Source organism: Tychonema sp. LEGE 06208, from assembly GCF_015207505.1.
Lineage (GTDB): Bacteria > Cyanobacteriota > Cyanobacteriia > Cyanobacteriales > Microcoleaceae > Microcoleus.
Map to the genome: position 1 here is coordinate 1 of NZ_JADEWT010000034.1, position 50,877 is coordinate 50,877.

Sequence of the window (50,877 nt, forward strand, 5' to 3'; positions counted from 1 at the left end):
ATCCTAAATCATTTGTGAATTTCTTACTCCCTCCCCTTGGTAAGGGGAGGGTTGGGGTGGGGTAAAAATTTTACGACTCCTGCAAGGATTGCTATAGTAGCGGTATCAACCGCCGATCGTTATAGCCTTTCTCAAAAAAGTGAGGTATGCCTTATTCCCTATGCCCTATGCCCTATGCCCTATAGTACCTCCTATGAGATCGCAGAAAGGCTATATCTGACCTAACAAATATATTAAAAATGAAATTACCCTGGAAATATCATCAATTTGACCCAGAAACAATCGGGCTAATTTACGGTTTTTTAGGCGTAGTTGGCTTCAGCTTAACACTTCCAGGAACCAGAGCCGCAGTACAGGATTTAGACCCTATTATTGTAGGTTTAGGGCGCGGATTAGTAGCAGCTATACTAGCAGCCTTTACTCTGCGGATAACGCATCAACCAATTCCCTCCAAACCGCAATTGTGGAGTTTATCAATGGTCGGATTGGGAGTTGTACTCGGATTTCCGCTATTATCAGCTTGGGCAATGCAGCAAGTACCGGCCGCCCACGGTGCTGTGGTATTAGGATTGTTGCCCTTAGCAACAGCAGTAGGGGGAGTTTTGCGATCGGGCGATCGCCCATCTTCTAGTTTTTGGATTGCTAGTATCGCCGGGAGTCTAACCGTCGTTGGTTTTGGAATTATTACTGGTGCAGGGCAACTCCAGGCCGCAGATCTAGCTTTATTTGCATCAGTCATTGCTGCTGCTTTTGGTTACGCCGAAGGTGGGCAATTAGCTAAGACTTTAGGCGGATGGCAAGTTATTAGTTGGGCATTGATAATTATCGCTCCCTTCGAGATTTTGCCTACAATATTTGTAGTCATACAACATGGATTAATAGCTGCACCGACGGCATGGTTGGGTTTTGCCTATGTGAGTATTATCAGTCAATTTGTAGCATTTTTTGCCTGGTATCAAGGGATGGCTATTGCCGGAGTTGCCAGGGTAGGGCAAATTCAGTTATTGCAACCATTTTTGACTATTCTAGCATCGGCAATTTTGCTTGGTGAAACTATAGAACCGATCGCCCTAGGCAGCGCTTGTTTAGTTGTGATCTGTGTAGCAGTAGGGAAAAAAGCATCAATTCAGCAAGCAGCAGATTTGTGATGCGAACTAATTTTTTTGTGGTTTTTCAAAGCTTAAATTAGCTAAAGTGCGAGGTGCACCCTAGATTTATGTAATGCTGATATATCGAGGCTGATTTTTGACTCTACCGATCCAATTTTGAATTGCCGGAAACCCAGTCAAATCAAATCCGCCTTCGCCAGCAACGTGAGTGTAAGCAAATAAACCGATATCAGCAATAGAATAGCGATCGCCTACAAAAAAGTCATTTTTTTCTAAATGCTGTTCCATCACCCCCAAAGCGGCATAACCGGGCGCTTTTTTTTGTTGAAGTGCTGCTTGATATTCCTCAGCTTTTCCCAACACAGAAATCCAAAATCTGGAAGTTGCAATGTAAGGTTCGTGACTGTACTGTTCAAAAAACAACCACTGCATCACTTGAGCCCGTTCAAATTTATCGTTGGGGAAAAACTCAGTTTTTTCGCTCAAGTAAAACATAATCGCATTGGATTCAAACAGAAACTTACCCGGTGCAATCTCTAAAACAGGAATGCGGCCGTTAGGGTTTTTGACCAAAAATTCGGGTGTCCGACTTTCTTTTTGGAGAATATTAATTTCAGTGCGATCGAACGGAATATTGAGCTGAGTTAAAAGCAAGCGAACTTTGTAGCAATTGCCTGACGGAGAATATTCGTAAAGTTTAAACACGAGTCTTGAGGAGATTTTATGGTGTTAAATTATATCATAAATTCATAGAATTTAGGCACAATTAGTTAACTGTTGTTTGCTAAGATTATTTAGGCGACTTTGGGCGATCGCAAAAACCAGCCACTTCAGCCAGCGTATAAAGCGGCCTCCCCTTCACCTCCTCGTAAATCCGCCCGATATACTGACCCAAAATCCCAATACTCACCAACTGCACCGCACCCAAAAAGAAAATTGCCATAATGATAATTGTCAAACCAGTTAAGGCCGTACTCGGAGAGAAAAGACGCCAGTACAAAACCAAAAAAGCCATTAAAATAGACACCAAAGCCGAAAACAAACCCAAATAAATCGACAGTTGCAGAGGCACTTTTGAAAAAGAAACTAAACCGTTCATCGCCAAAGCAAAAGATTTGCTGAAAGTATACTTAACATCGCCAGCAAAACGCGGATCTCGTTCAAACTTAACAGCAGTTTGTTTGAAACCAATCCAAGCGCGCAGCCCCCGAATATAACGGTTGCGTTCTGGCATGGCGTTGAGCACATCCACCACGCACCTATCCATCAAACAAAAATCTCCCGTATCTATCGGAATATCAACATCAGCAAGATTCCGCAAAATGCGATAATACATATAAGCTGGCAACCGCTTAAACCAACTTTCTTGACGGCGATGAGTGCGCTGGGCATAAACAACTTGATACCCGCTGCGCCACTGTTCTATCATCTCTAAAATCAGTTCGGGCGGGTCTTGTAAATCACCGTCCATGATGACTGCAACTTGACCAGTAGAAAAATTCAAACCAGCGGTTACAGCTATTTGGTGTCCGAAATTGCGGGCAAAACTGAGGTAACAAATTCGCGAGTCTTGTTCGTGCAATTCTCGCAAAATGTCGAGAGAGCGATCGCGACTGCCATCATTGATTAAAATTAATTCCACTGGGCCGTCCAGGCGCTCCATCACCCCACTAATTCGCCGGTACAATTCAGGGAGGTTTTCTTCTTCGTTATAGATGGGAATTATCAAGGAATATTTAGGTGTATGGTTCATAGCAGTTTTTGGTACATCCTCTTTCTAATTGTTCAATGAAGAGTTTATTTGTTTTTTGCCGAGCGCGCTGGCGGCTTCAAGGGATAGCGGCAGCGCGTAATTTCGCTTTTCTATCCCGACAAAAAACGCCTCCAAAATATCAGCGTTCCAACATTTATATGATCGCTCAAATAAGCAAAGTTTAAGATAGAAGAATACTGAGAATACCAAGACAAAAATATCTGTTATCATAGATGTTTATTCGGTTTATAATAAATTATAATCATCACCCATTGAATCAAAATTGCATGACAAATTCTAACGTTCTTTGGCAAGCAAATCAAGACTTAAGCGAAGCTTGTCTGCAACATCCGTTTGTTAGAGGTATTGCTGACGGTAGCCTCCACCAAAATAGTTTTGCATATTACGTTGCACAAGATGCTTTTTTTCTGGGAGCCTTCGCTCGCGCTTACAGTATTGCTGCGGCAAAAGCACCAGACTGGGAGGGGTTTAAAATTCTTCACAATCTAGGTAGTGGCATTTTAGAAGAACTTCACTTGCATCAAGGATATGCAGCTCAATGGGGTGTAAATTTGCCAGAGGCAAAACCGGGAATTGCTACCCGCCGCTACACGGATTTTTTATTAGCAACAGCCTGGGGAAGCGGTGTAGGTTTGACAGCAGCGGCGATGACTCCTTGCTTGCGATTGTATGCTTTTTTGGGACAGCAGTTAGCTAAGCCTAATATACCGGAACACGCCTTTAGCGACTGGATTTCTACCTACAGCAGCCCTGAGTTTGAGATTTTAGCAAAACAACTGGAAGGTTTGGTCGATCGCTATGCTGACACAACGCCGGAAGTAGAAGCAACCTATCGCTACGCTATGCTGTGCGAAAGAGACTTTTTTCAGGCCGCGTGGGAAATATCGTATCATTGTTCTACCCAAAAGTAGACCAGCTCTAATGCACCCAAAAATGCCCAAGAGTTAATTAATACCCCTGCTACTTCCACTGGTATTCCGAAAGTCATCAATCCGCCCATGAGTAAAGGAAATAGCGGATAAAAAGCTACAGAATGATGATCCCCGTCATTTGGGTAGCTGTAGCCAGAAGTAGCTATTTGGACGTACCATTTACCGTCCCAGTGGGAAAACAATTCCCAACCGCTTTTGGGAAGGAAGGGCATACATCGAGGTTTTTTGGGAGATTAAAGGAGCAATTAGCTGCGTCCCGATCGCAATTAGCGATCGATTCATATCAAATCCGGTAGCATTGGAATTATGAGCGTGCGATCGTCCCCCCCGAGCGCAGTCGATCGCTCGGGGGGGATGCTCGCACTATCAATGATTAAAATATATAATTCCGATGCTATCGGAAACGATATCAGAAACCACATAGCAGCGACAAAAATCCATCCATCCCTGCTGCTGTTGCGTTCCAGACGCGGACGTACTTCTAGCGCTAAAACCGCTAAATCAGTATTGCTCATGGCTAAAACAGCGCAAAACTGTCGATGGAAAATTAAACTATAGTCCGCTGCGAGCGTGATCGCCAAATATATACGTAAGTACAGCGGGACTGCTAATTTTAACGTCCGAGTTTATTGGGAATCCCTTCGCAGCCGCCGGGAATAGTGTCTCTCGACTTCGAGCCACACCAAGCGCAGCAGTAATAGCGCTGAGCCTCTGACAGTCGCTTGACAGCCGTGAAATCAGCACGTTCAACCACCGCGCCGGTATATTCGCCCGTTTCATAGTTGGGAAATTCCGTGCGGCTGCGAGGAGATGCAGTTTCTGCCGAGCCGTAGAATAATATCGCCGCTTTCATGTCAGCACGATCGAGCTTGGCATCGTACAGGATAGCGCGCGAGAGGTTGGCTTTGACTAAATCGCATTTGCTGAGATTGGCCCGGACAAGGTTGGCTTCGCTCAACTCCGTCCACCGCAAATCGGTGCTAGCGAGGTCAGCACCGGCTAACATCACGTTTAAATCGATGACGCGGATACCGTGAGATCTGTCTTCTGCGTAGCCGCCGTCGCCGTCAAGGATGGCGCGGCCCAAAAGCCGATCGCGCTTCAGAGGAGTCACCAATCTCGACTGCGACAAAAACCGCAGAATTTTCGCCTTACCTTCAGCATCCACACTGCTCATAATTGCAGCGGTGCGGCCTTCGGCGATCGCCCTTTCCTGGGGCCAATCTTCCAAAAACCCTTGTTCATCAAGGGCTAAATCGGAAACCCCTTGAAAATAAGCATCAATAGTTTGCTGCTGCGTAATTCGATTTTGCTGAATCGTCAAATCCTTCGAGATTACGTACTGCCGCCAAGCCACATAAACGCCCAAAATTGCGATCAAAATTTGCCCCAAAGCGCCGATTAACTCGCCGAGAGCTCCGATAGCGTCCCAGTTGATTTCGATGTTGCGGCTTCCCGGTTGAGTATTAGTACCGCTAAGCATCAGCAAGCCAACGATCCCAGCTAAAAGCCCGAAGCAGGAGATGATCAGCGTGCGCCAAGTCGGCGGAATTACCTGCGTCCAAATTTTGCCCCAACTCGGCCACATCATCCGCAGCGATATGCCGATCGCACCGATGGCCCCAATTAAGCCGATCCAAATGCTATCGTTAGCCAGCCCTACAATCATTGCTACGATCGCCGCCAGCGTCAGCACCGAACCCGACATCTCAGCAGTCGTTTGTGCCGGCTGTATCGGCGCAAAAATCATGTGGTTTGGACGCGAAGGTCGCGGTTTTGTCGGTTCAGCAGTAGCAACGATTGTTGCTGATTCTGGTGGGACAACAGGACTTGCACCGTTAGGACTTTCTACAGTCACGTTGGAATCAGGAGGATTGGGTTGAGCAGACTTTGGTTCTGGTGTCATGCGTTGAGGCAAATTCTAATTTTTGGCAGTCATTAAAACGATTTTAACCAATGAAGTACGATTATAGATAGCATTACAATATAGATCTCCAATTATTACACTCAAATAGGTAAAATAATATGACTCTGGTACTCCCCAATCTTCAAAGCAAACAAATGGGTCAAGTAATCACTACAATCGCCGTCACGAATTTCATCGATCTAGTTATGGCTGAACGGGGATTTATTTCTGCTGAGGAAGTTCGCTCTGTCAACCTCGATAACGTTGTTGTCGATACCGGAGCAACTCTGCTTTCCTTACCAGCTCCCATTATTAGCCAACTAGGTTTAAAACAAGTAGGAGAAAGAGACGTAGAAACATCGGCTGGCATCAAAAAAGGTCGAATTTTTGCAGGCGCTCAAATTATTGTAGAGGGGAGAGAAGGCAGATTTGATTGTTTAGAGTTACCCGAAGGCGTTTCGGCGGTTTTGTTGGGCGTGATTCCAATGGAAGAACTAGGTCTAGAACCAGATTTGAAAAATCGACGGTTGCGAGTGTTGCCGATGAACAATCAGCAAACATATCTGATGGGTTAGTTGAAATTTTTGTCGTGAAGAATCCGATTTTTCGGATTGATGCAGACTAAAGTCATCGCTACCAACCTTATTAGACGATAGTTTTTGCGTATATTTATCGAGCAGAATAAGCCTTGAACAAATACAAACCAACCGTTGCAAATATCAAAACAATTATCCCTAAAAGCAATTCCATACTAAACCTTTGAGCATTGCCCAAAGCCACAAGAATTTGTTGCCGCACCACAAAAGCAAACAGCCAACAAACCTCCGCTTTCAGCCAAACCAAAAGGCTTCTGGCTAGGAGATATTGTCGGCGCGCATTTTCTTCGGTAATCTGTACTGGATAATTAAAAGTATGCGGATAGCGCGATACTGCTGTTAAAACCACAAAAATAATGGCAGCCACCGCCGGCAGTATCCAGATTGTCACCCTGTCGCCCCAAGTATCAGGTTGCCCGGAAAATCCGAAATGAATCGGAATTCGATCGGGCAAAACAGCCCAAAATTCTACAATCGGCAAAACAGCAAGCACAATCGCGATCGCCCCGGCGAACTCTACCGCCAAATCAGCAGGCGAAAGCCCCAGGGATCTAACAGGCCTTTGGTTTGGTGTGTTTCCAGTCATGGCTACTTAAAATTAGATTAAGATTGAAAGTAATAGTATTGCTTCCCATTTCCTCCCCCAACAGCTTTCGTTGGGGATTTTCAAACAATCTCGCGAGGTTTTATGACGGTTCAGGTTTTGGTGGAAAAGAAAAAGTTAGAAAAACCGCCCCTAACAATACACACTTTAGGCGATCGCGTCCTGCGGCAGCCAGCAAAGCGCGTCAGCAGCGTCGATGCAGAAATTCGGCAGTTAGTCCGAGAAATGCTGCAAACCATGTACAGTGCCGACGGCATCGGTTTAGCAGCCCCCCAAGTCGGAGTCCACAAACAAGTAATTGTGATCGACTGCGAACCCGACAATCCCGCGATACCTCCATTGGTTTTGATCAACCCCACCATCAAAAGTAGCAGCAGCCAAGTCTGCATCTTGCAAGAAGGGTGTTTGAGCATTCCGGGAGTTTATTTTGATGTCAAACGCCCTGAAGTCATTGAAGTGTCTTACCGCGACGAATTCGGCCGCCCCCAAACACTCAAAGCTCAAGACTTGCTGTCTAAGGTGATCCAACACGAAATCGATCATCTTAACGGTGTGCTGTTTGTAGACAGAGTAGAAAACAAGCTGGCATTGAATGAAGAATTAGTCAAGCAAAAATATTCGCCCAAGGCAGTAAAATCAATATGATGGCAGGAACTCCCAAAAGTGGTTTATTGTTAGCTCTTTCTTGCATCACTGCGATCGCCGCCGTCGGCTCCATCTTTGAGTTGTCTTCGGGAGACGCTCAACTCGGAAATGTAGTGACCGGTATCATCCTCGCCCTCAGCGTACCGCTAACAGGCATATTTTTCTATGCCGCCGTTCAGGATGCTAGAGCAAATCTATAGGTAGAGTCATTAGTCATTGGTTATTGGTTATTAGTTATTGGTTATTGGTTATTGGTTATTGGTTATTAGTTATTGGTTATTAGTCGGAATCTCAAATCTCATAACTGTGGAATCAAGATTGCGGATAATAAACAATATCACTAAACAGCGAGAAAATGACTAATAACTATGTTATCAATACTGCCAACAAATTAGATCGGCTAACGACTGATGACTAATGATTGATGACTAACAACTAATAACTAACGACTGAGGGCGGGCACGCACCATCCACCGCCCCCACCAACTAAGGGCGGGCACGCACCATCCAACGCCCCTACCAACAAATAACAAATAACCAATAACAAATAACAAATAACCAATAACAAATAACTAATAACTAATAACTAATAACTAATAACTAACAACTAATGACTAACAACTAATGACTAATGAAATCGGATTTTTGCGACAAGTGTCCGCCAAAGGCTCTGCGGCAGCACCAGCATCCAAGTACCCACTTTCTGAATATGGGGAAGTGGCGATCGGACGCGATCGCAATTGTCACATAGCCCTAGAGTCGATCGCCCACGGCATGGTTTCCCGCCGCCACGCCGCAGTCCGTCCCCTGACTCATGGTAATTGGACGAGATGGCAAATTTGCGACCTCAACAGCGCTAACGGAACTTATATCAACGGTCAAAAACTGCAAGGCTGCCAAACTTTACAAACAGGCGATCGCATCAGTCTCGGTCAAGACGGCCCTGAATTCATATTTGAAACTTCCACAACCCCTCACCAAAATAAACCCGGATTCTCCCACACCCCAACCGGCAATTTTGAGCCGCCCGAAAAAGACGCTCTAACTTTAACTCAATTATTCCCGATCGCCTCCACCGGCAAACAATTAAGCCAAAAAGCATACTTATATCCAGGTATAGCCACAGTTATTTTTGTCGTGTCGATGTTTCTCGCCGTCGGAAATTCCGCAGCCTTCAACTTCCTGCTGTCAGCCTACCTTGCCGGTGCAGCTTACTACTTCATCTATCAACTGTGCGGCAAACACAAACCTTGGTGGGTATTGCTCGGTACCGCTTTAGCAACAGTCTTGATACTGCTAAGCCCCTTATTGATTGGATTTATATTAGTATTTAGAGAAATTTTACCCGGTCGTTTGCCCGCAGAAGGCGAACAAATTAGTTTTTTACCTTTTTTAATCAGAATGTTCTTCGGGGCTGGTCTGATGGAAGAATTGCTGAAAGCCCTGCCCGTTTTGGGAGCAATGCTGCTGGGAAATTTACTAAGAAATCCCTGGCGCGATCGCATCGGCGTTTGGGAACCATTAGACGGAATTCTGTTAGGAAGTGCCTCAGCAGTCGGCTTTACACTACTAGAAACTCTCGGCCAGTACGTTCCCAATATCATCCAAAATATCACCCTGCAAGCAGGCCCAGAAGCCGGACAATTAGTAGGATTGCAATTGCTAATTCCCCGCATTTTAGGCTCCGCCGCCGGACACATGGCTTACAGCGGCTATTTGGGATATTTTATCGGTTTGAGCGCCCTCAAACCCAGGAAGCGCTGGCAAATTTTGGGCGTAGGTTATTTTAGCGCCTCCGCACTTCACGCTTTGTGGAATGCGTCGGGAGCAGTCAGCGTACTTTTGCTGGCCTTGGTGGGAGTTTTGTCCTATGCGTTTTTAGTAGCTGCAATTTTGAAAGCCCGGGCTTTGTCTCCGAATCGAGAGCAAAATTTTGCTACTCGCATATTTTATGAAAAGTGAACTAGCAGGTCAAGCAGCCATTTTTTTCTTGTGTTTCAACCAGCTTAAACCGGCCAATCCTAAAGCTGTCCCTCCAACGGTGAGAGGTTCGGGAACTGGTTCGGCGGCGGTATCCAGGCGATCGCCCGCAGCATATCGATCATGTATAATGATATTTGTCAATACGTAATTTCCTAGAAAAATACCGCAATATTAAGCTCTCGTGCATAGGTAGCACCTGCGTAATTGCTGACGGCCAGAATCCCAGCCTAACTTAGAAATTCTTCACAAATAGTTTGACTGTGGTACTATCTGGATGAGCTGTGAGTAGCTTAGGGAAGCCAACGGGCTTGATTCCTGTGGTGGAGGAGAATCCAGGAGTGCTAGATAGGATGTCATTGGGATACGCAAACGTTTTCGTCAAGCGAAGTCAACCCGAACCCCTCCGCATTGGGGTAATTGGGGTTGGCAATATGGGCCAACACCATACGCGAGTTCTGAGCTTGCTAAAAGATATCGAACTCGTGGGTGTTGCAGATATAAATGTAGAGCGGGGAATTGATGTAGCAAGCAAATACCGGGTTCGCTTCTTTGAAGACTACCGAGATTTGCTCGCCCACGTAGATGCAGTTTGCGTCGCCGTTCCAACTCGCCTACACCACCCTGTGGGGATGTCTTGTCTCCAAGCAGGGGTTCACGTTTTAATTGAAAAGCCGATCGCAGCTAGCATTGCTGAAGCCGAATCTTTAGTCAACGCCGCTGCAGAAGCCCACCGCATTTTGCAAGTGGGTCACATCGAACGCTTCAATCCAGCTTTTCAGGAACTCGGCAAAGTGCTGAAAACTGAAGAGCTACTGGCATTGGAAGCTCACCGGATGAGTCCCTATTCCGATCGGGCCAACGACGTATCGGTAGTTTTGGATTTAATGATCCACGACATCGACTTGCTTCTGGAATTGGCAAATTCTCAAGTAGTAAAATTGACGGCTAGCGGTAGCCGCGCATCAGATTCAGGTTATTTAGACTACGTGACAGCGACGCTGAACTTTGCTAACGGCATTGTGGCCACCCTGACAGCAAGCAAGGTGACGCACCGCAAACTTCGTTCAATCGCCGCTCACTGCAAAAATTCTTTGACAGAGGCAGATTTTCTTAACAACGAAATCTTGATTCACCGACAAACCACCGCCAATTACGTGACAGATTACGGTCAGGTGCTTTACCGTCAAGATGGGTTGATCGAGAAAGTTTACACCAGCAATATTGAACCGCTCCACGCAGAATTGGAGCATTTTATTAATTGCGTGCGGGGTGGAAATCAGCCTTCAGTCGGAGGAGAACAAGCTCTCAAAGCTCTGCGGCTTGCGAGTTCGATCGAGCAAATGGCTCTCGACGGTCAAGCTTGGTATCCACAAAAGCTAGAGTCTACTTTGCAAGTTAGCTAAATCGAGACAAATTCTGTCGTTTCCGGGTGCCTTGACAGTTTGGGGTTTGTTGTTTGTTGAATAGGGTAACTGTTTGGGCGCAACCGGATTCGATGTCACTCGATTTTATATTTTAGATTGTAGATTGTAGATTTTAGATTGACTCCATAGATGCAATCTGCGGGATTAAACTAAGATTTTAGATAAGAGATTTGAGATTGACTTCACATCCTTTATTGGGAGATGAAACTGTCGATTTGAAATCTCAGATTTGAGGTTGACTCCACAGATGCAATGTGCGGGATTGAACTAAAATTTAAACTTTTTTGCTTTCCACAACCTATGTCGGGGGAGGGCAATTATCCATCTTTGGCTAAAGTCACAATTTTTTCTCTTAAAAAAGAGCGACTATTTGACTGCTGATAGTTTGGCTAACTAGCTGATTTCCTTGAGGGCTTAGGTGAATGCTGTCTCGATACAATGTTGCAAGTTGCGCCGCACAATTGAAAATAGGAAGAAAATCTATGTAAGTAATTTTCTCCCGTGCGACAAGTTCGGCGAGACGCTCTCTAGCCTTGACTTCCCAGTCTCTAGGGCCCTCGCCGCATTCATGGCGCTTGGGAGTCACCGCTAGCAAAAACTCGACTTTAGCCGATACAGCTATTGTTCGGATTTGGCCAATAGCTTCTAAGTTGCAGCCGACTACATCGCCACTTTTGGCTACGGCTGCTGCTAATTGGCTCGCCGGCACCGCAGGTAGCAAGTAACGGCTCAATAATTCTAGCGTGGCCGAGAGCGGTTGGCGATCCGGGTAAGCTCGATCGCGCCCCACCACCAGAGAAGAAGGAGCAGATGCAAACAAATCGTCCGTATTCAGCAGCAACACCAGAATTTTTGACCCAAAAACACCGAACCGCTGGGCGTAAGCAAGTTGATTCCTCGGCCCCCAAGAATTGGCTGAGGCATTCAGAATTTCAAACTTTGAATAGTTGACTTTTGAACTTAATTGTGCATTGGTTGCCAGATTTTGTACTTGCAGCCTCAACTGCCGAGCCATAATTTCGGAGATGGTATCTGTCTGATCTGTCCACCAACCGCCGTTGGCGACAGAATCTCCCAACAGCAAAACCCGCAGAGTGTCTGAGGCTGGGAGTGGGGCGATCGTTCCAGTACGCATCGAATACTCGTTAATCTCAATCCGGTTTCGCAAACGGCGCACCCTCTGGTTGGGCGCCAACAAATAGCCGCACTCCGCATCAGCAATGTAAATCAAGGGATTGCCAAAACCCAGCAACACCCGCAGCAGCACTTCGATTGCGGCCCACAATCCGCAGGTGAGGGCCAAAATTATCAGAACAAATTTCAACGATTAACCTCAATCTAAAACGGATACGGTGCCACGTACTATCTGTGGTAGAGAGTGCAAAATTTGAGACTTTTGTTCAACCTCCGGTAATTCACCTCGCTTTGAGTAAATCGAAAATCTGCAATACCCGAATCGAAAATCGACTAAATGCTGCCCAATTCAGGCTTTTAGCAACTCTGCAGCGCGATCGAGTCAGCGGAATCGCCCGCGTGGATATAGAATTCTAGAATATACCGTCAAAATCCGCCGTCAGCCGTCAGTGAACTTGGTGGTTTCAGGAAAATCCGTGGACTTAAAACAAATATTCAAAACGCCGAATCCCATAATCGGTGTCGTACATTTACAGCCTTTGCCAACTTCTCCCCGCTGGGGCGGGAACCTCAAAGCTATTATCGGAAGAGCCGAGCAAGAGGCTACAGCGCTGGCTTCTGGCGGCGCAAACGGTATCATAGTCGAGAACTTTTTTGATGCTCCTTTTGCCAAAGACAGCGTAGATCCGGCTGTTGTCAGTGCGATGACTCTGGTAGTCGAGAGGCTAACAAATCTCGTGACACTGCCGATCGGCGTTAACGTGCTGCGAAACGACGCCCACAGCGCGATCGCCATCGCCTCCTGCACGGGAGCTCAATTCATCCGCGTCAACGTCCTCAACGGCATCATGGCTACAGACCAAGGCTTAATTGAAGGCCAAGCACACCAGCTCCTGCGCTACCGTCGGGAATTGGGAAGCGATGTCAAAATATTAGCAGACGTGCTAGTCAAGCACGGGCGACCCCTGGGAGGCTCCAACTTGACCACAGCCGTCTCAGAGACGATCGGGCGCGCCTTAGCCGACGCCGTAATTCTTTCCGGCTGGACAACCGGCAGCCCACCCAATCTCGAAGACTTAGAACTTGCGAGTGCAGCAGCGGGGGAAACTCCTGTATTCATCGGTAGCGGTGCATCGTGGGAAAACATTTCCACCCTCATGCAAGCTGCAGACGGAGTAATTGTGTCGAGCTCGCTGAAGCGAAACGGCCGCATCGAACAACCAATCGATCCCATCCGCGTCAGTCAATTTGTAGAAGCCGCCCATCGCAGCTTTTCCGAGAAAGAGCTCGAACAAGAAAACAAAAACGCTAATGGTTCGAGAGGGCTAACACCGGAACCGAGCAAAGTCAGAAGTAAAACGTAAAATAGTTGTTAGTTGTTAGTTGTTAGTTGTTAGTTGTTAGTTGGCAACAGTTAACAGTTGACAGCCAACAGTCAACAGTTAACAGTAGGGGGGGTTGATGGTGCGTGCGGGCCCTCTTAACAGTTAACAGCCAACAGTTAACAGCCAACAGTTAACAGCCAACAGTCAACAGTCAGTAGGGGCGGTGGATGGTGCGAGCCCGCCCTCTTAACTCTTGACTTAACAGTCAACAGTCAACAGTCAACAATTAACAATTCCCAAATCAAAAAAATGATTCGCCGACGTTCAACCCCTTGGATTCATCGCTGGTCTAGGACGGTGATGGCAGCCATCGCAGCCATCGGCGTCCTAGAAACGGCCTATCTGACGATCGCTAAATTCACAACAAACTCAGTAATTTGTCCCACCAGCGGCTGCGACAAAGTTCTCAACAGTCCCTACGCTACAGTCTTTGGCACAGTGCCTTTAAGTTTATTAGGTTGTCTGGCATACCTGAGCATCGCAATTCTGGCATTAGCTCCCAAAGCCGTCAATCCTGACAACAACAAACGGCTGCACTCTCAACTAGAAAATTGGACTTGGCAAGCCCTATTTATCATCACCGCTGCGATGCTAATATTCAGCAGCTATTTGATGTATTTGATGGCTTTTGAAATTAAGGATCTGTGCATTTACTGCATCAGTTCCGCCTTATTTGCCCTGTCGCTGTTTGTGCTGGTGCTAGTCGGGCGCGACTGGGAAGATATCGGACAATTAGTTTTTACAGGCATTTTGGTGGTGATGGTGAGTTCGATCGGCGCTTTAGCCCTATACAACAGCGTCAGCTCACCCGCTCCTTTTGTTTCTGCTACCCCCGGAATTTTACCCCCAGCAGTCACCACAACCTCCGGGCCGGCACAAATTGCTTTAGCCCGCCATCTCCGACAAATCGGCGCTAAAGAATACGGCGCTTACTGGTGTCCCCACTGTCACGATCAAAAAATGCTATTTGGGAAAGAAGCAGCCAAAATAATTGATTATTTTGAATGCGATCCCAGAGGGCAAAATTCCCGCGCTGAAATTTGCCAAGCTGGTGCTGCAAATATTAAAGGTTTCCCTACTTGGGAAATTCAAGGTCAGTTTTATTCGGGGACACAAACTTTGGATAAACTCGCTGAGTTATCCGGTTACACTGGCCCGCGCAACTTTCAAAAATGATAGCAAGGCTTGAGAGTTGAGATCCGAGATTTTTTGGGGTAGGAAAAATCCAGCTTTTTAAAGCTTAGCTAATAGACCTCTTGCATAAATATTTGATTGATGGGTAAACCGCAGATTTCAAGCGGATAAACACCGATAGACGCAGATAATTTAATCTGCTCTGCGAATGAGTGCAAGAGGTCTAATCTTTTTCGGCTGTTGTAACATCACTCAAAAATATCGCATCTATAGCCTTTCAAGCGAAAGATGAGGTACTATCCGGGATAGGCCAAACCGGGCATAGGCCAAACCGGGCTATCTTCACTTTTGTCAGAACCGCTATACAATCCATAAAAAAAAATTAAACATTAGTTGGTGCGAATTTTAAAATACTTTCGGAAGTATTGTAGTATTAAGTCTGAAAAAAAATCAATTATCATTCCTTCATGCAATAGATTTCCCTAAACTGCGGATAAATCGACCATCTTCCAGAAAGACCAACAATCTCATATAACCGCACCAGATATATTCAAAAATCCCGAAAAAACCCAGAGTTTCACTGCCCAACATTTTTGCTGTAGCAAGCTTTATTATAATTTTTATAAATAGTAGAACTACTAGACATTTTACAAATAAAATCAAAAAACCGGATTTCTGCTTCCAGACTCATTAAACTGGTATTGCATTAATTCGCTTTCAATTCCTGCAATTATCTGCGTTTATCTGGGTCTATCTGCCTGAAATCTGCGGTTGCCAAGTGCGATAAAAAACTTAGGCAACTCCAGTCTCTTGTTAAATGAGATATTTTGCCAGGATCGACTGAGCAGATCGCCGAGAAGATATAAAAGCTATATGTAGTAGTAGCTTAGATGCTCCAAAGGCGAGGCAAAAATTCCCAAAATTATGATAGAAAGTATCAAAAAATGGCTCGATCGAGAACGCAGAGTATTGATTACTGCCAGTACGGTTGCCGGTACGGTGATTGTACTGCGCTGGTTCGGATTTTTGCAGGTGTGGGAATGGACTGCTTTCGACCACTTTGTGCGCGGGCGGCCAGCCGAACCCATTGACTCGCGCATCATGATTGTAGAAATTAAGGAAGCTGACTTGCAAAAATACGGCTACCCAATTTCCGATGCTGTATTGGCCCAATTGCTGCAAAAATTGCACGCTGGCAAACCGCGGGCGATCGGTCTCGACGTTTACCGAGATTTGCCCACTCAACCGGGTAACGCCGAATTGCTCAAAACTTTTAAAACTATTCCTAACTTAATTGGCATTGAGTTGATGCCAGATGAAACCAGGATTGGAGTTCGGCCCCCTCCGGTACTTGAGGAGTCCTCGCGCGTCGGTTTCAACAACGTTGTCATCGATGCTGACGGTAAAGTGCGCCGAGCTTTGCTTTACTCTTGGCCCGGAGACGGCAAAACTCATGAAAGCTTCGCGCTCAAACTGGCTTTGCTTTACCTCGAAGGCGAAGGGATTTCTCCTCAGCCAGCAACTGTCAATCCTAAATACTTGCAGTTAGGCAAGGGGGTGTTTCGACCTTTTGAGCCGAATGACGGTGCTTACGTGCGAGCGGACAGCCGCGGCTATCAAATTCTGGCTGCTCTGCGCGGTCCGAGCGGCAGTTTCCGCACTGCATCGATGGGTGACGTGCTTTCTGGCAAAGTACCGGCGGATTTTGTGCGATCGCGCGTTGTGTTGATCGGCTCAACAGCCACCAGCCTCAAAGACTTTCAGCAAAATGCTTACAGTTCGGGTGTGTTTGCTCCTCCCCAGCCCATACCGGGAGTCGAGCTTCAGGCTCATTTCTTGAGCCAAATTTTGAGTGCGGCCCTCGACGGACGCGAAGGTATCAATGTTTGGCCCGAGGCTGGGGAGTTACTGTGGATTTTACTGTGGTCTTGGGTGGGAGCGAGTGTGAGCTGGAAGTTGCGATCGCTCGGGCGATCGGCTGGGTGTTTGTCAAGTATCTGTCTCGGTTTGAGTGCCAGTTTATACTTAGCTTTTTTAGACGGTTGGTGGCTGCCATTAATTCCTGCAATCCTCAGTCTTGTCGGTTCTGGCGTAGCAGTTGTCGGCTATCTGGCTCACTTGCAAGAAGAACTAAAACGCTCTAAAGAATTTTTACAATCGCTAATCGATACAATTCCAGACCCGATTTTTGTCAAAGATATAAATCACCGCTGGGTTGTGTTGAATCAGGCCTATTGTCGGTTAATCGGCTATCCTTGGGAAATTTTAACCCATCGCACAGATTACGACTTATTTCCCCAAGCCGAAGCCGATATATTTTGGCAGCAAGACGAATTAGTATTGCAAACTCAACAGCCGCAAGAAAATGAAGAATATTTTACCGATGCTCACGGAATTACGCATCTGATTGCGACTAAAAGAACCCTGCACAAAGATGCAGCCGGCAACTTATTTTTAGTCGGAGCGATCAGAGATGTTACCGAGCGCAAACTTCGCGAAGACGCTCTAGAGAAAAAAAATGCTGAACTCAGCCACCAAGCTTCTCACGATGCTCTTACAGGTTTGCCCAACCGTAAAATGTTTTACGAATGTTTGCATCTGTCTCTAGAAAGAGCTTCTTGCAATCAAGAACTGGTAGCTTTACTGTTTTTAGATTTAGATGGATTTAAGTCTATCAACGACACTCTCGGACACAATGTGGGCGATTTACTCTTAAAATCAGTTGCTAACAGGCTCAGACAATGCTTGCGCGGCAGCGATATCATCTCGCGGCTGGGCGGCGACGAGTTCACAGTCATCCTGTCGGCAATTCCCGGTAATGAGGAAGCTGCAAAGGTAGCTGAAAAAATTTGCGATGCCATCGTGCAGCCTTTTTTTTTAGAAGAACATAAAGTTTCTGTAACTACAAGTATTGGTATTAGTTTATATCCAACTGACGGTCAAGAGTCAGAGATTTTAGTCAAAAATGCCGATGCTGCAATGTATCGTGCTAAGGAACGGGGGAAAAATCAATATCAATTTCTTGAGTAATTTATCATCAGTCATCAGTCATCAGTCATCAGTCATTAGATAGACTTACAAAAATCATGAAACTTATGACTGGAGATTGCCATCTCATCTAAATCGGGACTGAGGCAAAAAAGAGTTTTATATCAATTCCGGTTGCACTCCTCATGATGTTGAGTGTTGACTGTTGACTGTGAATCGAACAACTGAAAATTGCGCCGAGATAGGTAACGAATTGTAAAAATCTTTCATAAATTGCCCTCTAACTTATCACCTGACGATGCAGCCGGAAACGATATTATTTATTGCTTGTAGGGGTAAGGGTCCATACACCCCGCACCCTACAGATAGAGGTTATGCTGGAGCATCTCATACCAAATCCGGGTAAGATGCCCCAATCCATGATTTCGTAAAAGCACGTTGCCACTACGAACAATTTTTGCCTCTTTCCTCGTCTTTTAAAGAGCTGCACCCTACAACTAGAAACCGGGTTTTTTGCCGAATTTCGGGGCTGCAACGCGCTTTTCATAAAAAACTCGGTTTCTAGTTCCCCATGCGTCAGTCCTAATTAAAAGATTCAAAAACTGAGCTAGAAGACCAAATTTAAATCGCCAAAAAGTCTTTATTTATAATCTTTTACGTAAGTTCACGAAAATTAAGTAAAGTAAATATAAAGATATCAGTGTAAATACGGAAAGTGATAGATATAATAGGTTTTACAGACCAGCATCTACTTCGGTGATTTGAATAAGGCTATAAATACTATGCGTACTTTGATTCAGCTCACAACAACGGCTACCCTGGCTGTATGCTTGCAAGTGAATACGATCGGCATCGCCAATGCCGCTACCATCACAAAAATGGTTCGTAGTGCGGACTTTAGTCCGCAACAAGTGAGCGGACGCCAGGATGCACTACGAACCAATCCGAGATCGACCTCCACATTTTTGGCAGCCGCCAAAACTTCTAGGTCTGGAAATACCTCAAAATATGAACCAGACCCCAACGGGAACCCGAAAAGTGACGGTACGGGAACGCGCTGAGACCAATTTTTTAATCTTCTATGAGATCAGATTTGTACCAATTCGATTGGTTAATTAAAGTGTGCCTGCACCAATCTCGATCGGTAAGTGGATAGTCCACACGATAGTGACCGCCGCGACTTTCCGTGCGAAACGCAGCACTTTTGAGAATTAAGTAACCAATATCCAATAAATTGCCAAGTTCTCCCCAATTTCGCAAAACCGAGCTATTTTCCGCATTATCTGGTGAAAAATCAATAGTTTGTCCGGGCGGCAAATTATCAAGCGTTTGACTCAAGGGCAAAGAGGCAAATTCTTGCCGCCAAATCTCAACTTGGACGATCGCACTTTCCAAATCCCGCATTCCCCGGCAAATTCCCGCACTCTGCCACAGCAAACTCGGCAATTCCACCCGCAATTTTTCGATCGTCTCAATCTCCTGTGGAGAAATCGATTTTTCCCAAATTTGCCCTACATCGACCTCATCCGTGAATGGCTTGGACTTTTCACCTTCCACCTGCAAAAGTCCCATCTGCGCGCCAAAAACCAGACATTCCAGCAGCGAATTGCTCGCCAACCGGTTGGCACCGTGTACCCCCGTGCTGGCAGTTTCTCCCACCGCGTACAAACCCGGAATCGAAGTTTGGTTAAACTTGTCAGCCACAATCCCTCCCATCCAGTAATGGGCGGCTGGCGTCACCGGCACCGGTTCGGAAAAAATATCAATTCCCCAATCAGCGCAGACTTGAATAATATTCGGAAACCTGTAGCGCAGCCGATCGACCGCAATCGGGCGCAAATCCAGCCAAACATGAGGTTCCCCCGTCTTCTGCAAATGGCGGAAAATAGCGCGGCTGACAACATCGCGAGGCGCAAGTTCCCCGCTGGGGTGAGAGTCAAAAGCAAAGCGATATCCCTTGCTGTCAACCAAATGAGCTCCTTCTCCCCGCACCGCCTCGCTAATCAGAAACCGGGGCGCGCCAGCTTTACTCAGCGCCGTGGGGTGAAACTGCACAAATTCTAAATCTCGCAGCAGCGCCCCGGCGCGCCACGCAATTGCCACCCCGTCTCCGGTACTCACCGACGGGTTGGTGGTTTGAGCAAAAACCTGTCCGCCGCCGCCTGTCGCTAGCACCACAGCCGATGCCCGCAGCCATTTGACTCGGTTGCCACAAATCGCGCTAATGCCCTGACAGCGCCCGCTTTCGTCGAGCCACAGACTCAATGCAAAGGCGGGGGATACGACTTGAATGTTTTGGCGGCTCAATACTTTTGCTGTCAGGGTACCTATCACTGCTTTCCCTGTGGTGTCGGCGGAGTGGAGCACTCGGCGGCGGGAGTGGGCGGCTTCTAGGGTGAGGGCTAAATCTGAGCCGGCGCGATCGAACGCCACGCCCATTTTCACGAGGGAATCTATGCAATCAGGAGCTTCCTCGACTAAAAATTTCACCGCTTCCAAATCGCAAAGACCGGCTCCTGCAGCCACTGTATCCTGAACGTGCAGCGCTGCCGAATCTTCCGGGGCGATCGCCGCAGCAATTCCTCCTTGGGCCCAATCGCTGGCAGAAACAGGCAGGGTATTTTTATTAATTGAACCCACCTGTAAATGTTCTGGAAGGCAAAGTGCCGTGTACAAACCGGCCGCCCCAGCACCTATCACTAATACATCAAATTTGTCAGTCATAAGTCTGCCGATTTTAGATTTTAGATTTTAGAATTAACTCTCAATCTGAATTTTGGGGCGAGAATTAATGTCTGTCGATTTTATCTGATATTTCTTGCACTCATTATCTGTGTTTATCACCCTTTCATCTGCGGTTTATGTATTAGTCGAGGATTTATGCAACTCCAGTCTATTTTAGATTGAGCCTACAAATGATCTCGTTTCCGCTTGCATGGGAATGATTTAACCTTATTACTACACAGAGTACACAGAGTCCGAGAATGTATATCTGAATCATTCCGATGAAGAGAGGATTTGATTTTAATCTCGAAAACGCGCTGATTTCAACCTCGCAAATTTTTGCCAGCTTTGCCGAATTCTGGAGAAATTAAAGGCAGAAGTCATCAGCCTCTAGAAAATTTTTTTTCTTTCTGCTTTCTGCCTTCTGCCTTCTGCTTTCTGCCTTTAAAGGAGGCCCGCTGCTATTTAGTCGTAAAAACCGTTGTTCAACCTGTTGTCTCCTTCAATAAATATTGAATCGACATCAGTTACGGTGAATTTGTCCAGGTTAGCCTGCAGCACTTTTTTCTGAGCATCCGTCAAGCCTGAAATGTTGAGTACGTCCTCAACGTCTTCGTAAGGAGCATTCTTAATAATTAGTCCAGCTAAAGTAGGATACAACCCTCGAAATTCCCGAAAATCCCGGACGCCGCTGTTGTTCAAGTCAATTTTTTTGCCGTATTCTGTGGCAAGTTTGTCATCGGCGCGATTTGTTCTAGTCGGAACGTCAAGCACTATCAGCGAGGATGGTGGTAAGACGAGACGGCTCAATGTCGCCGCGATCGCGCTTTGGTCTCCTGCCCATGCAAAGCAGCCCAGCACTAGGCCCAATACTGCCAATAGACGACCCAATCGTTTCATGAAGTTTTGTCTCCCAATTTCATGCAAAGCATTTATTATGTAGAGACTACCATTTTGCTTATGCAGTTTGTTAGATAAATCCGCAGCACCCGCAGATATGTCAAAAAAGTTTACATTCATGTATTGACATTGCGGACTATATATGATATTAGTCGCAGGTGAGGCGATCGGTTGATTTTTGACGCTGCACCCAGTTTTTTACCTATTCAGAACTCTTTCCTTTGGTTTTGAGAAAAGCGTTCAAGTCAGAATAAGTACCGCCGTAAGTCACGCTGGGAGTTTCGTAACCTTTTAAAGCAACGGTGTGCTGCTCGAAAGCACCCTCGGCACCCAATTCGGTCAGGTATTTGTAGGTGGTTTCTCCCACGGCGATATCTTTGCCGAGTTGCTTGGTGCAAGATTCTAAGCGAAATGCTGCGTTGACGGTATCTCCCAAGGCGGTGTAGTCCGATCGATCGCTGCTGCCAGAATTTCCCACCATTGCATAACCGGTATTAATGCCAGCCCCTACTCGCAAAGGAAAAGGCAGGGGGTAACGGCTGCTGAGTTCGTCTGTTGCCTTGTGCAGTTGGCTCAAGGCTTGGCAAATCCGCATCATTTCCTCGGTGCTGACACCGCTTGGTTTGTGAAACCACACGGCCATGATCGCATCGCCGATGTATTTGTCCACCCAACTGCCGTGTTCGCGAATGATGTGTCCTGCTTTGCGGAACCAATTCCCGATGACTTCGGAGAGTAGGGTTTCGTCTAGCTGTCTAGTCAAAACGGTAAAATCTCGGATGTCCATTACCATGACGGTAATCAGGCTGCGGACGGTTAAAGTCGCCGTAAAATCTTCTGAGTCTGTCTCGTGTATTCGATCGATCCGGCGGCCGGAGGCTGGGTTGTAGAAATCCAATTCGGTTTGACCGAAAATAATCCGATCGCCATTTCGGAGCGTCACAGGAATACTCACCCGCCGCCCGTTGACAAAGGAACCGTTGCGGCTTCCCAAGTCGATCAAGTAGAACTCTCCCGTCTCCATTTGCTGTAACATCGCGTGATTGCGAGAAATCCAGCGATCGGTCAATACAAAATTATTGTCATCATTCCGCCCTACTGTCCAGCAATTGCTGCCGGAGAGCGGCAAGTAGCGATTGCCGCTTTCTGTACGAAGTAACAAATGTGGATTGGCTTGCAAAGTCACCACAGCCCTAGAAACAACATCAATTCAACCGATTTGAGGTTTTCAACTTTCAATCTTAACTTTAGTACGTGGCTCAATCATGAATACTCCGGAGAGTTTTTGAGACCGAGGCCCAAACCCTCATTTTACCCTTAGCATTGGACTTCACTGAGAAGGATGAAACCCCCATTCTGCCGTTAGTGATTGAAAACTGTCCGGACTATTGATAACTAATGATTGCCAGTAAAAAACCTTAAATCGGCTGTTCTCAAAATTTAAAATTATTTAGTCCATCCTCGATGCACCGAACCCGTACAGGATTGCCTAACCACAATACGATCGCCAGCGAAGGTAGTTATGTTTCGATCTTAAGCGAAAGTGTCATATTTTTTACGCCAGAGATGTATCTCAGGAGTTAAATTTGCTGCTTTTTGCCAAAAAAAACTGGCAAATGGCTCTGTAGCTCCAACCGGGAATTGTTAAAACATCAGTTACCTGTAAGATTTGTTACTTGGCTTCTAATTTTGCCAGATATCAACAGAGCCTGTTCCGGGCAGTGGCCGATCCGGGCTTGAAGTATCTGTCAACAATAGCATTTTAGATTTTAGATTCCATAAATTGGGATTGATATCATGTCCGATAGATTACCATAGCAAAAATGGTTCGCGCGTGCGTCCTAGCGTCCGCTCCCGGATTGCCGACACTGACTGACGCACCCGCGATCCTTACTGAGATCCGTCAATCGATCGGACAGGATCTGACTTACTGCATAATGGTTTCGGTCGCGAGGCTACAGTTGCATTTTTTTTGGGAACTGGTATAAATTACAAACACGAGAATTTTATGTTGTCAAAAAGAATTTTGCCTTGTTTGGATGTGAAAGCCGGCCGCGTGGTCAAAGGTGTCAATTTTGTCAACCTTAAGGATGCTGGCGATCCGGTGGAAATGGCTCAGGTATACAACGATGCGGGTGCTGACGAGTTGGTGTTTCTGGACATTACCGCGACTCACGAAGACCGGAACATTATGATTGATGTGGTATACCAAACTGCCGATCGAGTATTTATCCCTTTGACTGTCGGCGGCGGCATCCAATCCTTGGACACGATTAAAAGTTTGTTGAGGGCGGGCGCTGATAAGGTCAGCATTAATTCGGCGGCAGTGCGCGATCCGAGTTTGATTGACAAAGCCAGCGATCGATTCGGCAATCAGTGCATTGTAGTGGCGATCGACGCCCGCAAACGGCAAGATGCCGATAATCCCGGTTGGGACGTGTACGTGCGCGGGGGGCGAGAAAATACCGGGAAAGATGCGATCGTCTGGGCCAAGGAAGCCGCACAGCGCGGTGCCGGCGAAATTCTGTTGACTAGCATGGACTCTGACGGAACTCAAGCCGGTTACGACTTGGGATTAACCCGCAGCATCGCCGAAGTTGTAGAAATTCCGGTGATTGCTTCCGGCGGCGCGGGTAACTGTCACCACATCTACGAAGCGGTGACAGAGGGCAAAGCAGAAGCCGCACTCCTAGCTTCCCTCCTACATTACGGGCAACTGAGCGTCGGAGAAATTAAGACTTATCTAGCAAAACATCAAGTTCCCGTGCGACTGCAGTAGTTTAGGAGTTATATCAATTCCGGTTGCGCCGTCAGGTGACTGTTGACTGTTGACTGTTGACTGTTAAGAGGGCCCGCACGCACCATCCACCGCCCCTACTGACTGTTGACTCGATTTTATGATTCCGATGCCACCGTCCACGATATTATGCATGGGACAAAAAACCCGGTTGCTCGATCGATCTCTGTCGAATAGCAGCCACGATGCTCAAAAACACCGGGTTTTTTGCCTTAGCGAGGAGAGCCCCCTCAGATGCTGCCACAGATACTCCCATCTCAAATCTCAATCGGACTTCAGTGATGCACCAGACTCATCTATCGGAAGACACAAAGCCAAAATATTCCCTGAGAAGGATTTCAAATCTCCGTTTTTTTGGCTAAATATTATATATTACCTCAATTTAAGAAAGAAGCACTGCTCAAGGCTGTTGCTTTTGTCCAACTTGAGCTAAAGATTGTACAGAATTTGAACGAGCTTCAGCCTGTTAACAATCTCAGCGATGAAAATTTGTAAAAATGGAGAAAATTTGTATGTCTTTTATCAGCTTTAATCTTCCTGCCAAGCGTTTTGTTCGCAGTTTAATAGCTGTTTGTTTTTGTGCATTGATGTTTGTTTCCAATGCTTTCCCAGCTTTTGCCGTTACCAGCAGCCCCACTAAGGGTGAAGATCAACTTTTGGGGATTGAGAAAGAAGCTCAAAAAGCTGTTTTGAAAGACCCGATGTCTCTGGAAGAAACTCAGAAAAAAGCTAATGAAGGGATTAATGAAGTTCAGGGAGATGCTGACAGCGAGAAGATGAAAAATCCTTCTAATACAAGAGCTACATCTTTTGAGCAACAAGTCAAAAAAGCTGTGAGCAACATTAAAGACTAACTCCACAGTTATCAGCCTGAAAAATTAGGGACAAGGCAATGCCGTGTCCCTTGATTTTTGTGTGTTTGCTCTCAATTTAGATCGGTTTCAGATTGCATCAAAATAATAAAATCGAGTCAAGAGTTAACACTCAACCATTCAGTTTTTCGACCCCAGTCAACAGTCAACAGTCAACAATCATGTATGAGTGCAACCGGAATTGGTATCAGAGGGTTCGATCGCTCGATCGCACCTGATATCAGATAGAATAAAAAAGCGGAAAAGATTTAGCACCTTTCGGCTTGACGAACACTCTTTGCTGCGGCTGTAACTGCAATTGGTCAAACTTTTCTCTGGTCAAATTAGCGTTTACTACTTGACCGTCATCTAAGGTTAATTCTACCTGAATTTCCCATCCCAAATGAATCAAGCGACTGATCCTTGCAGGCACTGTTGCACTATTTTCGGTAGTTTCAATTATCACGTCGTGAGGGCGCAAGAAAATCTCTGGGTTGGCTGAGTCAAAGCCGTTTTCTTGAAACATTCTCGAACTGCTGGGTAAGACATTGACAGGGCCGATAAAACTCATGACGAAGGCACTAGCAGGATGGTCATAAATTTCTGCGGGCGTGCCTACTTGTTCGATTTGACCTTTATTCATTACTGTAATGTGATCCGCAACTTCCATCGCTTCTTCTTGGTCGTGCGTCACAAAGACGGTGGTAACGTGCACTTCGTCGTGCAGTCGGCGCAACCAAGCGCGCAAATCTTTGCGGACTTTAGCATCAAGAGCTCCAAAAGGTTCGTCTAGTAGCAACACTTTCGGTTCCACAGCCAGGGCTCTGGCTAGGGCCACGCGCTGCCGCTGACCTCCTGAGAGTTGCGACGGGTATCTATCCCCCAATCCTGCTAATTGCACTAAATTCAACAATTCTTCTACCCGCGATTTGACTTTGGCGGGTGCAGTTTTCTGAATTTCCATCCCGAAAGCGATGTTTTTTCGCACTGTCATGTGCTTGAACAGCGCGTAATGCTGAAACACAAACCCAATTTTGCGTTCTTGAACGCTGGTATTTGTGGCATCTTGGCCTGTCAGCCAGATTTTGCCGGAGTCGGGCATTTCTAAACCTGCAATCAGCCGCAGCAGGGTTGACTTGCCGGAACCGGACGGGCCTAGCAATGCGACTAGGGAACCTGATTCAATTTCTAAACTGACTTTATCGAGTGCTTGGAAACTGCCAAACTGTTTACTTACATTTTCTACGACGATACCCATAGGAAGTTCGGCAACGGATGAGTGTAATGGATTTAACGGATGGATGTTGAGCTTCGAGGTTCCAGGAAAGAGCGAAAAATGTTAATCCCCGGTTTATGGATAGGTTTATGTAAGATTTTATCCCACGATCGCGCATCAGTTACTTAATTTTATGGTCTTACCTGCCTCTGGAAAGCCCGAAAATTCTCTAAAATGCACCTCCATCACAAAACAATATAATTCTTTGTCACCAAAGTTGGCATTTGGTACTACAATGCAGCAAAAGTTCAAGCGTTTTTGACTTCAACGGCTGAGGGGATAAAGGAAAATGGGAGATGTTGGACGTGTGCCTGTAGGAATTATCGGCGCTTCAGGTTACGGCGGCGTGCAACTTGTGCGACTGCTGGCAGATCACCCAGCGGCGGAAGTAGTGTATTTGGGCGGGGATAGCAGTGCGGGAAAACCTTTTTCCAGCCTTTATCCCCATCTGACTAACTGCATTGACTTGACTATTGAGGCGATCGACTTAGATCGAGTAGCGGAAAAATGTGAAGTTGTGTTTCTGTCGCTGCCCAACGGTTTAGCTTGCCAAATGGCACCGAAGCTGATCGAAAAAGGGTGCAAAGTCTTGGATTTGTCGGCTGATTACAGATTTGAAAATCTAGAAACTTACAAAGCTTGGTACGGTGGCGAGCGATCGGACTCTGAACTCGCTGCTACCGCTGTTTACGGTTTGCCAGAATTGTATCGCGATCGCATTAAAGACGCTCAATTAGTAGGCTGTGCCGGTTGCTACGTCACCGCTAGCTTATTAGCCCTGGCACCCTTGCTAAAACAAGGTCTAATCGTACCAGAAACAGCAATTATCGACGCTAAATCAGGAACTTCGGGAGGGGGCCGCAAAGCCGAAGTTAATCTGTTATTAGCAGAAGCTGACAATTCCATAGGCGCTTACGGAGTTGGCCGCCACCGCCATACGCCAGAAATTGAGCAAATTTGCAGCGATTTAGCCGGACAAGATATCAAAGTCCAATTTACTCCACACCTGGTACCGATGGTGCGGGGAATTCTGGCAACTGTTTACGCAAATTTGCGCGATCCGGGATTGGTACGGGAAGATTTAATCACTATTTTCAGCGCTTTTTACCGCAATTCTCCTTTAGTGAAAGTCTTGCCGGCTGGGGTTTATCCGCAAACAAAATGGGCTTGTGGCACGAATCTTTGTTACATTGGCGTGGAAGTCGATCCGCGCACTGACAGGGTAATTGTGATGTCGGCGATCGACAATTTAATTAAAGGTCAAGCCGGTCAAGGCATTCAGTGCATGAACTTGATGATGGGTTGGGAAGAAACTTTGGGTTTGCCTCAATTGGCTTTGTATCCTTAATTGGGCATTGGGAATTGGGCATTGGGCATCGGCCAAACAGGGCATTGGTTCTGAAAATTAAAAACTAACCGATTACCAATTACCCATTCCCAATTACCCATGCCCCATGCTCAATTACTAAGTGTTATTTCGGCCCGTAACCGATCGCACCAGCATAGATCGCCCGATCGCCCAATTCGTCCTCAATCCGTAACAAACGGTTGTATTTAGCAACCCGTTCGCTGCGGCACAAAGAACCAGTCTTGATTTGACCAGCGCGAGTCGCTACCGCTAAATCAGCAATCGTGGTATCCTCAGTTTCACCAGAACGGTGGCTGATGATTGATCGATAGCTGTTTCGTTTGCCGAGGTCGATCGTATCCAACGTCTCCGTCAAAGAACCAATTTGATTCAGCTTAATCAAAATCGAATTGCTAGCCTTCAAATCAATTCCCTTTTGCAAGCGCGTGCGATTAGTCACAAACAAATCGTCACCCACCAACTGAACTTTGCTACCCATTTTCTGAGTCAGCGCCACCCAACTGTCCCAATCGTCTTCATGCAAACCATCTTCAATGGAAACGATCGGATATTGACCAGCCAAACCATCCAAATAATCGATTAATTCCGCCGGCGAATGAGCCACACCGTCGTAAGTATACTGCCCATCTTTATAAAACTCGCTAGCAGCAACATCCAAAGCCAAAGCAACTTGTTCCCCAGGCTTGTAACCAGCTTTTTCAATTGCCATCATCAACAAATCCAAAGCTTCCTGATTGGAACCCAAATTAGGAGCAAAACCTCCTTCATCCCCAACACCAGTCAGCAAATTTTTGTCTTTCAAGACATTAGCCAGACTAGCAAATATTTCTGCTCCCCAGCGCAAAGCTTCCTTAAAAGAAGGCGCTCCCACAGGTACAATCATAAACTCTTGAATGTCTACGTTGTTGTCCGCGTGGGAACCACCGTTGATCACGTTCATCAAAGGTACGGGTAAAACGTTCGCTAAAGTGCCGCCCAAGTAGCGATAAAGGGGGAGTCCTAAAGTCTCGGCGGCAGCCTTTGCTGTGGCCAGGGAGACTCCGAGAATGGCATTTGCTCCGAGGTGGGATTTGTTGGGAGAACCGTCCAAGTCAATCATGGTTTGGTCTACCAGTGCTTGGTCGATCGCATCCAAATTAGCCAAAGCGGGGGCAATTTTGTGCTCGACATTAGCAACAGCCTTCAAGACTCCTTTCCCGCCGTAACGGTTTTTGTCGCCGTCTCGCAATTCGTGGGCTTCAAAAGAGCCTGTAGATGCACCGCTGGGGACTTGGGCGAGGCCCACAACACCGTTAGCTAGATAAACTTCAGCTTCAATGGTGGGGCGGCCGCGGGAGTCGAGAATTTCTCTGGCTTGAATAGATTCGATCGCAGTGTCTTGCATATTAACGATTCCTGACTTAACTCAATGGTTGATGACAATTAGCATTCAGCAGGCTTTCGGTAACTGACTGCTAACGGGTAATAGAGTACGCGATCCCCACAATTATTAGCGCTCATTTCAAACTTTTTGCGGATTTGGGCGATCGCTTTGGTGTCAACAAGCAATATTTGTTGAAAAATGATCTTAGATCATTTTGACAGTAATTTAATTTTTTTCACAGCAGATTCACGCAGAATAGTTAATTGCAACCGGGAGCATCTGTGCGCCAGCATCTGTAGCTGTCTGGCGCGCGAGGGGAGCAAGCGCACGCGAGCGAGAGCAAACGCACAGTAAAAAAATGATTGTGGCAAAGCCCCAGATGCTCCCATTGAAACCTTTGTTAAGATAGGAAGATCGACAAACTCAATCAAATAGGAAAAACCTAAAATGTTAGAAACAAATCCTGGAGAAGTTAGAGCATTAGCTGAAAACGCCGACCCCATAATTCCCGATCCCCCAAACATCAGATTACTGACAGGGCCTTTGCCAAATTCAGGTAGCGATCCCAACTTTTTTGACCTTACTCCCAATGACGATATCGTTCAATTAGCTAACGGCATTCTCCGCAACACTACCGGAGGTTTGCGGGCCTTAGCCGGCGACGATTTTGTCCGAGGTTCCGGTGGGCCGGAACTGATGAACGGGAACGACGGCACAGATACTTTAATCGGAGGTTGTGGGAACGATACTATTCGCGGCGGTCAAGATTTTGACATCCTGTACGGAGAATGCGCTAACGATGTTCTGAGTGGAAATTTAGGCGATGACGTAGCTTACGGAGGTACGGGAAATGACTTTGTTCGAGGCGGTAAAGGCAGCGATAATTTAGTAGGTGAAACAGGCAATGATACTCTGATTGGTGATGCTGGAATCGATAGACTTTGGGGAGGAGAAGGTGCAGATTTATTTGTCCTCAGAAGAGAAGCTGAAACAACTTCGGGAGAAATTGGTTCAGATCAACCACGTCCTGCTGGCAATTTTCTGGGTCAAGTAGATGAAGTGCCGGCAGATTTTATTCTCGACTACAATCCGACTCAAGGTGATGTGATTGGATTGGCGGGAGGATTGACGCGAAACGATATTGTTTTGAGCGAAAGGTTTTTAACAATTGGTGATGCCAGAGATTACGACACCAGCGGCCCTTTTCCTCCCGGACAGCCTCGAACTCTTGAGTTTAGAGTGTTAAATACTAAGGCGACGGTGATTCGAGAAGCTAGTACCGGCAATATTTTGGGTTTGGTGAAAGATGTATCGCCTTCTCAACTTCAGTTTATCTCTGTATCCGACGGGGCGATCGCCCTTGGATAGGATTTGTGAAAAAACCCAGTTTCTTTTGTTTTGATCCGTAGCCCAGAAACCGGGTTTTTGCCAGAAGAATTCGTTACAATGCAGAAACTCCAAAAAACCCGGTTTCTTAGATTCGCGCGGGTGGCCAGAAACGGGTTTTTATGAAAAAACCTCGTTAAGCTGTTCTACATTTAAACTGTATGTCAAAAAACAATAAAACTATTGTGGGGTGGGCTTTGAGCATCACCCTGAACATACAATTTAAATGTCCGACAGCTTACAGGTGCAGAAACCCAAAAAAACTCAGTTTCTTGAATTAGATTCGTAGACCAATTTTCCGATCAATCCAGCCAACATTAAAATTTCCAAAAATCCGCCACATCATATCCCATTTCGCCCAGCATTCGCCGCAGCAGAGGCAAACTCAACCCGATCACATTCGTGTGACAGCCCTCAATTTTTTCCACAAAAAATCCGCCTTTACCTTCCAGTGCAAAACAGCCAGCACAGGCGAGGGGTTCTCCCGTAGCGACGTAGGCCGCAATTTGGCGCGAGGTAACTTCGGCAAAATGAACTTTTGTCACTTGATAGCGAACTATCGATCGCTCGATTGCGCGATCGAAACTATCAAATCTCGTATCAATTAAAGCATGACCCGTATAAAGTGCGCCAACTTTTCCGCACATTTTCTGCCAGCGCAAAATTGCTTCTTCGGCATCCTTCGGCTTGCCGTGAATTTCGCCATCAATGACCAAAATTGAATCGCATCCCAACACCAAACAAGATTTGGGATTGGGGATTTGCGGGTGAGAATTAGCCAGCAAAAAGCTAGCTACAGCTTCAGCTTTTCCCTCTGCTAAAACTTGGACTAATTGAGTAGCGTCCCTCATTTGTATTTGCCCTTCATCAAAGTCGCTGGGGCAAATCACAGCTTGAATCCCAGCACTATTTAGTAGGCTGCGGCGCGCCGGGGAAGCTGAAGCCAATACAAAAGTTGGAATATTCATAATTTAAGAAGTCATTAGTCATTAGTAATTAGGGGCGGTGGATGGTGCGTGGGTGCCCTCCTGCTGTCATCAGTTATCAGTCATCAGTCATTAGTCATTAGTCATTAGTCATTAGTCATTAGTCATTAGTCAGTAGTCATTAGTCATTGGTTATTTGTGGGTTTCAATTACAATGCCCGATGCCCGATGCCCGATGCCCGATGCCCAATAACAAATGACAAATGACAAACAACAAACAACAAACAACAAATAACCAATAACCAATAACCAATAACAAACAACAAACAACAAATAACCAATAACCAATAACTTTTTAGCTTAATAAACAGAGAAAGATTTAACGACTTTCTCAAAAGCTTCTTTTACCTTCGGCCAGCGTTCTTCGGTAGTGGAAACATTAAGGGTAAAAAGTTTGCCGCGGCTGACGGCTACGCTGGCTAAGTTGTGCCGTTCTTGGTTTGGGAGTTTGACTGCGTATTCTAAAATGTAATAGCTTTTCGATCGCGATTCGCGAGCTTCTGCACTGATTAATTCAGCTTCGCGGCCAGAATCTGTCGAGACGAGGGAATTTTTGCTAAGCTTGTATCCCACTTCCGTCGGCGTTCCCAAATCCGCCAAAGTTTTCCCCTTCGCGACTGGACTGATTACCACGCTGACATTCTCGGTTTGCTGGATCAAATCGCGGAACACCACATCGGGCCCATTAGAAACTGCGATCGGCAGCCAGCCATTAGGATAGAGAAATTGATAGCCGTCGCCAGTATCAATGTGGCTTTTGAGTCCGGTCACTTGAGACACACAACCAGTCAAGGTGAGGCTTAGAACCACCAGAAGTAGGGCCGCAATTCGTTTGAGCATTATTTTTACGCGATTAGGGTGACACTAAAATATTTAATTTTAATTATCTCACCAAACCTAGCCCCTAAAAATAGTTAAGCTATGGATTGCCATTTGTGCATCGCTGGCAAGCCATAGCCGTAAAGTTTAATTTTTAACAAAATCATTACAGGTTGGTTAGCCAGCTAATCAGTCCGTGCTTGGTCGAAACTTCTAAAGCCAAGAGAGAAACAAAGCCAATCATGGCAAGGCGGCCGTTTAAACGTTCTGCGTAGGGGGTAAAGCCTGTGCGGGGTTCGTCATCGATGTATACTGTCGGCTCGATCGCAAAATTGTTCATTTTACCTTGGTCGTCCAGCATTAAGCCTTTGTTAGTCATGTCTGTTTCCTAAATTGTTTTTCATGTACTGTAACTAAATGTAACAGACTTATGAAGAAATGTAAAGGATTGCGTAATTTTTTTTTTCAAATACCCTATTTTGACCTGAGTTTCCACCAAAAATCCCACAGTAGACAAGCTCTCAACCCTTATATAATCAATTATTCGCATATTCGCAATTTTCAAATCTAAAATCCTCTGAGAGTAGACTCTGAGCCCAAGAGGGGGGAGGATAGAGTTGAGACGTGCAGAAGTCGATGGTGTGTGGCAAATCCGGTCTGGGTTTGACGAAAATTGTGGAACGGAGGAAAAGTTTATGCGGGCCAGTCTGGAAATGCGGTGGTTTTATAACGGTGCGTTGCCAAAATCGATCGGGCAATGGTTTGGAAGCGATAGTCTCGGAGGGTATCTGTCGCCTCCAGAAGAGCGCGAAGACATATATTTGCTAGTACCCGGTTGCGACTACTTGGGAGTGAAGTTGCGCGGGAAAACCCTAGAAGTAAAGTGGCGTCAGGGAGAGTTAGGGGCGATGCAGTTCGGCAACCGCTGGGAAGGCAAAGCCGAGAAGTGGCTCAAGTGGGTTTGTGCCGATACGATGGCGCCGGTATCGGCGGATATTCTGGCGACAGGAAAGTGGATGGGAGTCAAGAAAAAGCGAGCGCTGCGTCTTTACCAAGTTTCAGCCCCCGGTTCCTTAATGTCTGTGCCAGTAGAAGCCCCAGTTCCCCAAGGTTGCAGCGTCGAAGTTACTCAATTGAACATTAACGGCAATCCCTCTTGGACTTTGGGATTTGAAGCATTTGGCAGCGAAAGTTGTCTGACAGAAAACCTGCAAACAGTAGCTAATTGGACTACCAAGACCTATCAGGCTCAAAAGTTGAAAGCAGAGGATTCTTCCGGTTATCCCCATTGGCTGGATGTTCAAGGCGGCTGAGCTTGATGTTTGGGATATGTCTGCATTTGTTCAAACAATCCCTAGGGCGGGCGTTCTGAACCCGCCCTCAAGAATATAGCCTTTCTCAAAAATGTGAAAAATCAGTCGATTTGAGATTGTAGATTGTAGATTTTAGATAGCTCGTTACCAGACTCTGCCTCTGTTGAACCTTGGGCTTCGGGAGAGAAGACTTGCATTAAGTCACCGAATCGATACAGAAACCGCAGATTCAAGGCGGATAATTAGGACTGCGATCGCGTCCGATCGATTACCATAACAAAAACGGTTTGTAGTGCGGACGACCCTCCGCTATTAAACCCAGCACTCCAGAACGCACCTTTCCCAGAAACCAGATTTTTGTACCAAAATTCTTCACTGCAATCCGCCGAAAAAGTAAAAAACCCGGTTGCTTTATCGGAAGTGCGTCCAAAACTGTTCGGGATAGTTTATGTCGAGAATGCAATACAACTCTAAAGCAAGTTAAATGCAATACAGCTTATTTAATTTTCCCCTACTTTGCCAGCAGTTCTTAAAATTTGACAAGCTAAAATAGCCGCACCAAACCCGTTATCAATATTAACCACACCCACACCGGCCGCACAAGAATTGAGCATAGTTAAAAGAGGAGCAATCCCGCCAAAACTCGCGCCGTAACCCACACTTGTCGGCACCGCAATCACCGGACAATCCGCCAAACCCGCAACTACACTAGCCAAAGCACCCTCCATACCAGCAACCGTAATCAACACATCAGCATCATCAATCACGTGCCGATTATTCAACAAGCGGTGAATTCCAGCAACTCCCACGTCCCACAAACGCCGCACCCCAAAACCGCAAAGTTCCGCCGTCACAGCCGCCTCTTCCGCCACAGGCAAATCCGCCGTTCCCGCACTGATAATAGTCACAGTACCCGGATGCTGGGGAGTTGGGGAATTAGCAGAAATTGCACAAATTCGAGCCTTTTGGTAGTAGCACAAATCGGGTATTTTTTGTTGCAATTGCTCGAAAACTTCCGGTTCAATTCGCGTCGCCATCACCACAGGATTTCGCCCGCGCATCGCCTCGACAATCTCAACAATTTGGTCTGGTGTTTTCCCTAGGCCCAAGATGACTTCAGGAAAACCTGTTCTCAAAGTGCGGTGGTGGTCAATTTTGGCAAAATCACCTACTTGTTGAAAGTCAAAATGCTTTAATTTATCCAAAGCTGCGGTGGGACTTACATCGCCCGCCGCCACAGATTCGAGCAATTTTTGTAAAATTTCAGGTTGCATAAATATTAGTCAGTTGTCAGTTGTTAGTTGTCAGTTGTTAGTTGTCAGTTGTCAGTTGTTAGTTGTTAGTTGTCAGTTGTTAGTTGTTAGTTGTTAGTTGTTAGTTGTCAGTTGTTAGTTGTTAGTTGTTAGTTGTTAGTTGTTAGTTGTTAGTTGTTAGTCGTCAGTTGTTAGTTGTTAGTTGTTAGTTGTTAGTCGTCAGTTGTTAGTTGTTAGTTGTTAGTCGTCAGTTGTTAGTTGTTAGTTGTTAGTTGTCAATTGTTAGTTGTCAATTGTTAGTTTTTAGTTGTTAGTTGTCAATTGTTAGTTGTCAGTCGTTAGTTGTTAGTAACTAATAACCAATAGCCAATGACAACTAACAAATAACCAATAACCAACAACAACTAACCAATAACCAATAACCAACAACCAATAACCAATAACCAATAACAACTAACGAATAACTATTCTGTCATTTTCAGCTCGTACAAATTCCAGAAAGCACCGCCGATCGCACTATAGCGAATTCCCGAAATGCGATCGCGCACCGCCTCAAAAGTTAGCGGATTTACCATATAAATAAAAGGCAATTGTTCCGTAATAATCCGCTGCGCCTCCCCATAAAGTTCCTTGCGCTTCGCCTCATCAAGCTCTTGAGAAGCCTTTACGTAAATGTCATCAATTTTTTGCTCCCATTGGTACACTTTCCAACCATTAATCGGCGGTTCTCCGGCTTGCGGGCCCTGGTTGAAACTGTGCAATGTCCCATTTACAGACCAAATATTGTAGCCGCTGTGCGGTTCAGTACCTCCCGTAAAACCGCCGAGGTAAGTATCCCAATTCCGCGTCAGGCGCAGCTTTTCCACGTAAGTATTAAAACTCAGGAACTGCGTGTCAATTTGCATTCCCAGTTTGCCCAAATCTTGCTTAATTTGCGTTGCCATTTGTTCCCGAACTTTTTTTCCCGCCGCTATTAACAAAGTAAATCGAACCTTGTTGCCCTCAGCATCCAACAACTCGCCGTTACTATTATATTTAAAACCAGCATTCAACAGCAACTCTTTCGATTTTTGCGGATCGTAATCGTAAGTTTTTAATCCCTGTTCTGGAGACAAGTAAAAGGGACTTTGTGCCGGAATTGGGGAATACAGGGGCGCGCCAAGTCCGCGATAGATATTGTTAGTCATGGCGGATCTGTCTATACCGTAGGCTACGGCCTGCCGAAATTCCTGATTGGTAAACCAGCGAGACTTAACCGGGTCTACAAACGGCTGATTTTGAGCATTGCGCCCCTGATTCAGATTGAAGGTCATAAACACACTACCAGTGTCCGGGCCGCCGTTGAAAACCGTATATTTGCCGCGTTTTTCCTCTCGTTTCAACAGAGGGAACACTTCCGGCTGCACGTCCAGAGTATCCAAATCGCCCGATCGAAAATTCAGCAGTTGAGTATCGCTATTTTCGATAATTTGCCAAACAATTTGCTGGATGTAGGGCTGAGCATTTCCCTCAGCATCTTTGCGCCAAAAATACGGATTTCGTTCCAAAACCACGCGCTGATTGGGAGTATAGCTGAGCATTCGGTACTGACCGTTACCGACAATTTTTTTCGGATCGGTATTTGTACCCCAAGTAGACAGGAATTGGGAGTTGCCACCTGCATCGGTATTGCTGACAGCTTCCTGTAAAATGTGAGCTGGTAAAATTGGGATTCCTCCAGCATATCTAATAAAAGGAGCAAAGGGTTCTGCAACGGAAAATTCTACGCGGCGGCTGTCAATTTTTTTGAGTTTGGGGAATTGGCGACTCATGCCAACTCTCAGAGTATCTTTCAAGCCGCTAGGGATTTTGTCATTGAAATAAATCTTTTCATAACTGAAGATAATGTCATCTGTTGTCATGGGTTCGCCGTCAGACCATTTCAATCCCTCTCGCAAAGTGAAGACAATCTTTTTGCCGTCTTTAGAGACTTCCCAGGACTCTGCTAAACCTGGTTCTAGCTGCGATGTCAAGCCGTTTTCGTTAATCAATCCCTCGTACATATAGCTAAAAACGCTATATGCAGACTGATTTAGCGGGTAGTTGAAGGTAGACGGGCCGCTGGGGGTGGGAACTACGAGTCTGTTGGTTAATTGCGATCGGGCGGGACGACAAGCAGACAGACAGACAGTGGCAATTAGAGCTAGCAAAATAGCCAACCAGCGGCGCTTTGAATGTAAAATAGAGAAATTTTTCATAATAATTTACTGTAGCATCTGCGTGCGATTATGACTGAGATTGTAGCCAACCTAGAAAATCTTTAGTGACCGAGAAATACTTGGTTATTCCTGCTTCTCGCAAAGCATCTTGAACTTCCGGCACACTAAATTCTTTTGTATTATTGCTCAAAAATACCTTGACTTCATGAGTGTGTAAGTGTGCGTGATTCAAGATGCAGTGGAGAATCAAATTATCTGTCGGATCTTCTTCAATGAAAACTGTATTCAAGCTTTCTTGCAGTGTATCTGCTGTTAGTTCAATCATCTCCACATTGCCAGCTAATAATTCAAGAGCCTCAAAAAGACGTACTTTAATATTATTGAGCAATCCTTCATTTTCATTCAAAGACTCTTCTACATGGAATAAAAGAGACTTAGCATAAGGCGAAGTAAGATCGCGCTTGAGCTGGCTAATTTGTTTTTTCTGTTCATCTGCAAAACGGTTGCGGCGCTTGATCTCGTCTTCTAAAGCCGAGAGAGCTTCCATGCAGCAAATAGCAGGTATGGCAATGCGGACTGATGTTGGGACACTCAGTAACAAGTGATTGGCATCAGGATCGCGACCTGTAGCAATACTCATCAAAAAGTTAGTTTCTATATATAAAATCACCACCAATTTCTACCCTTGACTTTGTTGTTCCACCTGCTAGCAGCGGTAGCAAACCGATTGCTGTTATCTGTTCCGATGCTGGCGGAATCTCAGACTTCCAATTATAAGCTAAGTCACGCAACCATGCTTCAATCAGCCTAGTTAAGTATGGCTCAAATATCCGCTGGTCGCCTAATTTTGAGTCATAATAGTGAAGGATGTCAGCCGTTCTTAAACATAAAACTGCTTCAGATAAAAGAGTACCGTCCCATTTGAAAACGAGAATTTCTTCGAGGTCAACAAACATAGCATAAGGAATGACCGCATTTGTTTCTGAGAGTTTTGATAGGGCTGTTTTCACCCAATCGATCGCGCGATCGACAATTTTCTGTTTGGCGGCTGCTTCTTGAGCTTGAATGATTTTAACCTCGATGAGCACGACTGTGCGATCGTCCTTATCCAATGCGATAATATCCGCGTCTATGGGTAACTCTAAATCCAAGGTTTCAGTTTGCATGGTTTTGGTCTTCCTAAAACGTAGATTAAAGTTCTATTTTAGCATCAACAAAACTACAGCGTAGGCGGCGATTCCTTCTTCTCTCCCCACAGGGCCTAACTTTTCGTTGGTAGTAGCTTTGATGCCTACTTGGTCTGGTTTTAGTTGTAGAACACCAGAAAGCCGATCGCGCATTTGCTCAATATGCGGTTTCAGCTTGGGACGTTCGGCCACCACCACCGAGTCAATATTGCCAATTTCCCAGCCTTTATCTAATATTAACTGATTGACTTGTTCTAGCAACACTAGACTGTCTGCACCTTTCCATTTTGGGTCAGTTGGCGGGAAATACAGGCCGATATCTCCCAAGCTGAGAGCTCCCAGCATCGCGTCCATAATCGCGTGGGTCAGCACGTCTGCGTCGCTGTGTCCTAATAAGCCTAATTCGTGGGGAATGTGTACGCCGCCAAGGATTAGGGGGCGTTCTGGAACTAAGCAGTGAATGTCGTAGCCGTTACCGATGCGGATGTTCATGTAAAATTTAGGTTTGGGAAGTATAGCAAAAAACAATTATTTCATATTTGTGAGGAGATAGCTGAAAAATAATGGTCTTGATTTACGGACTTTGCGGTAATTGTAGCAAAGACATACAAATGTCGGTTGGTCAGTCTGTCTTCGACAAAAAAGTTGTCTGGCATCTATCTTATAGCTGTCCTTATTGCGGGGAGGCAATCGAGTTAGATAATACTGATGCTATACCTAACGAAATGAGAAAAGAGATTTTAGCAAAAGAAGGGACTTGGAACTTGATTGTATTGGAAAAAGAACAAGGTGCAACAGTTGTAACAAAAATCCTGCGTCAGGCTATGGAATTGTCATTAGCTGAAGCGATGATGTTAAAAAAGAAGATGCCTGGTTCTGTTTTTGTCGGAACTAAATGTGAGACCGATCGACTAAGACATCTTTTAGCGGCTGTTGGCTTGAAAGCTTCAATAAGCAAAACAGTAAGTTAGTGCTGCCTGGGGAGTTCTATTAGCTTTAAAGTGCTAATCATCCCTGAAGCTCCAACTAATAACGGCTACCTCCTCAAACCTTATTCTCCCCTCTCCTCCAACCACCGATCGTACAAATCCGATCGGCGCGATCGAGTTTTTTCAATTTGCTGTTCCCTGCGCCAGCGAGCAATTTCTGCGTGATTACCAGACAGCAATACGTCGGGAACCTTCAATCCCCGGAAATCGGCCGGTCGAGTGTACTGCGGATAATCCAAAAGTCCGTCTTCAAAACTCTCAAACTTCAGCGAATCTTCCTTTGCTACAGTTCCCCGCAGCAATCGCAAAACCCCATTAATCAAAGCCAAAGCCGGAATTTCGCCCCCGGTGAGCACAAAATCGCCTAGAGACACTTCGCGAGTTACCAAATGCAGGACTCGATCGTCCACACCTTCATAGTGCCCGCAAATCAACACTAACTGATCGCGATCGGTGGCGAACTCCCGAAACATCGGCTGCTGCATCGGTTCGCCCTGCGGAGTCAGCAAAATCACCTCGCGCCTCGGTAACACAGGTAGCGACTCCACCGCCGCAAAAATCGGTTCCGGCTTCATCAGCATCCCCACTCCGCCCCCGTAAGGCTCATCATCCACTCGCTGGTGCTTGTCTGTGGTAAAATCGCGGGGATTGACAAAATTCACCTCAGCAATCTTTTTAGCTAAGGCTTTGCCCATCAGTCCCGATGCTAGGGGAGCGAGAAAAAATTCTGGAAATAGAGTTACAACGTCAAATCGCAAAATAATTGGAATTTATTGATACATCTCCTCTAGTTTGACCCTTAGAGGGGTATCCGTTTTCAGTAATTGCATTATTATTTATAATTTCTTATAATTTGTGAGAATTTTTGCAAGTTAAATCCTCTTCCTTTGTCTGGTGTCCGGTTTTGTTGTACAAAAATAATCAGTTCTCAGGACAGCGGATCGAGTAAACTCGCCCCCAAACTGCCCGATCGCGCGTGAGGCGATTCTGGCTCGGGATAGTTACGCCGCCCGCACATCACTGCTACAAAAAAATATTTACTCTTAAAAAGCCCAATTCTACCCACAACCACAGCAAAATTGAATTTCACATCCACCAGAGGAAGACACACCATGCAGCAGTTGACATCTCCAGCCCTCGAACAAAATCTTCCCCAGCGCATCAAAACCTCGATTATGGTCATCGGAGGAGCCGAAGACAAAGTTCACGGGCGAGAGATTCTGAATACCTTTTTTTGCCGTGCTGGGGGGACAAACGCTCGGCTGGCGATCGTTCCTTGCGCTTCGCGAGACCCCGAAGGAACGAGCAACCGCTACCGCACTATATTTGACGAAATGGGCGTTAGCGCTGTCAAAGTAGTGGACATCCGCGAACGCCAACAAGCAGAAAATCCCGTCTGGAAAGATTATTTAGAAGACTGTACGGGCGTATTCATCACAGGTGGCGACCAACTGCGGCTCTGCGGGCTACTGGCGGACACCCCGCTGATGGAGAAAATTCGCAAAGAAGCTCAAGAAGGCAAGATTACCCTCGCCGGCACCAGCGCGGGTGCTGCAGTGATGGGATATCACATGATTGCAGGTGGGGGAAGCGGCGCGTCGCCGAATCGTTCTTTAGTAGATATGGCAAACGGACTTAACATTATTCCAGAGATTATCGTCGATCAGCATTTTCACAACCGAAACCGCATGGCTCGCTTGCTGTCGGCTGTGGCTTGCTATCCCGATCGCCTCGCTATTGGTATTGACGAAGACACCTGCGCCTTATTTGAGGGAGACGATACTCTGAAAGTTCTCGGTAAAGGCACTGTGACTATTGTTGATTCTCGGGAAAACTTTTATACCAACGAGTCTCAAGTAGGAGCGACAGAACCCTTAAGTCTGTTCAATATGCGCTTGCACGTGCTGTGTCACGGCGATTGCTACAATATGCCCCTAGGCAAACCGATGGCATCGGCAGCTTGTTCGGAGTCGGGCTGGCCTTCGGAATGTCGCACAGCTAACTAACTAATGCAGAATATTAGAGTCATTGATTCGGCAGAAATTAGGTGGCATTCCGGTCAAATAATGGATGCAGCAATACAATAGATTAGCCGTGAAGCCAGGGGCTGACCCCAGAAGGTAGAATCAACAAAATAATTCTACCTTCTGCGTTCTAGTTTCTACCGAACCTTGACTTTTGCTTGTTTTGAGCCGATCGCTCTGCCATGAATTTTCAACGCTGACGGGCCCAAAAACGGATATCGCGCCCGCGACGCTATGAGTGTGGAGAACCCCAGATTTGAGAATTTTGTTGGATCTCCCAGACGATCGATCTGTCTGTAGAATAAACCTAAAATCTCAAATCTAAAACTTGTACGCTCGCGAAGCCGAAATATCTAAAATCTAAGATTGATGTTCCCGCTAATCACTAGAAATTCAGTGCCAAACTGTTCGCTGCGAACAGTCGATCGTCCAATCAAGCTCCAAATTGAATAAATGCTGCAATTACCTATAAGATTTCGCGCCCCATACCCCTATAACTGCGATGAAAATACTTAAAATCCAGACCTTACGCGGCCCCAACTACTGGAGCATCCGACGCCACAAACTCGTACTCATGCGTCTGGATTTAGAGGAGTTGGCAGATAAAACCACATCTGAAATTCCAGGCTTCTACGAAGGCTTGACCGCAGCACTTCCGAGTTTGGACGACCATCACTGTTCTCCCGGCCATCGGGGAGGCTTCCTGGAACGGGTGCGAGAAGGCACAATGATGGGACACGTAATCGAACACGTAGCCCTAGAACTTCAGGAAATGGCAGGAATGCCCGCCGGATTCGGTCGCACCCGCGAGACTGCCACACCAGGGATTTACCAAGTAGTAATCGAGTATCAAAACGAACAAGCAGGTCGCTATGCAGCCAGGGCGGGGGTGCGGATGTGCCAGAGCATTGCCGATACAGGCTCTTATTCTGCGGCGGAATTAGCGCAAGATTTGAAAGACCTCAGAGAGTTTGCTTTGTCTGCAGCCCTCGGGCCGAGTACCGAAACCCTGATCAAGGAAGCAGAAGCGCGCGGGATTCCCTGGCTGCCCTTGGGCGCCCGGTTTATGATTCAACTAGGCTACGGAGTTCATCAAAAGCGGATTCAGGCAACTCTGACCAACCGCACGGGAGTTTTGGGGGTAGAACTAGCCTGCGACAAGGAAGGTACCAAAAATATTCTGGGCGCTGCCGGCGTGCCGGTGCCGAGAGGGACAGTGATTCATTATTTGGACGAACTGCAGGGGGCGATCGAAGATGTGGGCGGTTTTCCGATCGTCCTCAAACCTCTAGACGGCAACCACGGCCGCGGGATCACAATCGACATCAACTCCTGGGAAGTAGCAGAAGAAGCCTACGACTTAGCCAGCGCCGCCTCAAAAACAAAAAGCATCATTGTCGAGCGCTACTACACCGGCCGCGACCACAGAGTGTTAGTAGTCAACGGACAAGTCGTAGCAGTCGCAGAACGAGTCCCCGCTAACGTTGTGGGTAACGGCAGGGATACAGTAGAACAGCTCGTTGCAGAAGTCAACCGCGATCCGCAGCGGGGAGACGGACACGACAACGTACTCACCCGGATCACGATCGACAAATTGACCCTCGATTTGCTGCAAAAACAAGGCTACGCGATGGACTCGGTAGTGCCGGCCGGCGAAAGAGTATTTTTGCGCGCCACAGCAAATTTGAGTACCGGTGGCATTGCAGTCGATCGCACCGACGAAATTCACCCAGAAAACGTCTGGCTGTTTTCCAGAGTGGCCAAAATCATCGGTTTGGACATCGCCGGCATTGACGTAGTAACAGACGATATTTCTGTGCCCCTGCGGGATACGAACGGCGTGATCGTCGAAGTCAACGCAGCACCGGGTTTCAGAATGCACGTCGCCCCGAGTCAGGGTTTGCCCCGCAACGTTGCCGGCGCAGTCTTCGATATGCTTTTCCCCTCGCCTCAACACAGCCGGGTGCCGATTTTAGCCGTGACTGGAACCAACGGCAAAACTACAACAACTCGCCTGCTGGCCCACATTCTCAAGCAGACTGGTCAAATTACCGGCTACACGACTACCGACGGCACTTACATCGGCGATTATTTGGTTGAAAGCGGAGATAATACCGGGCCGCAAAGCGCTCACTTGATTTTGTCCGATCCGACGGTGGAAGTGGCGGTGCTGGAAACGGCTAGAGGTGGAATTTTGCGATCGGGCTTGGGCTTCAATCAGTGCGATGTCGGCGTAGTCTTGAACGTCGCAGCCGATCATTTGGGAATTGGCGACATCGACACCGTGGAACAACTCGCCAAACTCAAGAGTGTCCTCGTAGAGTCGGTAATGCCCAAAGGCTATGCAGTGTTAAATGCAGACGATCCGCTAGTAGCACAAATGGCGCAGCGTGTCAAGGCTCAGATTGCATATTTTTCGATGAACCCGGAAAACGAACTGGTTGCCAAACATACCGCTGCGGGCGGGCTGGCTGCAATTTACGAAAATGGGTATTTATCGATTTTGAAAGGCGATTGGACGCTGAGAATCGAGCAGGCTGTGAACGTGCCGCTGACGATGGGCGGGCGCGCGCCGTTTATGATTGCCAATGCTTTAGCAGCTTGTCTGGCGGCTTTTGCCCAAGGATTGAAAATAGAAGATATTCGGGCAGCTTTGTCAAGCTTTCAGGCATCGGTAGGCCAAACTCCCGGAAGGATGAACTTGTTTAATTTGGGCAGCTATCACGCTTTGCTGGACTACGCCCACAACCCCCACAGCTACCAAGCTTTGGGCTGTTTCGTGCAGAATTGGCCGGGAATGCGGATCGGGGTAGTGGGTGCGCCGGGGGACAGGCGAGATGAAGATTTTGTCACCTTGGGCAAACTTTCGGCCGAAATGTTCGATCGCATTATTGTCAAAGAAGATATTGACAGGCGCGGGCGAGAACCGGGTGTGGTGGCGAAGTTAATTTGCCAAGGGATTGCAGACGGGATTTCTGCCCGCACGGGCGATCGGTCTAAAGTTCAATACGAGTTGATTCTCGACGAAACAACGGCGGTTAACAAAGCCCTAGACGAAGCGCCCGCTGGCAGTTTAGTGGTGATTTTACCCGAAGGTGTTACGAAAGCTTTGGGTTTAATTGAAGCCCGGAAACCGATTCAGGAATCTGTGGTAAATGCTGCTATGGTCGATCGCATTTCTGAATCGCAGAATAGTTTAAAACCGACAGTGGTAAATCAAGGTTAAATTCTGAAGTCTCATTGAATTAATAGGTTGGGTTTAATTGCGTTAAACCCAACCTATTTGTTTGAAAAATTACGTAATTTTTGTGTTTTTTAAAATTTTAGCCTGCTCCATCGCCAGTATGCAAACCTTTCAATAGTTGCTCTGTAACCTCAATCAGTTCACACACAGATTTTTGCGTAAGTTGTGTCGTTTTAAACCCATGAGCAATAGAGTTACGCAAAGAACACGCATTCATTAATAACTGATATTCAGATTTAGAAATCACGCCCTCCACCGTCAGTTGTTTCACTAAATAAAGCGGATCTAATCTTTGCAAACTTAGCTCTTCTTTCTGGGCAACAATCCTCAAAGTTGCCTCAACTAAAGACCAAGAATATAGCATGGCTGACTCTAAATGTTGTGTGACAAGTTGCTTAGCAACTTGTAAACCTAACTCTATTTCATGCTCTTGAAAAGAATCCTCAGCTTTGGGAAGCTCGACTGCATCCTCCGAGTTAGTCATCACTAACTCAAACCTCCAACCAGGATTTTCTGCTACTGCTTGGGCTAAATTGCGTAGATATGTGCTAGAGGGTGAGTTGAGTGAAGCGCGTGACTTGACTGCAATAACCACTGACTCTTCCCCCCGACGCACTATCAGATCCGGGCGATAGCTTTTAAGGAAGTCCGGTAAATCTTCAGAGTTTGGATGAAATGAAATTTCATAACCTTTCTCACGATACTCCTCTGCTAGTTTTAACAGTCGCTCTCTTTCTATGTTTGCAGTTGAAGTTGCCATCATGTCAGTACCTCTTGATCAGGAGCATCAATTACGACAATGTGCAAGAATTCATTGCCACGGGCAAATCCTTCCGCTAGGATTAAGGTCATATTTTCTACTTTAAAGTTACCTGATAAATTCCTCTTGCGGGCTAGGACATCAGTTACTTGATCGTCATCGACATAGGCTAGCCCGATAATTGCATCTTGAATTGGCTTTACTATGTTGTCCACATCAATTTTAACAGAATCGTAGAAATAAGTTATCTGGAGCATAACGAGCCCGGTAGCTATTTTTTGCTCTGAAGACCAGTATTTTTCAGCCTCTTGCCTCACCGTCATTTTCCAAGCTTTAAGACGATCTCGTCTGCGAGCTTGTTGTGATACGGGTGGCCCATCTACTATGAACTCAAATGTCACCAAAGTATTTCTAAATAGAAGATCGGGGATTATTTGATCTGACTGCAAGTGTCCTGACTCTGGCCTCGGACGGAGCGGGGTACCGTGACATAGAATTTTATCGCAATTGCGGGATAATATTCTTGATATTGAATCTCGTTTTTATTACCTTTCAACCCTTAACTACCGCCCACTGAGTCACCGGTGCAAGCGGTTTCCAACCCTGAAAAGAACCGATCGCCCCCGTGCGCTGAATCCCAATTCTAATTAGTTCGCCACCGTGCAAAGAATGCCATTGCAGCACCGTAAGTTCACTCTCAATTGTCACCGCATTCACAACTAAACGGCCGCCCTCGCCCAAAGCATTCCAACAAGTTTCTAACAAAGCCTCAACAGTGACACCGCCACCGATGAAAATAGCATTTGGTTTCGGCAAATTTGCCAAAGCTTCCGGTGCGTCTCCCGCCACGATTTTGAGTTCGGGAACACCCAAATTAGAGGCATTTTCGGCAATGTATTCTAGTCTAGTTGGATGGCGTTCGATCGCGATCGCCCGACAACTCCGATGACTCCGCATCCACTCAATCGCGATCGAGCCGCAGCCCGCCCCCACATCCCAAAGCAACTCCCCCGGAATCGGCGCTAACGCAGACAGAGTAACGGCTCGAACCTCCCGTTTAGTCAACTGTCCGTCGTGGCGATACGCAGCATCCGGTAAACCCGCAGTTCGAGGGAGGATAAGAGTTTGTCGATCGGCTGCAACTGCGATCGCGATCGCATTCAAATCCGCCAAATCCGCCCCATTCCAAGCCGCTGCAACCCCCTCGATCCGCCGTTCCGCCTCCGACCCCATCCGCTCGAACACAGTCATCAAACTGCTGCCAAACCCCCGCTCAGTCAACAAACCGGCGACCTTTCCCGGCGTGTGCCGATCGGCACTCAACACCAGCAAGCGCGCGCCGGGAGACAAAGCAAGGGCGATCGAGGCGATGGGGCGATTTGTTAAACTAAAAGTCTCAACATCCGCCAGCGCCCAACCCAAACGCGCGCAAGCAAGACTAAAAGCCGATGCTGCGGGAATCACAATCATTTCTGAAATCGGAATTTGGCGCGACAGCGTGACACCAATCCCGTGACACATCGGATCGCCACTTGCGAGCACGCAAACAGACTCTGGGCGACGGCTGATGATGCTGTCAACTGTTGTTTGTAGGGGTGAAGCCCAAACTAATTTTTCGCGGGTGTCGTCTGTTGGTAGCATTGCGAGGTGGCGCGCGCCCCCGACAACGATTTTAGATTGATCGAATAACGATCGGGCGATCGAGCTCAATCCCGAAAGTCCATCTTCGCCAATTCCCACCACCGAAAGCCATTTGTGCATTGCGCCAAGGTAATTACGATTTATCAATTTTCAACAATAATATGAGATTAAATTTACAGTATTTATTGGATATTTTTTTGATAAAGAGGTCAACTGCAGATGTCAGGCCGATCGACAGGGATGCACGCAGATGAAAATTTAAAAAAATCTATTGTGGCTGTGCTAGGGAACTGCACTTGCACTGTTTTTCGGATTGATTAATTGGGGCCAGCGAGTCATTATTTTAACTCACTCTTGGGTGCATTTTCACTAGATAAATTGTTTTTTTTCGGGAATCAGCCGTCTGCAACCTTTATATTTTTGTAAAAAAGCCGATTTCTCGCTATTCCTCTGAAAACTATACAAAATTAGCGGGCATTTGTTAAGAAAATTGAGAATTTAAGCGGCGGGCGATCGACTTGTGATACATTTCTTAAACCTGAAAGCGGGAAAGTCCGGTGCAATTCCGGCGCTGTGCCGCAACTGTGAAAGTCAGAATGCCGGTTTCAGGAAGTTTACTTTACATTCCCTGCGTCGCACGGGGAGGAGATTATTTGTTAGTTTTGACTGATTTACCAACTTGTCCCGGCCTATTTTACGGTTCCCGCGCCCGCGACGGAGTTTTATCGAGGATGCGGATTCCGGGGGGAATTTTAAGCGTACAGCAATGTTGGTCGATCGCCAATTTAGTCGATCGCTACAGTACCGGCTGTTTGCAAATCACAAATCGGGCAAATTTGCAAATCCGAGAATTGCACTCAGAAATTCCCCCAGAAGTTTGGCAAGATTTGCAGGAATTGGGATTAGCGTCTCGCCGCGTTGAAGTTGACCCGATTCGCAATATGATGGCAAGCCCGACAGCAGGAATCGACCGACAGCAGTTACTCGATACTCGCCCCTTAGTGAAAGCTTGGGATGATGACCTGCAAACACATCCCGAATTAGCAGAACTTTCGGCTAAATTCAGCATTGGTTTTGATGGCGGAGAATTAGTTTCAATCCGCAATTTACGGAACGATATTTTATTAGTAGCAGAAAGGAGTTCGACCAATTTTGAAATAGTTTTTCGCCTCTATTTGAACGGAAACACAGGAATTATTATCGAACAATCTCAAACTATTTTAGTATTAGCAGCCCTCGCTAATATCTATCTGGAATACACCAAAAATCGACCGCGAATTGATGGCAAAAAACCGCGATTGCGGCACTTGCTAGCCGATTGGGGCGTTGAAAATTATCTCGAAAAAGTAGAGACAAAATTGCCGTTTCCCTTGGGGCGAAGCGCGATCGAACTTTCAGAAAAGGCGATCGAACCCAACGCCAATCTCGGCATCCACCGTCAGCAACAGTCGGATTTCTCCTACATCGGCATTGCCCTGCCTCTAGGCAAGCTAGAATCAAAGCAACTGCGGAATTTGGCAAACTTAGCCCAAAATCTCGCCAACGGCACTCTGAGGCTTACACCGTGGCAAAATCTGCTGATTTCCGACATCCCCAACTCCCAAGTTTTTGAGGTCAAACAGCAAATCGCCGATTTAGGATTGCATTCATCCGCAACTAATCTAGATTCCTGCTTAGTTGCTTGCGCCGGTAGCAGCGGCTGCGCGTCAGCGGCGACAGATACTCAAAGTCACGCCCTAACAATGGCAAGGGATGTAGCGCAAAAACTGACCATCGACCGATCGATAAACATACATTTCAGCGGCTGCGAAAAATCCTGCGCCCAACACCAGCCAATAGACATCACCCTAATAGGAATTCAGATTGAGCAGGGAAACCAGACGATCGCAGGTTACAACATTTATGTAGGTAAAAAAGACCAGCCCTTTGGACGGCAAATCTTCCCCGCCGTGACTGTAGCCGAAATGCCCCGCGCGATCGAAAAAATGCTGCGCGCCTACCACCAACTTCGAGAACCGGGCGAGTCATTCGGCGAATTTTGCGATCGATGGGCGATCGACAAATTGCAGAAATTACTGAGATCAGAAAATCATTAAAACCGAAAAATTGTAATCATTTCCCCTTCTCTTTCTTCCTTTGCGCCCTTCGCGCCTTCGCGGTTCATTTAAAAAACCTATTTTACCAATCAAACAAACTACCCATAATAACAATTTCAAATAAAGTTAAGTACAGTCTTTTAATTCCCAATGCCCAATTCCCAATGCCCAATTCCCAATTCCCAATTCCCAATTCCCAATTCCCAATTATTTTAATGATTGACTACATCCGAGACGGAACAGAAATCTACACAAAATCCTTCGCCACAATCCGCGCCGAAGCAGACTTGTCAAGCCTACCAGCAGACTTAGAAACAGTCGCCGTGCGACTAATTCACAGTTGCGGAATGACAGATATTGTTAAAGATTTAGCAGCTTCCCCCAGTGCCGCCACCTGCGGGCGTCAAGCCCTCGCAGCAGGCGCGCCGATTTTGTGCGACGCCCGAATGATAGCCGAAGGCATCACCCGCAAGCGACTTCCCGCTAACAATCAGGTGATTTGCACCCTCTGGCATCCCGATGTCCCGGAGTTGGCGCGCCAAATCGGCAATACTCGATCGGCTGCGGCACTGGATTTGTGGCTAGATAACTTAGATGGTGCGGTGGTGGCCATTGGCAATGCCCCGACTGCTTTGTTCCGACTGCTGGAAATGCTGGATGCTGGAGCCCCCAAACCTGCCTTGATTCTCGGTTTCCCGGTAGGATTTGTGGGGGCGGCGGAATCTAAAGCCGAACTCGCAGCCAACAGTCGGGGAGTGCCATTTATCGCGCTGCAGGGGCGGCGCGGTGGCAGTGCAATGGCAACGGCGGCCGTGAATGCTTTAGCTAAAGAGGACGAATTATGACTGAGACTGCTGGTAAATTGTACGGATTGGGCATCGGCCCTGGCGATCCGGAATTGATTACTTTGAAAGCTTATCGGATTTTGCAGTCGGTGCCGGTCATTGCATATCCGGCGATGGAAAATGGTAAGGTGCTGGCGCGGGCGATCGTCGCAGATTATTTGCGTCCAGAACAAATTGAGATTCCGATGCCGTTGCCTTTTAGTCCGACGCGATCGTCGCAACCTTATTATGATGTTGCTGCCGAGAAAATTGCCGCCCACCTCACTGAGGGCCGGGATGTGGCGGTTTTGTGCGAGGGTGAGCCTTTTCTCTACGGCTCGTTTATGTATTTGTTCAACCGTTTGTCGGGAAAGTTTACTACCGAAGTTGTGCCGGGAATTTCTTCGACTATGGCGAGTGCGAGTGCCCTGGGAGTACCGTTAACTTATCGTAACGATGTGTTAAGTATTATGCCTGCGACGCTGGATGCGGAGACTTTGCGCGATCGGCTGGCGCTGGTTGATGCTGCTGTGATTATTAAGCTGGGGAGGCACTTTGCGAAAGTCCGGGAGGTGCTGATTGAGTTGGGACAGTTCGATCGCGCACTATATATAGAACGGGCAACTATGCCAAATCAGCGAATTAAGGCGATCGCCGATGTCGATCCGGCTGAGGTTCCCTACTGGGCGCTGGTGATGATACCCAGCCAACAAAAGTCTGTATCTTAATATTTCCATGCCTGAAGGCGACAAGCTTCCAGGCTTTTCCTGTTTTTTTGTGGATTCTTGCCCATTTACCCCATTTTCTTCAAATCAATAAGTTAAAATTATAAATTTCATAAGTTTAACTGTCGTTACAGACCTTTACAAAGCTGAGAATATGCTTTATATTTATATACATGGCGGAACACAAAGCCGTCACGAACATTGAAAACCAAATAACGCAATCATAAACACATGACAGCCACCTTACAGCAGCGCGAAAGCGCCAACCTGTGGGACCAGTTTTGTAACTGGGTAACATCGACCGACAACCGCCTCTATGTAGGTTGGTTCGGCGTCTTGATGATTCCTACCTTGCTAACTGCCACAATCTGCTACATCACTGCCTTCATCGCAGCCCCTCCCGTAGACATTGACGGCATCCGCGAACCAGTAGCAGGTTCCTTGATGTTCGGTAACAACATCATCACAGGTGCAGTTGTTCCTTCGTCTAACGCGATCGGTCTTCACTTCTACCCAATCTGGGAAGCAGCTTCTCTTG

Annotated in this window: 48 protein-coding genes, 1 pseudogene and 1 riboswitch; of the genes and pseudogenes, 23 read left to right on the plus strand and 26 right to left on the minus strand. The window is 46.6% G+C overall.

Annotation, left to right across the window (positions count from 1 at the left end):
* Positions 1 to 239: 239 nt before the first annotated feature.
* The gene (locus tag IQ263_RS11530; protein ID WP_194067547.1) at positions 240 to 1,148 is read left to right on the plus strand and encodes a DMT family transporter; all 909 of its coding nucleotides are present in this window, start codon (positions 240 to 242) and stop codon (positions 1,146 to 1,148) included.
* Positions 1,149 to 1,214: 66 nt separating this feature from the next.
* Here IQ263_RS11530 and IQ263_RS29820 read toward each other — a convergent pair whose 3' ends face one another.
* Positions 1,215 to 1,814 carry a glutathione S-transferase family protein gene (locus IQ263_RS29820; RefSeq protein ID WP_194067548.1) on the minus strand — a complete coding sequence of 200 codons (600 nt, stop codon included), beginning with the start codon at positions 1,812 to 1,814 and terminating at the stop codon, positions 1,215 to 1,217.
* A gap of 85 nt (positions 1,815 to 1,899) precedes the next feature.
* On the minus strand, positions 1,900 to 2,862 hold the full coding sequence (locus tag IQ263_RS11540) for a glycosyltransferase family 2 protein (RefSeq protein ID WP_194067549.1): 963 nt from the start codon (positions 2,860 to 2,862) through the stop codon (positions 1,900 to 1,902).
* 287 nt (positions 2,863 to 3,149) lie between these two features.
* On the opposite strand from IQ263_RS11540, the gene IQ263_RS11545 reads away from it, so the two are divergent.
* Complete coding sequence (locus IQ263_RS11545; RefSeq protein WP_194067550.1) at positions 3,150 to 3,794, plus strand: TenA family protein; 645 nt, start codon at positions 3,150 to 3,152, stop codon at positions 3,792 to 3,794.
* Here IQ263_RS11545 and IQ263_RS11550 read toward each other — a convergent pair.
* The 3 genes from IQ263_RS11550 to IQ263_RS11560 all read right to left on the minus strand — a co-directional run bounded on the left by IQ263_RS11550 (position 3,773) and on the right by IQ263_RS11560 (position 5,721).
* Complete coding sequence (locus tag IQ263_RS11550; protein ID WP_194067551.1) at positions 3,773 to 4,027, minus strand: hypothetical protein; 255 nt, start codon at positions 4,025 to 4,027, stop codon at positions 3,773 to 3,775. The two genes, IQ263_RS11545 and IQ263_RS11550, sit on opposite strands and share 22 nt — an antisense overlap.
* A 66-nt stretch (positions 4,028 to 4,093) precedes the next feature.
* Positions 4,094 to 4,330 (minus strand): hypothetical protein, encoded by a 237-nt coding sequence (locus tag IQ263_RS11555; protein ID WP_194067552.1) that lies wholly within the window; start codon positions 4,328 to 4,330, stop codon positions 4,094 to 4,096.
* 98 nt (positions 4,331 to 4,428) lie between these two features.
* Complete coding sequence (locus IQ263_RS11560) at positions 4,429 to 5,721, minus strand: pentapeptide repeat-containing protein (RefSeq protein WP_194067553.1); 1,293 nt, start codon at positions 5,719 to 5,721, stop codon at positions 4,429 to 4,431.
* Positions 5,722 to 5,840: 119 nt separating this feature from the next.
* Here IQ263_RS11560 and IQ263_RS11565 point away from each other — a divergent pair, with 119 nt between their 5' ends.
* Positions 5,841 to 6,296 (plus strand): pepsin/retropepsin-like aspartic protease family protein, encoded by a 456-nt coding sequence (locus tag IQ263_RS11565; protein ID WP_194067554.1) that lies wholly within the window; start codon positions 5,841 to 5,843, stop codon positions 6,294 to 6,296.
* Positions 6,297 to 6,390: 94 nt separating this feature from the next.
* Here IQ263_RS11565 and IQ263_RS11570 read toward each other — a convergent pair whose 3' ends face one another.
* Positions 6,391 to 6,903 carry a DUF1648 domain-containing protein gene (locus tag IQ263_RS11570; RefSeq protein WP_194067555.1) on the minus strand — a complete coding sequence of 171 codons (513 nt, stop codon included), beginning with the start codon at positions 6,901 to 6,903 and terminating at the stop codon, positions 6,391 to 6,393.
* Between the two features lie 102 nt (positions 6,904 to 7,005).
* Between IQ263_RS11570 and def the strand changes: the two genes are divergently transcribed.
* From def to IQ263_RS11585, 3 genes are all read left to right on the plus strand, one after another.
* Entirely contained in the window at positions 7,006 to 7,566 is a 561-nt protein-coding gene (def, locus tag IQ263_RS11575) for a peptide deformylase (protein WP_194067556.1), read from the plus strand.
* Entirely contained in the window at positions 7,566 to 7,766 is a 201-nt protein-coding gene (locus tag IQ263_RS11580; protein WP_304941012.1) for a hypothetical protein, read from the plus strand. The genes def and IQ263_RS11580 overlap by 1 nt, the downstream gene beginning before the upstream one ends.
* Before the next feature lie 424 nt (positions 7,767 to 8,190).
* Positions 8,191 to 9,528, plus strand: a complete 1,338-nt coding sequence (locus IQ263_RS11585) for a PrsW family glutamic-type intramembrane protease (RefSeq protein ID WP_194067557.1) — start codon at positions 8,191 to 8,193, stop codon at positions 9,526 to 9,528.
* A 9-nt stretch (positions 9,529 to 9,537) separates the two neighbouring features.
* Here the strand turns inward: IQ263_RS11585 and IQ263_RS11590 are convergent, their stop codons facing one another.
* Positions 9,538 to 9,690, minus strand: a complete 153-nt coding sequence (locus IQ263_RS11590) for a PEP-CTERM sorting domain-containing protein (protein WP_228049979.1) — start codon at positions 9,688 to 9,690, stop codon at positions 9,538 to 9,540.
* Positions 9,691 to 9,899: 209 nt separating this feature from the next.
* Between IQ263_RS11590 and IQ263_RS11595 the strand changes: the two genes are divergently transcribed.
* Entirely contained in the window at positions 9,900 to 10,952 is a 1,053-nt protein-coding gene (locus IQ263_RS11595; protein ID WP_194008178.1) for a Gfo/Idh/MocA family protein, read from the plus strand.
* 373 nt (positions 10,953 to 11,325) lie between these two features.
* Here the strand turns inward: IQ263_RS11595 and IQ263_RS11600 are convergent, their stop codons facing one another.
* Positions 11,326 to 12,297, minus strand: a complete 972-nt coding sequence (locus tag IQ263_RS11600; RefSeq protein ID WP_194067558.1) for a GDSL-type esterase/lipase family protein — start codon at positions 12,295 to 12,297, stop codon at positions 11,326 to 11,328.
* A gap of 286 nt (positions 12,298 to 12,583) precedes the next feature.
* Here IQ263_RS11600 and btpA point away from each other — a divergent pair, with 286 nt between their 5' ends.
* The 4 genes from btpA (at position 12,584) to IQ263_RS11620 (ending at position 18,675) form a co-directional block, all read left to right on the plus strand.
* A complete protein-coding gene (btpA, locus tag IQ263_RS11605; protein ID WP_194067559.1) occupies positions 12,584 to 13,471 on the plus strand; it encodes a photosystem I biogenesis protein BtpA in 888 nt (295 codons plus the stop codon).
* 270 nt (positions 13,472 to 13,741) lie between these two features.
* Positions 13,742 to 14,668: a vitamin K epoxide reductase family protein gene (locus tag IQ263_RS11610; protein WP_194067560.1), complete on the plus strand. Its 927-nt coding sequence runs from the start codon at positions 13,742 to 13,744 to the stop codon at positions 14,666 to 14,668.
* Between the two features lie 882 nt (positions 14,669 to 15,550).
* Positions 15,551 to 17,656, plus strand: a complete 2,106-nt coding sequence (locus IQ263_RS11615; RefSeq protein ID WP_194067561.1) for a CHASE2 domain-containing protein — start codon at positions 15,551 to 15,553, stop codon at positions 17,654 to 17,656.
* Positions 17,657 to 18,396: 740 nt separating this feature from the next.
* Positions 18,397 to 18,675, plus strand: coding sequence for a hypothetical protein (locus IQ263_RS11620; RefSeq protein ID WP_194067562.1), 279 nt, complete (start codon positions 18,397 to 18,399; stop codon positions 18,673 to 18,675).
* Between the two features lie 10 nt (positions 18,676 to 18,685).
* On the opposite strand, the gene nadB is transcribed toward IQ263_RS11620, so the two are convergent.
* The 3 genes from nadB to IQ263_RS11635 form a co-directional block, all read right to left on the minus strand.
* Positions 18,686 to 20,338, minus strand: coding sequence for an L-aspartate oxidase (gene nadB, locus IQ263_RS11625; RefSeq protein ID WP_194067563.1), 1,653 nt, complete (start codon positions 20,336 to 20,338; stop codon positions 18,686 to 18,688).
* A gap of 465 nt (positions 20,339 to 20,803) precedes the next feature.
* Positions 20,804 to 21,238 carry a photosystem II complex extrinsic protein PsbU gene (gene psbU, locus IQ263_RS11630; protein WP_194067564.1) on the minus strand — a complete coding sequence of 145 codons (435 nt, stop codon included), beginning with the start codon at positions 21,236 to 21,238 and terminating at the stop codon, positions 20,804 to 20,806.
* A 202-nt stretch (positions 21,239 to 21,440) separates the two neighbouring features.
* A complete protein-coding gene (locus IQ263_RS11635; protein ID WP_194008151.1) occupies positions 21,441 to 22,427 on the minus strand; it encodes an adenylate/guanylate cyclase domain-containing protein in 987 nt (328 codons plus the stop codon).
* 819 nt (positions 22,428 to 23,246) lie between these two features.
* On the opposite strand from IQ263_RS11635, the gene hisF reads away from it, so the two are divergent.
* On the plus strand, positions 23,247 to 24,017 hold the full coding sequence (gene hisF, locus IQ263_RS11640; protein WP_194067565.1) for an imidazole glycerol phosphate synthase subunit HisF: 771 nt from the start codon (positions 23,247 to 23,249) through the stop codon (positions 24,015 to 24,017).
* Positions 24,018 to 24,547: 530 nt separating this feature from the next.
* Positions 24,548 to 24,889 (plus strand): low temperature-induced protein, encoded by a 342-nt coding sequence (locus tag IQ263_RS11645; protein WP_194067566.1) that lies wholly within the window; start codon positions 24,548 to 24,550, stop codon positions 24,887 to 24,889.
* 238 nt (positions 24,890 to 25,127) lie between these two features.
* Here the strand turns inward: IQ263_RS11645 and IQ263_RS11650 are convergent, their stop codons facing one another.
* On the minus strand, positions 25,128 to 26,144 hold the full coding sequence (locus IQ263_RS11650; protein ID WP_194067567.1) for a sulfate/molybdate ABC transporter ATP-binding protein: 1,017 nt from the start codon (positions 26,142 to 26,144) through the stop codon (positions 25,128 to 25,130).
* Between the two features lie 307 nt (positions 26,145 to 26,451).
* Between IQ263_RS11650 and argC the strand changes: the two genes are divergently transcribed.
* The gene (gene argC / locus IQ263_RS11655; RefSeq protein WP_194067568.1) at positions 26,452 to 27,510 is read left to right on the plus strand and encodes an N-acetyl-gamma-glutamyl-phosphate reductase; all 1,059 of its coding nucleotides are present in this window, start codon (positions 26,452 to 26,454) and stop codon (positions 27,508 to 27,510) included.
* Positions 27,511 to 27,634: 124 nt separating this feature from the next.
* On the opposite strand, the gene eno is transcribed toward argC, so the two are convergent.
* Complete coding sequence (gene eno, locus IQ263_RS11660; protein ID WP_194067569.1) at positions 27,635 to 28,915, minus strand: phosphopyruvate hydratase; 1,281 nt, start codon at positions 28,913 to 28,915, stop codon at positions 27,635 to 27,637.
* A gap of 426 nt (positions 28,916 to 29,341) precedes the next feature.
* Here eno and IQ263_RS11665 point away from each other — a divergent pair, with 426 nt between their 5' ends.
* The gene (locus IQ263_RS11665) at positions 29,342 to 30,262 is read left to right on the plus strand and encodes a calcium-binding protein (protein WP_194067570.1); all 921 of its coding nucleotides are present in this window, start codon (positions 29,342 to 29,344) and stop codon (positions 30,260 to 30,262) included.
* Positions 30,263 to 30,597: 335 nt separating this feature from the next.
* Here IQ263_RS11665 and IQ263_RS11670 read toward each other — a convergent pair whose 3' ends face one another.
* The 3 genes from IQ263_RS11670 to IQ263_RS11680 all read right to left on the minus strand — a co-directional run bounded on the left by IQ263_RS11670 (position 30,598) and on the right by IQ263_RS11680 (position 32,464).
* Positions 30,598 to 31,248, minus strand: a complete 651-nt coding sequence (locus IQ263_RS11670) for a Maf family protein (RefSeq protein ID WP_194067571.1) — start codon at positions 31,246 to 31,248, stop codon at positions 30,598 to 30,600.
* 318 nt (positions 31,249 to 31,566) lie between these two features.
* Entirely contained in the window at positions 31,567 to 32,106 is a 540-nt protein-coding gene (psbP, locus tag IQ263_RS11675; protein WP_194067572.1) for a photosystem II reaction center PsbP, read from the minus strand.
* 145 nt (positions 32,107 to 32,251) lie between these two features.
* Positions 32,252 to 32,464 carry a chlorophyll a/b-binding protein gene (locus IQ263_RS11680; RefSeq protein WP_194008161.1) on the minus strand — a complete coding sequence of 71 codons (213 nt, stop codon included), beginning with the start codon at positions 32,462 to 32,464 and terminating at the stop codon, positions 32,252 to 32,254.
* Between the two features lie 238 nt (positions 32,465 to 32,702).
* On the opposite strand from IQ263_RS11680, the gene IQ263_RS11685 reads away from it, so the two are divergent.
* On the plus strand, positions 32,703 to 33,398 hold the full coding sequence (locus tag IQ263_RS11685; RefSeq protein WP_228049980.1) for a hypothetical protein: 696 nt from the start codon (positions 32,703 to 32,705) through the stop codon (positions 33,396 to 33,398).
* A gap of 500 nt (positions 33,399 to 33,898) precedes the next feature.
* Here IQ263_RS11685 and larB read toward each other — a convergent pair whose 3' ends face one another.
* The 5 genes from larB to ispF form a co-directional block, all read right to left on the minus strand.
* Entirely contained in the window at positions 33,899 to 34,672 is a 774-nt protein-coding gene (gene larB / locus IQ263_RS11690) for a nickel pincer cofactor biosynthesis protein LarB (RefSeq protein ID WP_194067573.1), read from the minus strand.
* Positions 34,673 to 35,115: 443 nt separating this feature from the next.
* On the minus strand, positions 35,116 to 36,888 hold the full coding sequence (locus IQ263_RS11695; RefSeq protein ID WP_194067574.1) for an ABC transporter substrate-binding protein: 1,773 nt from the start codon (positions 36,886 to 36,888) through the stop codon (positions 35,116 to 35,118).
* Between the two features lie 28 nt (positions 36,889 to 36,916).
* Complete coding sequence (locus tag IQ263_RS11700) at positions 36,917 to 37,519, minus strand: PIN domain-containing protein (protein WP_333195192.1); 603 nt, start codon at positions 37,517 to 37,519, stop codon at positions 36,917 to 36,919.
* Positions 37,497 to 38,015 (minus strand): hypothetical protein, encoded by a 519-nt coding sequence (locus IQ263_RS11705; protein ID WP_194067576.1) that lies wholly within the window; start codon positions 38,013 to 38,015, stop codon positions 37,497 to 37,499. The genes IQ263_RS11700 and IQ263_RS11705 overlap by 23 nt, the downstream gene beginning before the upstream one ends.
* Before the next feature lie 33 nt (positions 38,016 to 38,048).
* A complete protein-coding gene (ispF, locus tag IQ263_RS11710) occupies positions 38,049 to 38,528 on the minus strand; it encodes a 2-C-methyl-D-erythritol 2,4-cyclodiphosphate synthase (protein ID WP_194067577.1) in 480 nt (159 codons plus the stop codon).
* Between the two features lie 119 nt (positions 38,529 to 38,647).
* On the opposite strand from ispF, the gene IQ263_RS11715 reads away from it, so the two are divergent.
* Positions 38,648 to 39,007: a hypothetical protein gene (locus IQ263_RS11715; protein ID WP_194067578.1), complete on the plus strand. Its 360-nt coding sequence runs from the start codon at positions 38,648 to 38,650 to the stop codon at positions 39,005 to 39,007.
* Positions 39,008 to 39,087: 80 nt separating this feature from the next.
* Here IQ263_RS11715 and trmD read toward each other — a convergent pair whose 3' ends face one another.
* Positions 39,088 to 39,783: a tRNA (guanosine(37)-N1)-methyltransferase TrmD gene (gene trmD, locus IQ263_RS11720; protein ID WP_194067579.1), complete on the minus strand. Its 696-nt coding sequence runs from the start codon at positions 39,781 to 39,783 to the stop codon at positions 39,088 to 39,090.
* Between the two features lie 170 nt (positions 39,784 to 39,953).
* Positions 39,954 to 40,139, minus strand: a complete 186-nt coding sequence (locus IQ263_RS11725) for a hypothetical protein (protein ID WP_194067580.1) — start codon at positions 40,137 to 40,139, stop codon at positions 39,954 to 39,956.
* Here IQ263_RS11725 and IQ263_RS11730 point away from each other — a divergent pair.
* Both IQ263_RS11730 and cphA read left to right on the plus strand, forming a co-directional pair.
* Entirely contained in the window at positions 40,138 to 41,031 is an 894-nt protein-coding gene (locus tag IQ263_RS11730; RefSeq protein WP_194067581.1) for a cyanophycinase, read from the plus strand. The two genes, IQ263_RS11725 and IQ263_RS11730, sit on opposite strands and share 2 nt — an antisense overlap.
* A gap of 520 nt (positions 41,032 to 41,551) precedes the next feature.
* Positions 41,552 to 44,275, plus strand: coding sequence for a cyanophycin synthetase (gene cphA, locus IQ263_RS11735; protein WP_194067582.1), 2,724 nt, complete (start codon positions 41,552 to 41,554; stop codon positions 44,273 to 44,275).
* Positions 44,276 to 44,372: 97 nt separating this feature from the next.
* Here cphA and IQ263_RS11740 read toward each other — a convergent pair whose 3' ends face one another.
* The 3 genes from IQ263_RS11740 to cbiE all read right to left on the minus strand — a co-directional run bounded on the left by IQ263_RS11740 (position 44,373) and on the right by cbiE (position 46,814).
* The gene (locus IQ263_RS11740; protein WP_228049981.1) at positions 44,373 to 45,056 is read right to left on the minus strand and encodes a hypothetical protein; all 684 of its coding nucleotides are present in this window, start codon (positions 45,054 to 45,056) and stop codon (positions 44,373 to 44,375) included.
* Positions 45,053 to 45,502 carry a RusA family crossover junction endodeoxyribonuclease gene (locus tag IQ263_RS11745; RefSeq protein ID WP_228049982.1) on the minus strand — a complete coding sequence of 150 codons (450 nt, stop codon included), beginning with the start codon at positions 45,500 to 45,502 and terminating at the stop codon, positions 45,053 to 45,055. The genes IQ263_RS11740 and IQ263_RS11745 overlap by 4 nt, the downstream gene beginning before the upstream one ends.
* Before the next feature lie 103 nt (positions 45,503 to 45,605).
* On the minus strand, positions 45,606 to 46,814 hold the full coding sequence (gene cbiE, locus IQ263_RS11750) for a precorrin-6y C5,15-methyltransferase (decarboxylating) subunit CbiE (RefSeq protein ID WP_194067583.1): 1,209 nt from the start codon (positions 46,812 to 46,814) through the stop codon (positions 45,606 to 45,608).
* 410 nt (positions 46,815 to 47,224) lie between these two features.
* Positions 47,225 to 47,304, plus strand: a riboswitch (adenosylcobalamin-variant (AdoCbl-variant) riboswitch).
* Between cbiE and cobG the strand changes: the two genes are divergently transcribed.
* From cobG to IQ263_RS11770, 4 genes and pseudogenes are all read left to right on the plus strand, one after another.
* The gene (gene cobG, locus IQ263_RS11755; RefSeq protein ID WP_370589096.1) at positions 47,279 to 48,790 is read left to right on the plus strand and encodes a precorrin-3B synthase; all 1,512 of its coding nucleotides are present in this window, start codon (positions 47,279 to 47,281) and stop codon (positions 48,788 to 48,790) included. Its footprint overlaps the riboswitch before it by 26 nt.
* Before the next feature lie 215 nt (positions 48,791 to 49,005).
* Positions 49,006 to 49,635 carry a precorrin-8X methylmutase gene (locus tag IQ263_RS11760; RefSeq protein WP_194067590.1) on the plus strand — a complete coding sequence of 210 codons (630 nt, stop codon included), beginning with the start codon at positions 49,006 to 49,008 and terminating at the stop codon, positions 49,633 to 49,635.
* Positions 49,632 to 50,342: a precorrin-2 C(20)-methyltransferase gene (locus tag IQ263_RS11765; protein ID WP_194067584.1), complete on the plus strand. Its 711-nt coding sequence runs from the start codon at positions 49,632 to 49,634 to the stop codon at positions 50,340 to 50,342. The genes IQ263_RS11760 and IQ263_RS11765 overlap by 4 nt, the downstream gene beginning before the upstream one ends.
* A gap of 228 nt (positions 50,343 to 50,570) precedes the next feature.
* A pseudogene (locus tag IQ263_RS11770) lies at positions 50,571 to 50,877 on the plus strand (photosystem II q(b) protein); the annotation flags it as partial.

Coding starts and splice junctions, on each gene's coding strand:
- IQ263_RS11530 (WP_194067547.1), top strand. CDS start 240: ATGAAATTACCCTGGAAATATCATCAATTTGACCCAGAAACAATCGGG.
- IQ263_RS11540 (WP_194067549.1), bottom strand. CDS start 2,862: ATGAACCATACACCTAAATATTCCTTGATAATTCCCATCTATAACGAA.
- IQ263_RS11545 (WP_194067550.1), top strand. CDS start 3,150: ATGACAAATTCTAACGTTCTTTGGCAAGCAAATCAAGACTTAAGCGAA.
- IQ263_RS11550 (WP_194067551.1), bottom strand. CDS start 4,027: ATGCCCTTCCTTCCCAAAAGCGGTTGGGAATTGTTTTCCCACTGGGAC.
- IQ263_RS11555 (WP_194067552.1), bottom strand. CDS start 4,330: ATGAGCAATACTGATTTAGCGGTTTTAGCGCTAGAAGTACGTCCGCGT.
- IQ263_RS11560 (WP_194067553.1), bottom strand. CDS start 5,721: ATGACACCAGAACCAAAGTCTGCTCAACCCAATCCTCCTGATTCCAAC.
- IQ263_RS11565 (WP_194067554.1), top strand. CDS start 5,841: ATGACTCTGGTACTCCCCAATCTTCAAAGCAAACAAATGGGTCAAGTA.
- IQ263_RS11570 (WP_194067555.1), bottom strand. CDS start 6,903: ATGACTGGAAACACACCAAACCAAAGGCCTGTTAGATCCCTGGGGCTT.
- def (WP_194067556.1), top strand. CDS start 7,006: ATGACGGTTCAGGTTTTGGTGGAAAAGAAAAAGTTAGAAAAACCGCCC.
- IQ263_RS11580 (WP_304941012.1), top strand. CDS start 7,566: ATGGCAGGAACTCCCAAAAGTGGTTTATTGTTAGCTCTTTCTTGCATC.
- IQ263_RS11585 (WP_194067557.1), top strand. CDS start 8,191: ATGACTAATGAAATCGGATTTTTGCGACAAGTGTCCGCCAAAGGCTCT.
- IQ263_RS11595 (WP_194008178.1), top strand. CDS start 9,900: ATGTCATTGGGATACGCAAACGTTTTCGTCAAGCGAAGTCAACCCGAA.
- IQ263_RS11610 (WP_194067560.1), top strand. CDS start 13,742: ATGATTCGCCGACGTTCAACCCCTTGGATTCATCGCTGGTCTAGGACG.
- IQ263_RS11615 (WP_194067561.1), top strand. CDS start 15,551: ATGATAGAAAGTATCAAAAAATGGCTCGATCGAGAACGCAGAGTATTG.
- IQ263_RS11620 (WP_194067562.1), top strand. CDS start 18,397: ATGCGTACTTTGATTCAGCTCACAACAACGGCTACCCTGGCTGTATGC.
- nadB (WP_194067563.1), bottom strand. CDS start 20,338: ATGACTGACAAATTTGATGTATTAGTGATAGGTGCTGGGGCGGCCGGT.
- psbU (WP_194067564.1), bottom strand. CDS start 21,238: ATGAAACGATTGGGTCGTCTATTGGCAGTATTGGGCCTAGTGCTGGGC.
- hisF (WP_194067565.1), top strand. CDS start 23,247: ATGTTGTCAAAAAGAATTTTGCCTTGTTTGGATGTGAAAGCCGGCCGC.
- IQ263_RS11645 (WP_194067566.1), top strand. CDS start 24,548: ATGTCTTTTATCAGCTTTAATCTTCCTGCCAAGCGTTTTGTTCGCAGT.
- IQ263_RS11650 (WP_194067567.1), bottom strand. CDS start 26,144: ATGGGTATCGTCGTAGAAAATGTAAGTAAACAGTTTGGCAGTTTCCAA.
- argC (WP_194067568.1), top strand. CDS start 26,452: ATGGGAGATGTTGGACGTGTGCCTGTAGGAATTATCGGCGCTTCAGGT.
- eno (WP_194067569.1), bottom strand. CDS start 28,915: ATGCAAGACACTGCGATCGAATCTATTCAAGCCAGAGAAATTCTCGAC.
- IQ263_RS11665 (WP_194067570.1), top strand. CDS start 29,342: ATGTTAGAAACAAATCCTGGAGAAGTTAGAGCATTAGCTGAAAACGCC.
- IQ263_RS11670 (WP_194067571.1), bottom strand. CDS start 31,248: ATGAATATTCCAACTTTTGTATTGGCTTCAGCTTCCCCGGCGCGCCGC.
- psbP (WP_194067572.1), bottom strand. CDS start 32,106: ATGCTCAAACGAATTGCGGCCCTACTTCTGGTGGTTCTAAGCCTCACC.
- IQ263_RS11680 (WP_194008161.1), bottom strand. CDS start 32,464: ATGACTAACAAAGGCTTAATGCTGGACGACCAAGGTAAAATGAACAAT.
- larB (WP_194067573.1), bottom strand. CDS start 34,672: ATGCAACCTGAAATTTTACAAAAATTGCTCGAATCTGTGGCGGCGGGC.
- IQ263_RS11695 (WP_194067574.1), bottom strand. CDS start 36,888: ATGAAAAATTTCTCTATTTTACATTCAAAGCGCCGCTGGTTGGCTATT.
- IQ263_RS11705 (WP_194067576.1), bottom strand. CDS start 38,015: ATGCAAACTGAAACCTTGGATTTAGAGTTACCCATAGACGCGGATATT.
- ispF (WP_194067577.1), bottom strand. CDS start 38,528: ATGAACATCCGCATCGGTAACGGCTACGACATTCACTGCTTAGTTCCA.
- IQ263_RS11715 (WP_194067578.1), top strand. CDS start 38,648: ATGTCGGTTGGTCAGTCTGTCTTCGACAAAAAAGTTGTCTGGCATCTA.
- IQ263_RS11730 (WP_194067581.1), top strand. CDS start 40,138: ATGCAGCAGTTGACATCTCCAGCCCTCGAACAAAATCTTCCCCAGCGC.
- IQ263_RS11725 (WP_194067580.1), bottom strand. CDS start 40,139: ATGGTGTGTCTTCCTCTGGTGGATGTGAAATTCAATTTTGCTGTGGTT.
- cphA (WP_194067582.1), top strand. CDS start 41,552: ATGAAAATACTTAAAATCCAGACCTTACGCGGCCCCAACTACTGGAGC.
- IQ263_RS11740 (WP_228049981.1), bottom strand. CDS start 45,056: ATGATGGCAACTTCAACTGCAAACATAGAAAGAGAGCGACTGTTAAAA.
- cbiE (WP_194067583.1), bottom strand. CDS start 46,814: ATGCACAAATGGCTTTCGGTGGTGGGAATTGGCGAAGATGGACTTTCG.
- IQ263_RS11760 (WP_194067590.1), top strand. CDS start 49,006: ATGATTGACTACATCCGAGACGGAACAGAAATCTACACAAAATCCTTC.
- IQ263_RS11765 (WP_194067584.1), top strand. CDS start 49,632: ATGACTGAGACTGCTGGTAAATTGTACGGATTGGGCATCGGCCCTGGC.